Source organism: Nocardia sp. NPDC004718, from assembly GCF_053601535.1.
Genome location: NZ_JBSGCA010000022.1, coordinates 1 through 57,671, shown reverse-complemented (window position 1 = coordinate 57,671; position 57,671 = coordinate 1). Strand labels below are relative to the sequence as shown.

Here is a 57,671-nt window from a genome sequence, read left to right as displayed (position 1 = left end):
CGGTCAGGCCCGCGCCCATGTGCTCGGTGAGCGCCGCGCGGAATTCCGGCGTGACGAACGGCGGGTGCACTTTCATCGCCTGCACCAGCACGGTCGGCAGGTCGGCGGGCGGAAGCACCCAGTGGCGGGCCAACTGCCCCCAGTAGGAGTTGATCGCGGGCAGGCTCATCCGCCAGCCGAAGCGCCCGTCGGCGGTTGGCATCAGGTGTTCCTCGAGTTCGGCTTCCAGCAATCGCGGCTCCACATCGCCCCAGCCGGTGTCGAGTTTGTCCTGGCGCGCGCGGTCGACGCTGTCGTAGTCGGCCGAGACCAGGGTGGACAGCGCGATCTCGTTGAGCCATTCCGGCTCCAGCGCGATCGCCGGATCGAGCAGCACCAGTGTGCGCACCAGTTCGGGATGCCGATGGGCCAGGTGCAGCGCGCACGCGCCGCCGAAGGAGTGCGCGACGACCACGACCGGGCCGTCCGCCTCGGCGGTGACCAATTCGACCAGGTCCGCGACGATGGTCTCGAAGTTCCACGGCGGCAGCGAGGTCGAGCGACCGTGCCCGCGCAGATCCGGTGCGAGCACCCGCACGTCGGGCAGATGCCGGGTCGCCAGGTCCTCCCAGCGTTTGCCATGACCGGTCACACCGTGCAGGGCGAGCACCACCGGTCCCGTCGTCGGACCGAACCGGTGGACATTCAGAGCAGACACCGGTCCATTCTGACCTGCGCCGTGATCGGCCGCAGCGCCGGTCGGGCGGAGGCGTGTACCGGCGTGTCGGTCGTGTCTGTTGCAATAGCCCGCGTGGTGCGATCGGATGGCGCGGTGCGACTGGTTCGCCGGAACGTGGTGGCGCCCCGGCCGCGAGACTGGGGCGCCGACGTCCGCGTGCTGCTGGACGCTGCGGCCGAGGCCGGTCCCGCGCGTCCGGGATGGCGGCCCTGGCAAGTGCTCGGCGGGCCGGGCACGGGTAAGACCGCCCTGCTGGTCGACCTCGCCGCCGGGCGCATCGCGGCCGGAGCCGACCCGGAATCGGTGCTGGTGCTGACCCATTCGAAACAGGCCGCGGGCGCTGTGCGAGACGCCATCACCACGCGGCTGAGCGGCCCGGGCCCCGGTGCGGAGGGCGGTGTGCCCGGCGCCACACGAGAACCCTTGGTGCGCACCCTGCACTCGTATGCCTTCTCCGTGCTGCGCAGGCACGCGATGGCGCACGGCAACCCGCCGCCGCGTCTGCTGACCGGAGCCGAACAGGACGCCGTCGTGCGCGAGATGCTGCGCGGCGATCTGGCGGACATGGCCGAGGGCGCGCACGGATTGTGGCCGGAGCGGCTGCGGCCCGCGCTCGCGCTCGGCGGGTTCGCCGAACAGTTGCGCGATCTCATGCTCCGGGCCACCGAACGCGGCATCGGGCCGGAGGACCTGGTGCGCCTCGGCCGTGAGCACGCCAAGCCCGAATGGGTGGCGGCGGGCAGGTTCGCCCTCCGCTACGAGCAGACGATGCTGCTGCGCTGGTCGGTGGGCGTCGATGCGCCGGAGGCGACCGCGCCCGCGCTGGACGCCGCCGAACTCGTCGGCGCGGCGCTGGACGCGCTGGCCGCCGACCCGAATCTGCTTGCCGCCGAACGCGCCAGGATCCGATACCTGCTGGTCGACGACGCGCAGCATCTGGACCCGCAGGCGGCGATCCTGGTGCGGGCGATCGGGCACAGCGCCAGGACCACGGTTATCGCGGGCGATCCCGACCAAGCCGTCTTCGCCTTCCGCGGCGCCGACGCGCGATTCGTCGCCGAACTCGACGTGCCACCCGAGCGGCGGGTCGTGTTGCGCGACAACCATCGGTTCAGCGGTCAGGTGGAGCTGGCGGTCGCCCGGATCGCCGCACGCCTGCCGGGTAGTGCGCCGCAGCGCATCCCCGTGCCGGAAGACACCGGCCCGCGGGAGGACGGCACCGAGGTGCGCGTGCGGGTGCTGGCCACGCCGGCGAAAGAGGCCGCGCTCATCGCCGACCACTTGCGCCGCGCGCATCTCACCGGCGGGGTGCCGTGGTCGCGGATGGCGGTGATCGTCCGTTCGGTGCCGCTGTCGCTGGCGCCGCTGCGCCGCGCCCTCCTCGCCGCGGGCGTGCCGGTGCGGCAGCCCGCGCTGGACACGCCGCTGGCGCGCAGGCGCGGCGCGGCCTGGATGCTGCTCTCGCTGCGCGCGGTCCTGGCGGGGGAGCAGGCGCAACGGGGGGCGGAACCGGCCTTCGAGCCGGAGGACGCCCTCGATCTGCTGTCCGGGCCGCTCGGCGGCGCCGACCAGATCGCCTTGCGCCGGTTGCGCCGCGGCATCCGGCGCGCGGTGCTGGAATCGGTGCGCGCCGGGGCGAAAACATCGGACGCGGGCGACGATTCGCCGCCCGACCGCGACTCGGACATCGACCGCCCCTCCGCACTGATGTTGCGCGATCTGCTGATCGGGACCGGCGATCCCGCCATCCTGGACCGGCTCACCGAGGTCGAGGCCGCGCCGCTGCGCCGGGTGCTGGACGCGCTGCGCCGGGCGCGCAAGGTGCGCGGGCGCGGGGCGGGCCTGGAGGACGTGCTGTGGGCGCTGTGGACCGGTTCTCGGCTGGAACGGCGCTGGGTGGCGCAGTCCGAGCGCGGCGGCGCGGTCGGCATGCAGGCCGATCGTGATCTGGACGCCGCGGTCGCGTTGTTCGACGCGGCCGCCGCCTATGTCGACCGGTTGCCGCGCGCGAGCATCGAAGGGTTCGTGGAATATCTGACGCAGCAGGAGATTCCACAGGACGCGGCGCCGCGCACGCTGCCGGGCGAAGCGGTGGCGCTGCTGAGCGCGCACGCCGCAGCGGGACGGGAATGGGATGTGGTCGCCGTCGCCGCCGTCCAGGAAGGGATTTGGCCCGACCCACGCACTCGCGGCACCCTCCTGCACACCGAGGACCTGGTCGATCTCACCGCCGGGGTGTCCGATGCGGGGGAGCGGGTGAGCCGTGCGGCGCCGATCCTCGCCGAGGAGCGCAGGTTGCTGCTCGTCGCGTGCAGCCGGGCCCGGCGGTCGCTGCTGGTCACCGCGGTGGAATCGGTCGCGGGCGAACGCGATCTGGTGCCGTCGCGCTTTCTCGCCGAATTGCTCGGACACGACGACGACGGCGAGCCCGGTGCGCTCCCGGTGGCCGACCCCGGCCGCGCCCTGGTGATGCACTCGCTGGTCGCCGAATTGCGCGGCGTGGTCTGCGATCCGGAGGCCGACCCGGAACGCAGGCGCCGCGCCGCGCACCAGCTCGCACGGCTGGCGGACGCGGGCGTGCGTGGCACCCACCCCGACGACTGGTACGGCACCACCGAACTCAGCTCGCGGCGACCGCTGTGGACCGAGGACGACGGCGCTGTCGCGCTGTCGCCCTCCACCGTCGAATTGCTGCGCACCTGCCCGCTGCGCTGGGCGCTGGAACGCAACGGCGGCACCGACGGCGACAATCCGCACGCGGTCAAGGGCAATCTGGTGCACACGCTCGTGCAGGCGCTGGCGGGCAAAGTGCCAGAGGAACAGGTGCGCGCCGCGTTGGATCGCGCTTGGCGAGCGGTGGATCCGGGGACCGGCTGGCATTCCCGGCAGGAATTGCGCCGCACCGAGGCGATGCTGGAGACCTTCTCGGCCTGGGTGCGCAACACTCGCGGCGAACTCACCCAGGCCGGGGTCGAGGTGCCGGTGGACTGTGTGCTGCCGGCGCGCACGGAAGACGAACGCGCCGTGCGGATCCGGGGCCGCGTCGACCGGCTGGAGCGGGACGCGCAAGGCCGTTTCGTCATCGTCGACGTGAAGACCGGCAAGTCGCCGGTCACCAAGCAGGCCGCCGTCGATCACGCGCAGCTGGCGACCTACCAGGTGGCCGCCGCCGCGGGCGCTCTCGACGCACCGGAGGAATCCGGTTCGGCCGAGCCGGAACCCGCGACCGGCTCGGCGGGCGAACCCGGCGGAGCGCGATTGGTGTACGTCGCCAAGCCGAGCAAGGCGGAGGGCGCCACTCAGCGCATGCAGCCTCCGCTGGACGCCGATGCGCTCGAGCACTGGCGCGACACGATCCACCAGGCCGCGTCGTCCACTCAGGGCCCCAGCTACCTCGCCATGCGCAACGACGGATGCCGCCACTGCGCGGTCGCGGGCAGCTGCCCCGTGCAGGACAGCGGGAGGCAGGTGACCGACGAGTGAGCGCGCTCTCGGTCCCGCCGCGGCCGGTCGCCGGGGCGCCGCCGTGACGGGCGGAGTGGCGCCGCACCAGCTGGCGCAGGCGCTCGGCCTGCCGCCGCCGACCGACGAACAGGCCGCCGTGATCGCGGCGCCGCCGGGCCCCACCCTCGTGGTCGCGGGCGCGGGCGCGGGCAAGACCGAGACGATGGCCGCCCGGGTGGTGTGGATGGTCGCCAACGGGCTCGTGCTGCCGGACGAAGTGCTCGGGCTGACCTTCACACGCAAAGCCGCCCAACAGCTGACCGCCCGGATCCGGACCAGGCTGGCCCGGCTCGCCGGTGCGCCGCTGCTGCGCGAACTGGACCCGAGCGGCCGCCTGCGCGCCCAGCTGACCGGCGCGGAACCGGAGATCAGCACCTACCACTCGTACGCGGGCAGGTTGCTCACCGAACACGGCCTGCTGCTGCCGGTGGAACCGTCGGCGACCCTGCTGACCGCGACCCAGCTCTGGCAGCTCGCCCACCAGGTGGTGCACACCTGGGACGGCGATCTGGAGACCGATCGCACCCCGGTGTCGGTCACCGAGGCGGTGCTCGCGCTGTCCGGGCAGTTGGCCGAGCACCTGGTCGAGCCGGAGGAACTGGCCGAGGAGCACACCGAACTGGCGAAGCTGGTGTACACGCTGCCCCCGGGCCCGCGGCAGCGGGGCGGGCCGAGCCAGACCCTGCTGAACATCGTGCAGGTGCAGCGGGAACGGGTAGCGCTGCTACCGCTGGTGCACGAGCTCGCCGAGGCATTGCGCCGACGGGGCGCACTGGACTTCGGCGCGCAGATGTCCCTCGCCGCACGGTTGGCGGCCGAGCACCCCGAGGTCGCCGCCGCCGAACGCGCCCGTTTCCGCTTGGTCCTGCTGGACGAGTACCAGGACACCGGCCACGCCCAGCGGGTCCTGCTCGCCGCCTTGTTCGGCGGCGCGCCGGGGGAGGAGACACCGCAGCCCGCGACCCCGCCCGACATTCCTCCGGGCGATCGTCGCGGCGACGATGCTTCGTCACCCGCGGGCGTTCACACAGTCGCGCAGAGGGCGGCGCCGCCCGGTGTGCAGGAGAGCGTCGTGGCAGGTTCGGACACACTGCCGGAAACCGGGTCGTCATCGACCACCGACGCGCTTCCCGCTGACCCCGCGCAGGGCACGCGGTCGCCGCGCGTCGACACGAACGACGTCGAAGGACAACCGCGGTTCGCCGGTGCACACGACCCGCGCGCCGTGGCGAGGCGTGCGGACCAACGTTCGCGCCAGCGCGAAACGCAGCGCCTAGCCGTCACCGCCGTCGGCGACCCGATGCAATCCATCTACGGCTGGCGTGGCGCTTCAGCGGCGAACCTGCCCCGGTTCGCCACCGACTTCCCCAGCGCGCCGGGCGTGCCCGCCCCGACGTTGTCCTTGCTGACCAGCTGGCGCAATCCGCCGGAAGCGCTGGCACTGGCGAATCTGGTCGCGGAACCATTGCGGCGCAAGGCCTCCGAGAGCGGCGGGGTGACGGTCGATGCCTTGCGCGCCAAGCCCGACGCCGGGCCGGGTGTGGTGGCGCTGGCGCTGACCGACACCGTCGCCGACGAACGGGAGTGGGTGGCCGAGCGAATCGCCGCGGAGTGGGCTGCCCGGCACGCGGCCCAGCAGCAGCCGCCCACGTCCGCCGTACTGGTGCGCCGCAATGCCGATGCCGCGCCGCTCGCGGAAGCCCTTCGCGCGCAAGGTCTTCCCGTGGAGATCGTCGGACTCGGCGGCTTGCTCGCCACACCGGAGGTCGCCGACGTCGTCGCCACCCTGCGGTTGATCGCCGAACCGGGTGCGGGCAGCGCCGCCATGCGTGTGCTGACCGGCGCGCGCTGGCGCGTCGGGGTCGCCGACATCGCCGCGCTCGCCCGCCGCGCCAGGGACCTGTCCATCCGGCGTCCCGGATCGGAGGGGCAAACCGAGATCGCCGACCGGGCCGCGCTGGAGGAGGCGCTGCGCGAAGTGGCGCCGGAACCCGCCGAACAGGCCGGGCTGGCCGACGCGATCGCCGATCCCGGTCCGCCCGACCGGTATTCACCCGCAGGATTCGCCCGCATCGAGGCGCTGGGACGGGAGCTGGCCGCGTTGCGCGAACGCAGCGGTCAGCCGTTGGCGGAACTGGTCGCCGATGTCGAGCGCACCATCGGCGTCGGTGTGGAGACCCAGACCCGGCGAGCCATGGCGGGCACCGGGGCCGGACGCGAGCATCTGGACGCGTTCGCCGAGGTGGTGGCCGGGTACGCCGCGGACACCGGCGCCTCGCTCGGCGGACTGCTCGCGTTCCTCGCCGCCGCGGAGGAGGTCGAGAACGGGCTGGAGCCGGGCGAGGTCGAGGTCGCCAAAGACCGGGTGCAGGTGCTGACCGTGCACGCGGCGAAAGGCCTGGAGTGGGAGATCGTCGCGGTCCCGCATGTGGTGGAGGGCGTGTTCCCGTCCAAAGTCGGTACCGGCACGTGGCTGGGCGCGCTCGCCGAGCTGCCCACGTCGCTGCGGGGTGACCGCAGGCAGGACGACGCGGCCGAGGGCGTGCCGGTGCTCGAGCTCACCGACTTGTACGACCGCGCCGACCTCGACCGCGCGATCAAGGCGCACAAGGAGGCGCTGGAGCGCCGCCGGATCGATGAGGAACGGCGCCTGTTCTACGTCGCGCTCACCAGAACCGAGCGCGTGCTGTTGGTTTCGGCCCACTACTGGGCGGAGACCGGCAGCACCCCGAAAGGCCCCTCGGATTTCCTGCTGGAGTTGAAGCACGCGTACCAGGACCCCGGCAGCCCGGCCTGCGACGTCTTGGCGATCGACCGCTGGGACGACCCGCCCGCCGCCGACGCCGTCAACCCGTTCACCGACAACCCCGCGACCGCCGAGTGGCCGCGCGACCCCCTCGGCGCCCGCCGCGACCCCATCGAACAAGGCGCGGCACTGGTCCGCGCTGCCCTGGCGAATTTGCGCGCCCGTCCCGCCGCCACCGGGCACCACGGCTCGGAGCCGCACGGCGCTGCTGGTTCGATCCGCAGAACCAGGTCCGCCCCTGCCGAGATGCCGTCCGCGCCGGACGTCGACGAGCCGGGTTTCGCGGACCGACCGGGCGACTACGGGCCCGGCGATGAGCCGGAGTTCGAGCATGGGCCGGGCGACTACGGGCCTGGCGATGAGCCGGGTCTCACCGGCGATTCGGCTTACTATTCGCCCGGCGATGAGTCGGGTTCGCGGATGAATCGACCTACTACCCGGCCCGCTGATAAGCCGGGATTCGCGGATGAGTCGGGCTACACCCGGCCCGGTGAAGGGCCGGGTTCGCGGATGAGTCGGCCTACTCCTCGTCCTGCTGATGAGCCGGGGTTGGCGGATGAACCGGCCTACTATCCACCCGACGACGAATACCCGCCCGACGATTTCGCGGGGGACTTCGAGGTCGGTTCCATCGAATACGCCGATCCCTACGCGGATATCGAGCCTTATTTCGGTTCGGCGCCGGACCCGGTGGAGGAGTATCTGTCCGCCGACGAACCGGCATTCGCCGCGACCGGCTTCGCTCCGCCCCCGCCGGAGGACCTGTACCGCCCGCACGACGCCCGCCGTGCGCCGGATCCCGCCGATCCGGAAGGCTGGGCCGCCGACGTCGACGCCTTGCTCGCCGAACACCACGCGGCCGCGGCCGCCGACGAAGAGGTGGAACTACCCGGACAGATCGCGGCGACCGCCCTGGTCGAGCTGCGAGCCGACCCGGCGAAGCTCGCCGCCCGCCTGCGTCGTCCGTTGCCCTACCCGCCGAACCCACTGGCCCGCCGGGGCACCGCGTTCCACGCCTGGGTGCAGCGGTGGTTCGGCTCCACCCGCCTGCTCGGTCTGGACGAACTGCCGGGCGCGGCCGACGGCGGCGCGGCCGACGCGGGCCGGGACGCAGAGCTGAGCGCGATGCAGGAGGCGTTCCTGAACTCGCGTTGGGCCGACCGCAGTCCGATCGAAGTCGAGATCCCGTTCGAGACCTCGATCGCGGGCACCGTGATCCGCGGCCGGATGGACGCGGTATTCGCCGAACCCGGCGGCGGCTGGGTCGTGGTCGACTGGAAGACCGGCGCCGAGCCGAGCGCCGCCGAGGAACCGGCGGTCGCCATGCAGCTGGCCGTCTATCGCCTGGCCTGGGCGCGGTTGATGGCCGCCCGCGAGGGACGGCCCGAGCACGAGATGCTGCCCCGGATCGGCGCCGCATTCCACTACGTGCGCACCGGCCGCACCATCGCGCCCCCGAACCTGGCCGGTCCGGACGAACTGGCCGAGCTGATCAGGAACGCCGCGCCCGCCGGCTCACCGCCAGCGACTGAGTGACGAGCGGGATCTGCAGCGGCAGCCGCAGCGCCGAGCCGATCTTCACCAGCCGCGGCGCCTTCTCGCTGGCGAGCATGTCCGCGGCGAACTGCACGTTGGCCGGGAACACCGCGATGAACAGCAGCGCCGCCAGCCGTCCGCCGAAGCCGCGGGTGCGCGGGACCGCGAGGGCGGCGGCGACACCGATCTCGGCCGCGCCGGAGGCGTAGGTGTAGTCGCGGGCGCGTCCGGGCAGGAAGCGCGGCACGATCGAATCGAAGGGCTTCGGCCGGACGAAATGCAGCACCCCGGAGCCGAACAGCAGGGCGGCCAGGGCCAGGGCGGGCCGCCGCCCACCGTCGGACACGGACGTCAGCGTATTTTCTGCCATGCAGGCACCCTTACATCCGCGCCGCTCCGCGTCGACCCCGGGTCACTTGGATGCGGCCCCGGCGGTCCGCACCTCCGAACCGCCGCCCCCGCCTCGGGCACGTCCTTCGTCCTCACCGAGATCGAGCAAGCGTGATCGGCGCGGACGCCGGCCAATGCGCCGCGAACCCCACCGCGCGACTGCGGAGCCAACACAGCACCGAGCGACCGCCCACGCCGCGCTTGCCTCCGGTGGTCCACTCGACGGTCTGCCGCCGCGGCCCGCGAACCGAGCCGGGCTCGAATGAGTAGGTACCGGGTCGGCTGAAACGACACCGATCTTGTGGGCGTCCGCGGCCGGGCTGGCGTCGGATTGGCCGCGACGAAGGAGCAAGGGGCAGCGCGGCCGATTCTGTAGCCGACCACTACGAACCGCGTACACCTGATAGCGAGCTTCGATGCCGACGCACCCAGCTCACCTCAACCCCGTCTTTCGAGCGAAGCGAGACCGAGCATGCGCCGTTCGCGGCCCGGCTCGCGTTTGCGCGGCCGCCGCGTAGGCGACGAAGGAGCAAGCGGCGGCCGCGCAAACGCGAGCCACAAAGGGGCCGCGAACCCGCCGCGACGCAGTCGCGGCAAATCCAACACAGTAGGCTCCCCGGTGTGCCGGAGGGACAAGGATTACCGGGTATGACCGACACGAGCGACGAAACGACGGGTGTGCCCGGTGTTCGGTGACCGTGCGCGCAGCCTGGGCTTGGCGAGCAGGCCAGATTTCGCCCTGGTCGGACTGCTGCGCATCCCGGAAGTGCAGACCAGCCCGTGGATTTCGCTGACCAGACGGGTGCTGTTCGCGACGGGGCTGCTGTTCCTGGCCGCGCTGGTGGTCTATCTCGGACGCGATGGCTACCACGACAACTCGGGCAACGAACTGTCGTTCCTGGACGCGTTCTATTACGCGACGGTGTCGCTGTCGACCACCGGATACGGCGACATCCACCCGGTGACGCCCGAGGCGCGGCTGGCGAACATCGTCATCATCACCCCACTGCGCATCCTGTTCCTGATCGTCCTGGTCGGAACCACGCTGGGCGTGCTGACCGAACGTTCCCGGCAGGCTTTCAAGATTCAGCGATGGAGGCACACCGTGCGCAATCACACCGTGGTCGTCGGATACGGCACGAAGGGGCGGACCGCGATCGACGCCATGCTCGGCGACGGGGTGCAGCCCGCCGACATCGTCGTGGTCGACACCGACGTGGTCGCTTTGGAGGCGGCCGCGAACGCCGGGCTGGTCACGGTGCACGGCTCGGCGACCCAATCCGACGTGCTGCGGCTGGCCGGTGTGCAGCACGCCGACTCGGTGGTGGTCGCCACCAATCGCGACGACACCGCCGTGCTGGTCACGCTGACCGCCCGGGAGTTGAACAAGGCCGCCAAGATCGTGGTGTCGATCCGGGAGGCGGAGAACACCCACCTGGTCCGCCAGTCCGGCGCGAATTCGGTGGTGGTGTCCTCGGAGACGGCGGGCCGGTTGCTCGGCATCGCGACCACCACGCCCACGGTCGTGGAGATGATGGAAGACCTGCTCACCCCGGAGGAGGGCTTCGCCGTCGCCGAACGCGAGGTGGAGCCGTCCGAGATCGGCGGCTCGCCACGGCATCTGAGCGATATCGTCCTCGGCGTGGTGCGCAACGGGGTGCTCTACCGCGTGGGCGAGCCGGAAGTCGACGCGGTCGAGGCGGGTGACAAGCTGTTGTACATCCGTCGAGCGGGCAAGTGACCCCGGCGCGAACCGGGCGCACAGCTTCGGCGCGATAGTCTCGAAACCGTGTCGGCATTTCAGCTCAACAGCGTTCCGTTGCTCTCCCGTTCTGTCCTCGACAGGGCCGAGCACATCCGAGGTGACGCCCAGGCCCTGAAGGAGGGCTGGGCCGAGGCCAGACTCCTGCGGATCAACCGGCGCGGGCAGGTGCGCTTCGACGAAAGCGCCCTGATCCTGGACCCGGCCGTGGAGTTCTCCGCCGAGCCGAGCCCGGACGCGGTGTTCCTCGGTGTGGAGGAGGGCGTCCATCTGTGGGCGGTGCGTGATCCGGAGCTGGAGGGCGCGCTGACCGACCTGCGCGCGCTGGCCGGCGGCGTCGTCGACGACCGCACCGCCGCGTTGCTCTCGACCGCGATCGCGTTGCTGAACTGGCACGACAAGGCGGGGTTCCACGGCGCGGACGGCACCGTCACCATGTCGGCCAAGGCGGGCTGGTCGCGCGTCACCGAGAGCGGTTACGAGGAGTTTCCGCGCATCGATCCGGCGGTGATCTGCCTGATCCACGACGGCGGGGAGCGGGTGCTGCTCGCCCGCCAGGCCAGCTGGCCGAAGTCGCTGTTCTCGCTGCTGGCCGGGTTCGTCGAGGCGGGCGAGTCGCTGGAGCGCTGCGTGGAGCGTGAGATGCGCGAGGAAGTCGGCCTCGACGTGCGCGAGATCACCTACCTGGGCAGCCAGCCGTGGCCGTTCCCGCGCTCGTTGATGCTCGGGTTCGCCGCGGTGGCCGATCCCACACAGCCGCTGACCTTCACCGATGGTGAGATCGCCGAGGCCAACTGGTTCACCCGCGCGCAGGTGCGCGAAGCGTTGGCGGTGGGCGACTGGTCGAACCGGGACGGGGGCGCCCGGTTGCTGCTGCCCGGCTCCATCTCCATCGCGCGCACCATCATCGAATCCTGGGCCGCGATCGACTAGCGCGCGGGCCGATGCGACCCGCGCGCGGCGGCTGATCAGGACAGACCGGCGAGGACCTGCTTGACCGCCGCCAGCGACGGGTTCGTCGCGGTGGAACCGTCGGCGAACTTCACGGTGGGCACGACGTGGTTGCCCCCGTTCACGCTGCCGACGAATTCGGCCGACGCCGGGTCTTGCTCGATGTCGATCTCGACGTAGCCGATGCCCGCCTCGTCCAGCTGCTTCTTGAGCCTGCGGCAGTAGCCGCACCAGGTGGTCGAGTACATCGTCAGGGTGGGGTTCGCGTCAGTCACGGACACTGCAACGCCGGACGTCCGCGCACTGTTCCAACTCGAACCATTCCCGACTTGCGCGACATTTAGTATGCGCGCATACTAAATGCATGACGATCATCGCCACCGCGCACGCCACCTCCAGTGCGCCGCCGACCGCCTTCTTCGCCCGCTGGGCCGACGTGGCCACCTGGCCGGAGTGGAACACCGACACCGAGTGGGTGCGCTTGGACGGACCGTTCGCCGAGGGCGCCACCGGGACGTTGCGGCCGAAAGGCGGCCCGAAGATCCGGTTCGTCGTCGCGCGTCTGACCGATCGCGAGTTCGTCGACGTCTCGAAGCTGTTCGGCGCGCGGCTCACCTTCGCCCATGAGGTCGCCGTCGCGGAGAACCGCACCACGGTCACCGTCACGGTCTCGATCGACGGACCGCTGCGCTTGTTGTGGACCAAGATCCTGGGCGCCGACCTGGCGAAATCCGTGCAGCCCGACCTGGACGCACTGGTCTCCGTCGCCGAGGGGGTCCCGGCATGAGTGCTACCGGTTCGAGCGCGAAGCACTGGCTGGCCGTCGTGTCCAGGGAACATGTCCGGCGCGGTGTGGAGCTGGGCATCGCCCAGGCGAACCACGGCAAGCGCGCGGCGGTGGAACGCATGCGGCCGGGCGACGGATTGGTGTACTACTCGCCGCGCGAGGGCATGCGGGCCGGAGCGCCGGTGCGCTCGTTCACCGCGATCGGCACTGTCGACGACCACCCGGCCTGGCAGGCCGACCCGCAGGACGGCGGTTGCTTCCGGCCGTGGCGCCGTTCGGTCAGCTACCGAGCCGAAGCGCGGGAGGCGCCGATCGATGCGCTGCGTGACGAGCTGGACCTAACCAGCGTGCCGAACTGGGGGATGATCCTGCGTCGTGGCCTGATAGAACTCAGCCCGCACGACTACGCGCTGATCGCGCGGGAGATGACCGACGAGTGAGGGAGGCCGATGCACGAGGCGGGGGACGGCAGACTGCGTTCCAGATTTCGCACGGCAGAGGAAAGTCCCGGCCTGTTGCTGTGGCAAGTGACCAACCGCTGGCAGGCGGCACAGCGGGCGGCGCTCGCTCCATTCGACCTGACCCACGTGCAATTTGTGCTCCTGGCTTCGCTCACCTACCTCGCCGCCGGCCGCGAGGATCCGGTCCGGCAGCGTGACCTGGCGGAATACGCCGCCACCGATCCGATGATGACCTCTCAGGTGTTGCGCGCCCTGGCGCAGAAGGGCCTGATCGAACGCCGCGACCACCCCAGCGACCGCCGGGCGAAGGCCCTGGTCGCCACCGAAGCGGCCGTGGCGCTGGTGAACCGGGCCATCGTCGCGGTGGAGGAATGCGACGCGGAGTTCTTCGCGCCGCTCGGCTCGCAAGACAGCGCCCCCTTCGCTCGTTCCCTGCGGTTGCTGAGCGAGCGCTGAACGCCACGCGCCCGGCCGCCCGAAGCGGCGATGAGGCGTGCAACGGGGTGGTCGCGCGCGGCGCAGGGCTACCGCGCCGATGCCGTCCCTTGCCTCGGCGCCGGTCTGCTCGCTAGTGGCTGCTCCCGACCGCGACCGGTTGAGTGTCGGTGGGCGCTGTCATGATGGATCGCGTGCCCGCTCTCGACCTCGCAGACCTCGATCCCGAGCAGGCCGCCGCCGTGCGAGCACCGCGCGGCCCGGTGTGCGTGCTCGCGGGCGCGGGCACCGGAAAGACCAGGACCATCACCTATCGCATCGCGCATCAGATCGCGCAGGGGCACGTCAAAGCCGATCAGGTGCTCGCGGTGACGTTCACCGCTCGGGCCGCTGGGGAACTGCGGACCCGGCTGCGGGCCCTCGGTCTCGGCGGGGAAGCGACCCAGGTGCAGGCGCGGACGTTCCACGCGGCGGCGTTGCGGCAGCTGAAGTACTTCTGGCCGCAGATCGTCGGTGACGTGCCGTGGCGGCTGATCGATGCCAAGTTCCCGATCGTCGCGCAGGCGGCGCACCGGGCCGGGCTGTCCACGGCCACCGACAGCGTGCGCGACCTGCTGAGCGAAATCGAGTGGGCGAAAGCGTCACTCATCGCCCCGGAGGATTACACGGCGGCGGTCGCGAAGCAGCGGCGCGACACGCCCTACGAGGCACTGCGTGTCGCGGACGTCTACGCGGGTTACGAGAAGCTCAAGGCGACGCCTGACGGGTTGCTGCTGGATTTCGACGACTTGTTGTTGCACACGGCCGCCGCGCTGGAGGACTATCCGGCGGTGGCCGACGAATTCCGCGGCCGCTACCGCAGTTTCGTCGTCGACGAGTACCAGGACGTCACGCCGCTGCAACAGCGCGTGCTCGACGCTTGGCTCGGCGACCGCGACGACCTGACCGTCGTCGGCGACGCCAACCAGACCATCTATTCGTTCACCGGCGCCACGCCGAGCTACCTGCTGGACTTCTCCCGGCGCTTTCCCGACGCCACCGTGGTCCGGCTGGAACGCGACTATCGGTCGACTCCGCAGGTGGTGTCGCTGGCCAATCGGGTGATCGGAGCGGCGCGCGGGCGCATCGCGGGCACCAGGCTGCAACTGATCGGCCAGCGCGCCGACGGGCCCGAGCCGGTGTTCGCCGAATACGACGACGCGCCGGCGGAGGCCGCGGCGGTGGCCGAGGCGATCGGCCGGCTCGTCGCGGCGGGCACACCGGCCGCCGAGATCGCCGTGCTCTATCGGATCAACGCCCACTCGGAGAGCTACGAGCAGGCACTTACCGAGCGCGGTATCCCCTACCAGGTGCGCGGCGGCGAGGGCTTCTTCGCGCGCGCTGAGGTCAGGCAGGCCGTGCAGGCACTGCGGCAAGCCGCCGCCCGCGACGACCTGCCCGACCAGGCGCGCAGCGGCAACTCCCTGGTCTCGCTGGTCCGCGCGGTGCTCGCCCCGCTCGGCCTGACCGCCGCGGAACCCGCGGGCGCCCAGGCGCGTGAACGTTGGACCTCGCTGGTCGCGCTGGTGCGGCTGACCGAGGAACTCGTCGGCCACGACGACCGGCTCGACCTCACCGGGCTGCTGCGCGAGCTCGCGACTCGCGCCGAGGCCAGGCATCCCCCCACGGTGCAGGGCGTCACGCTGGCCTCCCTGCACGCCGCCAAGGGCTTGGAGTGGGACGCGGTGTTCCTCGTCGGGCTGTCGGACGGAACCATGCCGATCGCGCACGTCCTCGCCGACGACGGCTCGGTCGCCGACGAGGCGGCGCTCGAGGAGGAACGGCGGCTGCTCTACGTCGGGGTCACCAGGGCGCGCGAACATCTGCGGCTGTCCTGGGCGCTGGCCAGGAACGAGGGCGGCAGGCGCAGCAGGCGGCGTTCGCGCTTCCTCAACGGTCTCGTGCCGGACGATTCGCCCGCCTCGCGGATCGCGGCACCGCCGTCGGCCCCGCACGGTGTCCGCCCGACCTGCCGGGTCTGCGCGAAACCGCTGATCGGCACCTACGCGACCATGCTCGGCCGCTGCCGCCGTTGCCCGGCCGAGCTGGACGCGGAATTGCTTGCCGCACTGCGTGACTGGCGTGCGGAGAAGGCGGAGGCGCTGCGGGTGCGCGAATTCGTCGTGTTCACCGACACCACGCTCACCGCGATCGCCGAACAACAGCCCGCCGACGACGCCGCGCTGGCCGCGATCGCGGGCATCGGTGCGAAGAAGATCGACCAGTTCGGCGCCGATGTGCTCGCGATCGTGGCGTCCCGCCTTCGATCCACATCACAAAACCGCAGGTAGAAAATAGGTTGTCCCGCTCGACGATCTTGCCTATGGTGGATTTCACGCACCGGGAGGGCATCTCGGCGCGCACAGTTACCGACACACCACGAGTACAGGAGGGAGGCAGAGCAATGGACAACATCATGAACTTCGGCGCCAGTGGCGTTGCGATCTATGCGCCCATGGCGGCCTCCCGGGGGATCCTCGCCTTGCAGGGGATCGGTCTGTCCGGAATCGGTGCGTTCGGCATGTCCGGCACGCAAGTGAATCGCATTGCCATGCATGCGTCGAACCGCACCCAGATTCAGGGCAAGCCCAGCGCGGGCTGGCACCCGACGGCTGTCGAGGCAGCAGTCGGTGTCTTCGCGGATGAAGTCGGCTTCGAGCCGGCGGATCCGCGGGCAGCACGCCTCCGCACCGCACACCCAGCGACCGTGAACAGGACTCGACACAGATGTCGACCTAGGTAGGGAACTCCTCCCCGACCTCCTGGCCACGGATCGCAAGACAGCGAAACCGTGGCCAGTATTCTCCGGCCCTTCAGCCGACCGGCACCGGTTTCGCCACAACAAACGAACCGCTGCAAACGAGCTGAAGGAGAACGACGTGTTCACCGCACAGGGTTGGCCGCAGGCCACTACTGACGTGACATGCCGAACCGTGGCGTCGCCTACTCGGACCCAGGAGATCACCAAGGTCCTGCCCTGCCGTGCTGGAGACCCGGACCTCTGGTTCGCCGAGAGCCCGGTCCAGTTGGAGCAGGCCAAGGCGCTGTGCGCGACCTGCCCGATCCGCAAAGGCTGCCTGAGCGCCGCCATGGATCGTCGTGAGCCGTGGGGTGTTTGGGGCGGTGAGATCTTCGACCAGGGTGTCGTGATCGCCCGCAAGCGTCCCCGTGGTCGTCCGCGCAAGGTCGCGGTCCCGGCATGAGCCGGGGAGTGACTTCCCTCCCTCCGGTCGATGTGCTCGATTCGGTCGGTCCCGGCACGGGCCGAGCCAACGAACGAGAAAGCAAACCAGCCGCCCACCGTTGTCTGGTGGGCGGCTGTGTTTGATTTGCGGCGCCTGCGGCGCTGCGTGTTCGCGGCCCCGGGGAGTCTCGCGTCCGAGCGACCGAGACTCGCGACTGCTGTGTTGGTTTTGCGGCGCCTGCGGCGCTGCGTGTTCGCGGCCCCGGGAAGTCTCACGTCCGAGCGACCGAGACTCGCGACTGCTGTGTTGGTTTTGCGGCGCCTGCGGCGCTGCGTGTTCGCGGCCCCGGGGAGTCTCGCGTCCGAGCGACCGAGACTCGCGACTGCGTCGCATGCGCTTCGGTCACTCGGCCGCGAGACGGGCCGCGAACGGTGCTCGTAAGACTCGCACCCGACGGGGGCGGGAGGGCGCGAATATTTCTTTTGAAGTTACGCGGTTCAGCGCAGGGAGTTGAGAGAGTTTCTGCTCAGGAGGCGGTGCGTTCCTCGATGAAGCCGGGCATCCAGGTGCGGACCAATTGCATGAACGGCAGTTCGGCGTCGAGTTGTGCCAGGATGCCGACGGAGCCGCCGAGTACCCGGAAGATCATCACGTATTGCGCCGGAAGTTGCAGTGCGCGTGCGGTTTTCATTTCCGGGCTGGAGATCTCCGAAGCCTTGCCCGCCACCCGCTGCATCCACCTGCGGGTGAAGTGGAACGAGTCGGCCTGGATCGGGTCGGTGAACGGCCGCAGGTAGTCGGCGATCTCCTGGTGGGTGACCACTCGGCCGGGGATCACCCAGCCGTGGTCGTACAGCAGTTCGGTGAGTTCGGCGAAGCGCTCCTCGACCGCGAGGGCCAGCATTCGGCCCAGAACCGGGGGAAAACCCTCGGGCATCGGCGCGCACGCGCCGAAATCGATGACCGCCAACTTGCCGTCGGGCAGCATCATGAAATTGCCCGGGTGCGGGTCGGCGTGCAGGAGTCCGACCACCTCCGGGGAGGAGAAGTGGAACCGGCCCATCAGCCCCGCGACGCGATTGCGCAGCGCACGGGTGCCCTCCGGATCCTCGGCGCCCTGCTTGATGATCGTGGAGACGGGGACGCCGTCGAGCCATTCGGTGACGATCACCTTCGGCGCGCTCGCCACCACCTTCGGCACCACGATCTCGGCGTGCCCGTTGAAGCCCTTGGCGAACGCGCGCTGGTTGGCGGCTTCGTTGCGGTAGTCCAGTTCCTCTTCGGTGCGCTCGGTGATCTCGGCGAGAATCGGCTTCACGTCCGCGCCGGGGATCACGGAAGCGACCAGACCGGACATGCGAGACAGGGTCTTGAGATCGGCGCGCAGCGCCTCGTCGGCGCCGGGGTACTGCACCTTCACCGCGACGGTGCGCCCGTCCGACCACACCGCCCGGTGCACCTGCCCGATGCTGGCCGACGCGGCCGGGGCGTCGTCGAACTCGCAGAAGCGGGTCCGCCACTGGGTGCCGAGCTGCTGGTCGAGCACGCGGTGGACGGTCGCGGCCGGCATCGGCGGCGCGGCGGCCTGCAGCTTGGTGAGCGCCTCGCGATAGTGCTCGCCGAACTCCTCGGGGACCGCGGCCTCCATCACGCTGAGCGCCTGCCCGAACTTCATCGCGCCGCCCTTGAGCTCGCCGAGCACCGTGAACAGCTGCTCCGCGGCCTTCTGATTGAGCTGCGCGTTGATCTCCGACTTGTCGCCTCCGGCGAGCTTCTTGCCGAACCCCACGGCCGCCCGCCCGGCTATGCCGAGTGGAATCTTGGCCAACTTGGCGTTGCGGGACGAGCGACGGCGCACGATCTCAGACACGTACCCATCATGGCGGACGGACCGGCCGGTCGGCCACGGCAATCTTGATCACCGTCGGCTGCAGTGCCCATGAACTGCGAAAACATGTGCACACGCGCATCCGGTGTACCGGTCGCGTCCGCGCCGATCGAGGTATGAATCCAAATTCAGTTCGGGAGTCGCGTTCGGGCCGGCGGGGCTCATCCAGGCAGATCAGCTTCAGTGAGGTATCCGGCCGCAGTCGAGCGCGGCGAAAATGATCTTGTCCCGCACGCGCCCGCCACGCCGAGGGGGCGGAGTCCGTTACCGACGTCGCCGTCGGTGGTACAGACCGATGCGGTTCGTGCTCGCGGTCGCCGGACGAGTTCCTGGGCCGGAGGCATCACGGCTGTATTCCGACGCCGTGCGCTGCGGAAAGGTGCACGCACCCGCAGTCGGGATGGCGGTCCCATCGGCGGCGATCGAGGGTGTGGGAGTCCAGGTCCAGTTCCAGCGTGGCGTTCAAGGTGGCGGGGGTTCGGCGGGGTGAGCAGTCGATGATCGTTTCGAGTTCGGCGAGGGCTAGTGCCGTGGTGGCGGCGATTCCGGCGGGGGAGGCGTGGCCGATGCGGCCGAGTAGTTGGGCAGCGAGGTGTGGCCAGTCGGTGTCGTTCTGTGCGCGGATCAGGTCCGCGCAGCGCAGGCAGCTGGTGACGCCGGGCAACACCAAGGGACCGATGACGCCCTTGCTGTCGCGGATGCGCAGTGAAAGATGCGGGATCTGGTGCAGCACTAGATCACTCACCAGCCGGGGGTCGGGCATCAGCGTGTCGGCGAGCACCACGAGGTCCGCTCCCCAGGACCGTACCGTCGCCGTACCGGTGGGGTAGTCCCGGGAACGGCTCGGCCGCATACCGAGCGCCCGCAAGCCGGCCGACACCGCGTCCGACAGCGGCCCGAGGCCGTGTACTCGCACTGTTCGCACGTGACCGGCCCGGTCCTCCGGGTGGTCCAGCAGTCCTGCTTCGTCGACCAGCGTGAGCAATGCCACGGCGCGTTCGGCATCGATACCGCATTCTCCGGCGCGCCAGATGATCTGCGGCTTGGTGCGCAGACCGTCGAGCAGGCGGAGGAAGGTGACGACGGTCTCGGCGTCCATGCCTTCCGGATCGAGCACCACGGCGGTTTCCGGATCGCACCCGAGTTGGACGACGCCGGTCGGGCGGACCAGGACGGTAACCCGCGGACGCAATCGAGGACCGCGACACATCGTTGTCATGTCATCAGTATGCGAACCCCGTGGGGTACGACCTGTGGCGAAATCCTCGGTTATCCACAGGATTTCGCGTCATCCACAGCCTGGATCAGGAGGATTCGCCGCCCTCTTTGCCCAGGTCGGGCCCGGTGTCGTCGTCCTTTTGCTCGCGTGCTGCTCGCTCACGAGCCTCGGTTTCGGCCAGTTGCGCGAGCGGATCGTCGAACACGGTGGCGCCGCCGCCGATGACCGAGTCGATGAAGCCTGCGGGGGAGTCCAGATCGTCGGAGTCCGGCAGTAGGTCGGGGTGCGCCCACACGCGGTCGCGGGCGGTCATGCCCGCGTCGGTGGTGAGCCTGCGCCACAGCGCCGCCGCCTCGCGCAGCTTGCGCGGCCGCAATTCCAGGCCGACCAGCGTGGCGAAGGTCTGCTCCGCGGGACCGCCGGTGGCGCGCCGCCTGCGCAGCGTCTCGGCCAGCGCGCCCGCGCCGGGCAAGCGGTCGCCCACGGCGTCGGCGACGACCACCTGCACCCAGCCCTCGATGAGCGCCAGCAGCGTTTCCAGCCGTTCCAGCGCCTGCTTCTGCTCGGGCGTGGTCTGCGGCTCGAACGTGCCCTGGGCCAGGATCTCCTCGAGCTTCGACGGGTCGGTCAGCGACATCGGGTCGATGTTCTGCGCGGCCTGCTCCATCGCGGAGAAGTCCATCCGGATGCCGCGCGCGTAGTCCTCGACCGCGCCGAGTACCTGCTGGCGCAGCCACGGCACGTGCGCGAACAGCCGCTGGTGGGCGGCTTCCCGCGCGGCGAGGAACACCAGGATCTCACTTTCCGGCTGCTCGAGTCCGGCACTGAACTCCGAGATCGCCGCGGGCAGCAGCGCCGCGGTGCCGGTGGGGCCGAGCGGAAGGCCGATGTCGGTGGAGGTCAGTACCTCTTTGGCGAGCTGGCCGAGCGCTTGGCCGAGCTGCGATCCGAAGGCCAGGCCGCCCATCTGTCCCAGCATGCCGACCATCGGCGCGGCGAACTGCCTGGCCTCTTCCGGCAGCGCCGCGGTCCACATGCCCGAAATCTGCTCGGCGACCGGATCGCACAGCCGCTGCCAGGTGGGCAGGGTCTGCTCGATCCAGTCGTTGGCGGTCCACGCGACCGTCTTGGCGGCGCCCGCGGGCAGGGTGGTCGCGCCGTCGAGCCAGAGTTCGGCGAGGCGCGCGGCGTCGGTCACCGCGCTCGCGGCGCCCGAGCTCACCGGGGCGACGGTCGGGCCGAGCTGCTGGCGGGCCAGCCGCTTGGCGACGTCGTAGTTCACCGGCCCGGCCTGCGCCGAGCCCGCTTGTCCCATGCCGCTGAGCATCTGGCCGAGCGAGGTCAGCATCTGGCCGAGTTGCGCCGGGTCGAATCCGCCCGCGCCGGACCCACCGATACCGAAACCGAACGGGTCGTTCGGGCCGGGACCGCTCGGCTCGTCACCGCGCTCGCGATCGTCGTCGTCGCGGTTCGAGAATCCGAAGGGGAGGTCGTTCATGCTCTTCACGTTACGCGTGTAGCACAGCGTCCCTGTGTTCGCGCGGCGCGAAACCGGAGGCGGCGCGCCCGGGCGAAATGACCGCCTCCGCCCACTCACGCCGCGGGCTGTCATTACTGTGGTCCAGGTGAATCGTCGGATCCTCACCCTGGTGGCCGCCCTGATCCCGGTGCTCGTGCTCGGTGTCGTCGGCAGCGTGCTGACTGTGCCGTTCGTCGCACTCGGGCCCGGCCCCACCTTCAACACCCTCGGCACGGTGGATGGCAAGGACGTCGTCGATGTGCGGGGCACCGAGGTCGATCCGACCACGGGCCATCTCAACATGACCACGGTGTCGGTGCGCGACGGGCTGAGCATCTTCGAGGCGTTCGGCTTCTGGGCCAGCGGCAAGCACGGCCTGGTGCCGCGCTCGGAGGTCTACCCGCCCGGCGTGTCGCGCGAGGAGATCGACAAGTCCAACCAGGAGGACTTCAAGGACTCGGAGGGCAACGCCGAGGTCGCCGCCCTGCACTACCTGAACCTGCCCACGGTCGTGCTGCTGCGCAAGGTGTCCGACGACGGGCCCGCCCACGACGCGCTGCGTGCTGGTGACGAGCTGATCAGCATCAACGGCACGCCTATGACGACACCCAAGGATGTCGTGACCGCGGTCTCGTCCCAGGCGCCCGGCAGCACGCTCACCGTTGTGTTCCGGCGCGACAACGCCGAGCAGACCGCGTCGATCGTGCTCGGCGCCCGCCCCGGCGACCCGGCCAAGGGCTACCTCGGCGTGACGCCGGGCGAGGGCGCCCGGCCGCCGCTGGAGGTCGCGTTCAATCTCGCCGACATCGGAGGCCCCTCGGCGGGCCTGATGTTCAGCCTGGCCCTGATCGACAAGCTCACCCCCGGCGAACTGGACGGCGGCAAGTTCGTCGCGGGCACCGGAACCATCGATCAGGACGGCAAGGTGGGGCCGATCGGCGGCATCCAGTACAAGATGATGGCCGCGCGGGACGCGGGCGCGGAGACCTTTATGGTTCCCGCCGCCAACTGCGACGAGGCCAAACAGCGCACTCCCGACGGCCTGCGGCTGGTGCGCGTGGAGAACCTCACCGGCGCGGTGCAGTCGCTCAACGAGATCAACACCGGCAAGGAACCGGTCGGCTGCGGATGAGCCGGATCGTTCGGCCGGTCGACAACCCGCAACGGAAGCTGCGCGACTCGCCCGGACCGTACAGCCGCTGGTGATCCCGGCCGAAGAACGTCGCGCGCCCGGCCGTTGAACCGCGATCGGCCGCGCAGTGCCGCACCGGAGCGTCAGCGCTCACTCCAGCGTGTGATGCAGAGCTTCGATGAGGTTCGGCGCCAGATTGGGGTAGGTGCGCAGGTCGAGGTCGCCGAAATCGTCCGCGTCGTCCTCGGGGCGCAGCTGCAACAGGCACAGCGACGCGCCTTCGCGCAGCACCGCGGCGAACAACCGGGCCTCCCGGCGCTCCGGGTGCGCCTCGGCGGCGGCGCGCGCGGCCGCGTCGGCGGCATCGTGGTCGGCCAGCAGCGGGGCGAGCGCGTCGTCGAGCGTCGATTCGGCGTCGGGCGGGAGCACCACGATCTCCTGCACCAGCACGCAACCGCGGACGGCGGGGGGCCAGCTGGTGGTGGCCAGGAATTCGTCCAGGGCGATCGAGCCGCCGGTGATGTCGTCCGGGAAAGCCTCCTGGGCGACCGGCGTCAGCTCGTCGCCCTCGTCGAGCTGATCCTCCAGTTCCGGCTGCGCCGCGACCAGCTCCGCGGTCGGCACCAGGGCGAACATCTGCGGGGGACGGCCCCACCCCTCGGCATCGACGAATTCCGCCACCTCCCGGACGGATCGGGCAAGGACGAGTTCGGCGTGCAGGTCTGGGGTCACGCGAACATCCAATCAAACCGCGGGCGCCGACAGCCGGAAACCCCGGGCGATCGATTCCCCGGCGCGGCAAGCGCAACCCTGCAAGCTGCATGGTGTCCGATTTCCGTAGAGTGGGCCGAGACGGTCCGGAAGGACCACCCGCAAGATCGGACTGCGGCGCATCGGCCGAGCGTATCGGTGCGAGCGTCGCCGGACCTTGGAGAGTGGCATCGTGGGCATGCGGCCCCCCACCGGCTTACCTTCGCTGTCCCGACGCAGCCGTGTGCTGCTGGTGGCGGCCATCGTCCTAGCGGCGTTACTGCTGCTCGGGCCGCGGTTGACGGACACCTACACGAATTGGCTGTGGTTCGGCGAGGTCGGCTTCCGCAACGTGTATCTCACCGTGCTGCGGACCAGGGTGCTGCTGTTCCTCGTCGTGGCGGCCTTCGTCGGCTTGGTGGTCTGGCTGGCGCTGCTGCTGGCCTACCGCACCAGGCCGGTGTTCGTGCCGGTGGCGGGCCCGAACGATCCGATCGCGCGCTACCGCACCACCGTGATGAGCAGGCTGCGGCTGTTCGGCGTCGGCATCCCGGTGCTGCTCGGCCTGCTGTCGGGTCTGGTGGCGCAGTCGAACTGGGTGACGGTGCAGCTGTTCCTCAACGGCGGATCGTTCGGCGAGAAGGATCCGGAGTTCGGCCTCGATGTCGGCTTCTACGCCTTCGACCTGCCCTTCTACCGGATGGTGCTGAACTGGCTGTTCGTCGCGGTGGTGATCGCGTTCTTCGCCAGCCTGGTCACCCACTACGTCTTCGGCGGCCTGCGGCTGACCGGCCGCGAGGGCACGCTCACCCGCCCCGCGCGCATCCAGCTCGCCCTGCTGGCCGGGATCTTCGTCCTGCTCAAGGCGATCGCCTACTGGTTCGACCGCTACGAACTGCTTTCCAGCAGCCGCAAGGAACCCACCTTCACCGGTGGTTCGTACACCGACATCAACGCGGTGCTGCCCGCCAAGCTGATCCTGCTGTCCATCGCGGTGATCTGCGCGCTGGCCTTCTTCGCGGGCATCGTGCTGCGCGATCTGCGGGTGCCCGCGATGGCCGCCGCGCTGCTGGTGCTGTCCTCGATCCTGGTCGGCGCGGTGTGGCCGCTGGTGGTCGAACAGTTCTCGGTGCGTCCGAACGCCGCGGACAAGGAGAGCGAGTACATCGAACGCAACATCGCCGCCACCAGGCAGGCGTTCGGCATCACCGACGACAGGATCGATTACAAGGACTACAAAGGCGAGAGCAGCAAGAGCCCGCTCGAGGTGCCGGTCGACGCCGCGACCATCGGCAACGCCAGGCTGCTCGACCCGAACATCCTCTCGCCCACCTTCACGCAGCTGCGCCAGCTGAAGAACTTCTACGGCTTCCCGGAGTCGCTGGACATCGACCGCTACAACCTCGACGGTGACGTCCAGGACTACATCGTCGCCGCCAGGGAACTCTCGCCCGCGGCGCTGAGCGGCAACCAGACCGACTGGATCAACCGCCACACCGTGTACACCCACGGCAACGGCTTCGTCGCCGCCCCGGCCAACCGGGTGAACAAGCCACCGTCGGACGATCCGAACGCCGCGGGGGGCAGTGGCGACGGCGGTTATCCGATCTTCATGGTGAGCGATCTGTTCACGCCGGCGGACAAGCAGCGGATCAAGGTGGACCAGCCGCGCGTCTACTTCGGCGAGCTGATCTCGCAGGCGAACCCGGACTACGCGATCGTCGGCGCGATGGACGGCCAGCGTCCGCGCGAATACGACTCCGATACCGCCCAATACACCTACACCGGCAAGGGCGGCGTGCCGATCGGCAACTGGTTCAACCGCCTCGCCTTCGCGGCCAAGTACGCCGAGCGCAACATCCTGTTCTCCTCGGCCATCGGCGACGACTCGAAGATCATCTTCAACCGCAGCCCGCGCGAGCGGGTGCAGAAGGTCGCGCCCTGGCTGACCACCGACGGCAACGCCTACCCCGCGGTGGTCGGCGGACGGATCGTCTGGATCGTGGACGCCTACACCACGCTGGACAACTACCCGTACGCGCAGACCACCTCGCTGGAGGGCGCGCTGGAGGACAGCATCGACAAGAAGACCGGGCGGCTGCTGCCGCGTAAGGCGGTCAGCTACATCCGCAACTCGGTGAAGGCGACCGTCGACGCGTACGACGGCAGCGTCACGCTCTACGAGGTGGACTCCTCGGACCCGGTGCTGAAGGCGTGGCGCGGGGTGTTCCCGGGCGCGGTGAAGCCGGAGAGCGAGATCTCGCCGGAACTGCGGGCGCACTTCCGCTACCCGGAGGATCTGTTCAAGGTGCAGCGCGAGATGCTGTCGAAGTATCACGTGGACGATCCCCGAGAATTCTTCACCAACAACGCTTTCTGGTCGGTTCCCGCCGACCCGACCACCGAGGGCGGGACCACCGCCAACCAGCCGCCGTATTACGTGCTGCTGGGCGACCCGAAAACGAACAAGCCGACGTTCAATTTGACCAGTGCGATGACCGGCTACAACCGGCCTTATCTCGCGGCCTATATCTCGGTGCGTTCCGACCCGGACGGCTACGGGAAATTCACGATTCTTCGATTGCCAACGGACACACAGACATTGGGTCCGCAGCAGACGCAGAACCGGATGACGACCTCGCCGGAGGTGTCCCGCGAGAAAACGCTGCTGTCCAATTCCAACAAGATCAAATATGGCAATCTGCTGACCTTGCCGGTCGCGGACGGCGGCATCCTCTATGTGGAGCCGTTCTACAACGAACGCAACACCGGGCCGAACACGGCGACCTTCCCGCAGCTGCTGCGGGTGCTGGTGAGCTATCGCGACGAGGCGGGCAACGTCAAGGTGGGCTACGCCTCGACCTTGGCGGACGCGCTGAACCAAGTGATCCCCGGTGCGGGCGCGCTGGCCACCCCGTTCGGGGGTGACTCGGGCACCAGGCCCAAGCCGGGCACCACTCCGGTCCCCGCCGAGCAGGGCAACAACGGGACCGGTAACGCCTCGGCTCCGCCGCCCGCGTCGGTTCCGCCACCGGCGACGGGCTCGTCCGCCGCCAAGGACGCCGCGGCGGCCGAACTCAACCGCAAGATCGAGAACGTGCGTAACGCCATGCGCAGCGGGAACTTCCAGGACTTCGGCCGTGCGCTGGACGAGCTGGACGCCGCGGTCAAGGCGTATCAGGACGCCGGTCGCTGAGTAGTGCCGCCGGATAGGACCGGCACGAAGAAAGACGCCGCCATCATCGCGATGGCGGCGTCTTTCTTTCGGCGCGGGTGGTGTCAGCGACCGAGGGAGTCGATCAGCGCGCTGTTCTGGCTCAAGATCTGCTCGAACTGTCCCTTCAGGCCGTACTGCTCGGCCAGCTCGTCCGCGGCGGACTTGGCCTTCTCCGCCGCGGACTGCGCGGCGCTCACGGTGGGCTGAGCGGGCTCGGGCACGGCGGGAAGTTCCTCCGCCGGGGCCAGCGTCTCGGGCTCGGAGGTGCCCTGGCGCAGGTACCGGCCGCACACCGGCCACGCGCCGGGGCCCTGGGTGGCGAGCACGTTCTCCGCCACGCGAATCTGCTCCGCCTTGCTGGCGGTGTGGGCCGAGCCCTTGCCGCCGTTGGCGGCCCAGGTGCTCTGCGAGAACTGCAGGCCACCGTAGTAGCCGTTTCCGGTGTTGATCCCCCAGTTGCCACCGCTCTCGCACTGCGCGACGCCGTCCCAGTCGTGGGTGGCCGCGGAGGCGGAAGCGGTGGAGAATGCGAACGGGACGGCAACAAGAGCGCCGGTGATGGCGGCGAAGCCGATGGCGCGGGTGCTGATCTTCCGGTTCTCAGTCATGGTCGTTTCCCTCCCTGCGCCCGCCGGCACGACGATCGTGCTTTCTGCCGTGTCCCTGTCCCCAGGTCGTCGGGGATCCTCGAGCCGCGGGACAGGGTCACCGGTGTTCGGCGGTTCGAGTTCTAGCCCGTCTCGGATGATCCGGGCCGTGGAGTGACGGTAACGAAGAATTCTCAGCAGATCACATCTTGATAACGCCGGAATTGCATGATTCGAATAACTCGAATATGCGAGTTTTACCAGGTGGGAAACGTCGTCAACACGCGGATTCCATGCGAAGTTATCACATCGTTATGTGAGTGAGATCACCCCGATATGGTGAAGTAGATCACGTTTGAAGTGGGTTTTCGGTGGTGAATCTTCAGGGCGCGGTGCGGAAATGTGCGGCGTCGTGATTGCTGCGGGATGGTTCCCGAGTTCGGTGGCGGGCGGATGTTCCTGTCGTGCGGTCTGTTCACCTCGTCGAAACCGCCTCTGAGCTGGCGATTTGCAGACTCTGCGAACCCATGTGTAATGTTGTGTTCACCGACGCGGGGTGGAGCAGCTCGGTAGCTCGCTGGGCTCATAACCCAGAGGTCGCAGGTTCAAATCCTGTCCCCGCTACTAGGGAAACGGCTCCGGAACAATCGTTCCGGAGCCGTTTTCGTTGTCTGGCAGCTCCCGGCGTCGGTGGCGTCTCCGCCCGGACGCGCGTCTACCAGCTGGCCGACGATGCCCAGCGGCACACCGTCCACCAGTGGTTCGCGTCCGATGGATCGGCGCAGTCCTCGATCGGCGGGTGCCGGTGGCCAGTCCCTTGCCGACCCGCCACACGTCCAGCAGGCCCTTGCGGGGCGGTGTCGATGATGTCGACCGGCGAGTCCGGGTCGTCGACCCAGGCGACGGAGACCTCGTGGATACGCAGACCGGCTCGTTCGGCCGGCACCAGCAGCTCGGTATCGAAGAACCATTCGCCGTCCTCGACCAGCGACAGCTGTTAGCGCTCCACATCGGTGCGCATGGCCGAATCGCGACACGTCGGCGCGCTGCGGCGCCCGGGGGGAGTGCCGGGCCTGGTCTCTGGTCGAGCCGCGCGTTCGGGCCGGAGACCGAAGACAGCGAGAGGAGACGGGATCAGACTGGCAGCGACGACGGTGTGAAGGAGGAAGACCTGTGTGTGCGCCACAGCTGATCGATGGTGGGGACTCGTCGGAGGTTTCGGGTGGGGACGTTGCCGGGGCCGGTGGGAAACTCGTCCGCGAGCGGGGTTTCGGCAGGGTGGTGGATCTGACGCATACGCTGACCCCGGACTTCCCGGTGTGGGAGCTGGTCAGCAAGCGGCCCGAGTTCGGGCGGGTGGCCTGCATGGCCGACAACCAGTACAACGCCGGGCGGCTCGATATCTACGAACATGTGGGCACCCATATCGACGCGCCGCTGCACTTCGACGACGCGGGGCTCTCGGTCGACGCCATCCCGGCGGAGAACCTGGTCGCGCCGCTCGCGGTCATCCGCATCGCGGAGCGCGCCGACCGCGACGCCACGGCGGCCGTGACGGTGCGCGACATCCGGGACTGGGAGCGCGCACACGGCCCGCTGCCGCAGGGCGCGGTCGTCGTCATGGAATCCGGCTGGGCCCAGCGGGTGCCGATCCCGGGCGCGTTCCTGAATCACGACGAGCGGACCGACACCTATCGGTGGCCCGGCTTCAGCGCCGAGGCCGCCGACTTCCTGATCCATCAGCGGGAGGTCGTCGGCATCGGTGTGGACTCCACGGGCCTGGACCGGGGGAGCGACCGCGCGATCCCGGTCCATCGGACGTTCCTGCCGTCGGGCCGCTACGGACTCGAGGCGCTCAACGGCCTGCCGGACGTGCCCGACGCCGGCGCGACGCTTGTGGTCGGGGCCTCGAAGCACCGGGGCGGAACCGGCGGTCCCGCAAGAATTTTCGCGCTCTACTGAGCCCCGCTACCACTTGTTCCAATGGACGACATTGTCCAGATCGGTGCGCACGCCCGGGCGGAACGACGTGCCGATCGTGTACGCGACGGGGATGAGCGCGGTCTGCAGCACCGATTCGTACGGGATCCCGAGAACCTGGGCGGCCTCGTATTCGTACTGCAGATGCAGGGTGGTCCAGACGGTGCCGAGGCCGCGCTCCCTCGCCGCCAGCATGAAGCTCCAGGTGGCGGGCAGGATCGACCCGTAGCTGTTGGCCATGTCGACGACGCCCGGATCGGGGCGGCGCACCACGTGCACGCACGGGATCAGCATCACCGGCACCTCGTGCAGATGCTCGTACAGATGCGGTCCCGTGGCGTACATGCGCTGGGTGCGCACCGGATCGTCGCGCCAGTCCACGCCGTCGCGCGGCACGTATTCGGTCGGCATGTTGCGGCCTTTGCGGTACAGATCCGCCAGCGCGGCCCGCTGCTGTGGATCGGTCACCACGACGAAGGCCCACCGCTGCCGGTTCTGCCCGGTGGGCGCCTGGGTGGCGATGGTCAGGCACTCCTCGATGACCTCGCGTTCCACCGGGCGCGTGAAATCCAGCCGTCTGCGGACCGAGCGGGTGGTGGTGAGCACTTCATCGGCCGTCAGGTTGAGCCGCATCACGCCTCTGCTTCCATAGTTCGACGTTTCGACAGATTTCGAATTCATGTTATAGTGGCACAAGGTATTTCGAGGTGTCAACGAGGGAACGATGAACGGACTGCTCGACGCCATTCTCGCGGAGGACGCCACCGCAGCGGATTTCGCGAACCTGCCTGTGCCGCAGAGCTATCGGGCGATCACCTTGCACCGCGACGAAATCGGCATGTTCGAGGGGCTGCACCCGGCCGAGCGTGATCCGCGCAAGTCGGTCCATCTCGACGAGGTCCCGGTCCCCGAGGTCGGCCCGGGCGAGGCGCTGGTGGCGGTCATGGCCTCATCGATCAACTACAACACGGTGTGGAGCGCGATCTTCGAACCGGTCCCCACCTTTGCCTTCCTCCAACGGTACGGGCGCACTTCGGATCTCGCCGCCCGGCACGATCTGCCCTACCACGTCATCGGTTCCGATCTGGCGGGTGTCGTGCTGCGCACGGGCGCCGGGGTCACCGCCTGGCGGCCGGGGGATCGGGTCGTCGCGCACTGCCTGCACGTCGAACTGGAGGGGCCGGACGGGCACAACGACACCATGCTGGATCCGGCCCAGCGCATCTGGGGATACGAGACCAATTTCGGCGGTCTCGCCGAACTCGCGCTGGTGCGCGCCAATCAGCTGATGCCCAAGCCACGGCATCTGACCTGGGAGGAGGCGGCCTCGCCGGGTTTGGTGAACTCCACCGCGTACCGACAGCTGTTGTCGCGCAACGGCGCCGATATGAAAGCGGGCGACAACGTGCTCATCTGGGGCGCGGCCGGCGGCCTCGGCTCCTACGCGACCCAACTGGTTCTGGCCGGCGGCGGCTTCCCGGTGTGCGTGGTGTCCTCGTCCGAGAAGGCCGAGCTGTGCCGGGCGATGGGTGCGCGGGCGGTCATCGACCGGTCGGCCGAGGGGTATCGGTTCTGGCGCGACGGCGTCCAGGACCAAGGCGAATCGAAGAGATTCGGAAAACGGATCCGCGAACTGACCGGCGGCGAGGACGTCGACATAGTCTTCGAACATCCCGGACGGGAAACGTTCGGCACCTCGGTGCTGGTCGCCCGTAAGGGCGGGGTCGTGGTCACGTGCGCGTCGACGAGCGGCTATGTGCACGAATTCGACAACCGCTATCTCTGGATGAATCTCAAGCGCATCATCGGCTCGCATTTCGCGAACTACCGCGAGGCGTGGGAGGCGAACCGGCTCATCGCCAAGGGATTGATCCACCCCACGGTCTCGAAGACCTATCCCCTCGCCGAGGCCGCCCAAGGGGTCTACGAGGTGCACGACAACCTGCATCAAGGCAAGGTCGCGGTGTTGGGGCTGGCGCCTGCCGAGGGGCTGGGCGTGGAGGATTCGCAGAAACGCGAACTGCACCTGCCCGCGCTCAACCGGTTCCGCGTCCTCGACTCGCTATGAGCCGAGGACGCGGTGCAGGGCGGTGAGAATCCGTCCTACCGGGGCATACAGCCCACGCGACCGGTGTAACTCGTTGGGCACGAAAGAGATCGATGCGGCGTGCGACGGCCACGCCGCGTGCACACCGCCCCCGGAGCCGTCGTGCCCGAACGCGGCCGGATGCGGGCCGAGGTGACCGAGTTCGGTCTGCAGCTGCAGGCCCACGCCGTAACGCATGGGCCGCCTGAACACCGCGTCGAAGCCACCGGACAGCGGTGTGGTGCCCAGGGCCAACGTGGTCGGTGACAGCGGCGTCTCGCCGCTGAGCAACGCCCCGAACAGCCGAGCCATGGAGCGTGCGGTGCCGATCGCGTTGGAGGAGGGGATCTCCACCCGGTGCCAGGCGGGGCGGTTCCACGGAATGTCGTGCTCCGGGAAAATGAGTGGATTCGCCCAGACGGAATCCGCGAGGTTCAACCGCGCCGATCCCGCCGGTGCCGGGGCGCGGCCGCGCCACCCCGGCCCGTAGCGCACCTGCCCGACGCGCGGTTCGAGATCCGCGGGCAGTCCCAGCCAGATGTCCAGGCCCAGCGGCGCGGCGAATTCCTCGTGGAAGAGCACGCCCACGGTGCGGCCGTCGACGCGGCGTATCAATTCACCGCACAACCAGCCGAAAGTGATTCCGTGATAAGCGAGTTCGAGCGCCGGGTCGTCCTCTCGCGGTTGCTCGGCCAGCAGCTTCGCGGCCAGGGCGCCGTCCGGCGCTGGATCGCTCGGGAAGGGCGTGCGCACGCCAGGCAGGCGGGCGCGGTGGGAGACGAGTTCGGCGACGGTGACGTCCCCCTTCCCGGCGGCCGCGAACTCCGGCCAATACGCGGCGATCGGCGCGTCGAGCCGCAGCTTCCCCCGTTCGAGCAGCAGCAGCAGGCACACGGCGACCAGTACCTTGCTGCCGGAGAACAGGATCTGCAGCGTATCGGCTTCCCACGGCCGGTCGCCGTCGTCGCGGTTGCCGCCCCAGAGGTCGACCACCGCGACGCCGTCGACCGTCGCGGAGAACGCGGCGCCGCCCTGCGTCCCGGCGAGATATTCCGCGAAGGCCTCCGCGACGGTCTCGTACCCCGGCTCTACCCGGCCGCGGACCCTCACGCCCACAGCAGCCCGCCGTTGACCTCCAGGACGTGGCCGTTGACGTACGAGGAGTCGCCGCTCGCGAGGAAGACCGCCCCCGCCGCGGCCTCGGCGACGCGGCCGACCCGCTTGGCGATCAGACGGTCCCGGTACAGCTCCCACGCCTTCGGGTTCTGGGCGAGTTCGTCGGCGATGCCGCCGTCCAGAATTCCGGGGGCGAGGCAGTTGACCGTGATGTTGCGCGAGCCCAGTTCCGCGGCGGACACTTTCGTGAACATCTCCACCGCGGCCTTGGACGCGCAGTAGGCGGCCGCCCCCACCGCGACGCGGGTGGCCATGCTCGAGGAGACGTTGATGATCGTCCCCCCGGTCTTCTCCAGATGCGGTATCGCCGACCGAGTCGTGTGGAAGACGCCGTTGACGTTCACCGCCATGGTCGTGGCCCAGTCCGCGGCGGTCGTGCGATGCACGCGACCGTCGATGCTGACCCCCGCGTTGGCGACGACGATATCGATCCCGCCCAGGGTGTCGGCGGCCCGGCTCATCATCTCTTCGACCGAGTCGGCGTCGGTGACATCCACCGGCAGGTAGGTGAATTCGCGCGGCCAGTCCGGGTGGCCCGCCGGATCCGTGCGTCCCGCGCACACGACGTGCGCGCCCTCGGCCGCGAAGGCGTCGGCGATGGCCCGGCCGAGCCCGCGCGTGCCCCCGGTGACGACCGCTCGTTTCCCACTCAGACGATCGTTCACCCGTCGCTCCCACCCGTCCGGTGCCAGCGCAGCACCGCGGCGCCGCCGGTCAGCCCGCCCCCGACGCCGGCGAGCAGGATGTTCTCGCCGTGCGCGATCGGCCGCTCACGATGCGAGTGGGCCAGCGTCACCGGAACCGACGCGGCCCCGGTGTTGCCGAACCGGTCGACGGTGACCGGGACGCGGTCGGGATCCGCGCCGATCTTGATGGCGAGCTCTTCCACCAGGCGCAGATTCGCCTGATGGAAGACGAAACGATCGATGTCGCCGACGCCGAGATCCGCTTCCCGCAGCACGTCGTCGACCAGGGCGGGGAGCGTGTTGAGCGCGTAATCCCGTGCGCCGCGGCCATTCATCTTGAAATACTGGTCGCCCTGTTCCAGCGCCCGCGCGTCGATCGGCTGCCGCGAACCGCCCGCGGGAACCTTCACGGTGTCGTGCAGCGCGCCGTGCGTCACCAACTGCTGGGCGAGCAGACCCGAGCCATCGGGCACCGGCCCGACGAGGGCCGCCGCGGCGCCGTCGCCGAAGAGGGCGACGGTTCTGCGGTCGCTCCGGTCCATGATCGTCGAGTACTTGTCGGCCGCGATCACCAGCACCGGCCGCCGCCGCGGATCGTCATGGACCAGTGCCGATGCCAGCCGCAGCGCGTAGAGGAAGCCGGTGCAGACCGCGTTCACGTCGAAGGCCGGGATGTCCCGGAAGCCCAATATTCCCTGCACGATCGCCGCGGTGGCGGGCAGGGGATGGTCCGGCGTCGAAGTCGCGACGATGATCGCGGACGGATCCGCCTGGTGCCGGTCCAGCAGTCTGCGGGCCGCCGCAACGGCGAGCGTCGAGGTGGGATCGGTGGTGTGGGCGTAACGCCGGGTCCGGATGCCCGTGCGATCGACGATCCATTCCGGTGTGGTGTCCGCCCACGCGCTGATCGTGTCGTTGGACACCTCGGTGGGCGGGACGTGGTAATCGACGTCCAGAATTCCGACTGTCATGAGGGAACCTCGGTATTCCTGAGGGGTGGACCGCACGGCGTCACAGCCGCACGGCGACGCGGTATTCGCGCAGCCAGGTGTTCAACTGCAGCGCGCGCGGCAGCCACGGCGGTGGGGTGAAGGTGCCGTTGTGCCAGCGATCGCTGTCGGCCAACTTGCGCAGCGCGGTCGTGTTCAGCAGCGCCAGGGCAGGCGACGACGGGTCCGCCAGCATCTCGCGGGTCGCCGCGCGGACCGCCGCGAGATATTCGGGGCTCTGACCGAACGGAAAGCCGCTCTTGGGGCGCTTGGCGACCTGCGGCGGCAGCCACGGCTCGGCGACGGTGCGCAGGATGCCCTTTTCCTGTCCGCCGTGCCGCTTCAGGTCCCAGGGCAGATTCCACAGGTACTCGACGAGCCGGTGGTCGCAGAAGGGCAGCCGGACCAGCAGACCGGTGCGCGCGCTCATCCGGTCCTTGCGGTCCAGCAGGAACGGCAGGAAGCGGGTGATCTCGAGGTGGAACACCTCTCGAACGCGTTGTGCCGCCGCGTCCTCGCCGTCCAGCCGCGACACCTCGGCGACCGCCTCGTCGTGCCGCTCGGCGACGGCCGCGTCCAGATCGAGGTGCTCACGCAGTTCGGCCGAGAGCATGCCGTTGCGGTCGGTGTTGCCCGCGCCCCATGGGAAGCCACCCGTGGGATTCGCGGCCTCGGCCACGAACCACGGATAGCCGCCGAAGATGTCGTCGGCGCCCTCGCCGGACAACACCACGGAGGCGTACTTGCGGACCTCGCGGAACAGCAGGTACAGCGAAACGTCCAGGTCGCCGACGCCGGGGATATCGCGAGCGCGCAGAGTTTCGGTCATCTCGTCCAGCAGCGCGGGTGCGTCCAGGATCACCTCGGTGTGATCTGTGCCGACGTGGTCGACCACCGCGCGCACGAACGGCGCGTCCCGGCTCGAATGCAGTGCGTCGGGAGTGAAATCGTCGTCGCTACCCGCGAAGTCCACCGAGTAGGTGGACAGTTTCGCGCCCGTGGCCGCGGTGACCGAACGCGCGGCGAGCGCGGTGATGACGCTGGAATCCAGCCCGCCCGAGAGCAATCCGGCCGGTGCGCCCGTGCGGATCTGGCGTCCGATGATGTCGGTCAGCAGCGCGTCGAGTGTGTGCACGGTGGTGGGCAGATCGTCGGGGTGCGGCGCGGATTCCAGTCGCCAGTACCGGGTGTGGTGCAGGCCGTTGTGATCGACGCGCACGGTCCAGCCGGGGCGGACCTCGCGCAGGCCGCGGTACACCGCGTCGCCGGGTCGCCGCATCGCGACGGTGAAGATGTCGATCAGCCCGTGCGCGTCCACCTCGGGTACGAACAGGTCGTTGGCCAGCAGGGCCTTCGGCTCCGAACCGAAGAGCAGCCCGCTCGGGTGCTCGGCGTAATACAGCGGCTCGATACCCAATCGGTCCCGCGCCAAGAACAATTCGGACCGGCGCACATCCCATACCGCGAACGCGAAGGCGCCGTTGAGCCGCCGGACCGCATCGCCGCCCCATTCGAGGTAGGCATGCGCCACGACCTCGGCGTCCTCGTCGGTGTCGCCTGCGAAGACGTGGCCGCGCCCGGTCAATTCGGCGCGCAGTTCGCCGGTGTTGTAGATCTCGCCCGACAGCGTGAGCACCGCAAGTGGGCGGCCCGCGTCGGCGACGACCGCCGGTTGCCCGCCGGGTCGCGTGTCGGCCACCGTCGCCGCGCGGTGGCCGAGGGCCACGTGCCGGTCGATCCAGGCCCCGCCGTGGTCGGGTCCGCGGTGGGTGAGTGCATCGGACATGACGCGAACGGCGGCCTCGTGCTCGCGCAGATCGCGCTGCCGATCCAGCCAGCCGGTGATTCCGGACATCGACAGCCTCCTCAGGAGTTGGGCGATAGTTCCGACAGGGTCTGGCGCACCACCGCGTCGATCGGCGCGGGTAGGCGGGCCCAGTTCTGCTCTTCGTCGAGATCCAGCACGCGCGACAGCTTCCAGCCCAGGTACTGGCCCAGCGACGCGAGCGGCGGCAGCTTCTCCACCGGTCGTACGGTCACCTCGAGGCCGCCGAACAGGGCGCGCAGCCGGTCGGTGAGCACCGCCGTCCACGGACCCGCCGGATCGCCGTCGTAGGTGACCAAGAAGACGATCTGCCGCCCGCGCACCACGACCATGTAGTTGAACACCGTCGCGTCGGGCAACGGCTCCTCCCAGACCGCCTGTTCCAGGTCGTTCTGACGAATTCCGCTGCGGTCCAGCACGATCAGGTCCTGGGACCGGCCCTGGGTGCGCAGGACGGCGGTATGCAGACCGCATCCGCACGGGGTGCCGTCGATATCCACCAAGTCGCCGGTGCGGTAGCGCAGCAGCGGGCGAGCGGGCAGGTCGAGAGTGGTGATCACCAGCTCGCCGCGGTCGGATCGGCCGTCCACCCGCCGGATGCCGGTCTCGTCGACCAGCTCGAGCAGGAAACTCTGTGGTTGCAGATGCAGCTGTCCGCGCTCGCAGGTGACGGCAGGGGTGCCGGTCTCCGAAGAGCCGTAGGAGGAGACGAACGACGTCGCTCCGGTCAGCCTCTCCAGGTGACGGCGGAAGCTGGGGCCGGTCTGCTCGGCCATCAGCAGCAGACGGTCGAATTTCGGCGCGGGCAGTTCGGCGCGATGAGCGAATTGCACCATCTCGAGCAGCCGCGACGGCGGCCCGATGAAGACGTTGACTCCCAGCTGATCGACCAGCCGCAGCACCCGGGTGTAGTCGCCGGTGATGTTGTCCACCCAGGGGCGCAGCGACATCACCTGCAGATACTCCAGCGCCTTCTCGAACTGGTAGGCAGCAGGGGCGAAGGGGGCGTTGATCAGGATCAGCGCGATGTCCTTGGGCTGCAGCAGCCGCGCCCACATCTCGCCGATGTTCACGGTGTTGATCAGCAGATCGTCCAGCGCCTTCGGCGCGGCCGCGGGGTCGCCCGTGGTGCCCGAGGATTCGTAGTAGTGCAGGAACTCGTCCAGCGGACGGGTGAAGGCGGACTGCCCGAAGCGGCCCAGTTCCTTCTTGCCCAGGAACGGCAGCGACGGCAGGATCTCGGTCAGCACGCGCTCGGTCGGTATGGGCGCGCCGGTGTCCAGCTCCTCGAGCAGCCCGGCCGGGACGGAATCCTCGTACATCTTCGAACGACCCGCGGCGCGCACGGTCTCCAGCAGTTTCGCCGCGTGCACCCGATCCAGGTCGGCGGTGCCCGCGTATACCGACCGGACCAGCGCGGTGTGCTCGGCCAGTAGTCGCTGATTCTTCGCACGCGTATCGTCGTCGCGTAACAACAGCATCGGTCTCTCCTAGCGATCGGTGGGGAAGAGGGGGTCGGCGACGTCGGCGGCGGCGCGCACCGAGCCGTCGGCGATGAGCCGTTCGACCTGGTGGATGTCGTGGTCCATCCGCCGATCGCGGTCGGTGAAGGGCACGTGGCCGCGGATCAGCTCGTGGACGCGGCGGATCGCGGGGGCGGCGCGGTGCACGCCGCGGATCTCCACGGCCTGGGCCAGCGCCAGCAGGTGGATCGCGGTGACCTGCCGGGTCAGCTCGATGATGGTGCGGGCGTCGCGGGCCGCGATCGTGCCCATACTGACCTTGTCCTGGTTGTGCGACTCGGTGGAGCGGGAGAACGCCGTCGCCGGGCCGCTGTGCTTGAGCGCCTCCGCGGTGACCGCCGAGGCGGCGATCTGCATGCCCTTGAAGCCGTGGTGCAACCCGGACTCGTAGTCCTCCGCGTCGCGGGGGGCGATCAGGTTCGGCGTGAGCCCGGCGTTGAATTTCTCGTCCACCACCAGTTCCAGCTGCCGGTCGAGCAGGTCGGCGAGGCTGGCGACGGCGACCTTCAGCGAATCCATCGCCTGCCCGACATGTCCGGCGTAGAAATTGCCGCCGTGATGCAATTCGCCCGTCTCCCAGGCGAACAGCGGATTGTCGGTCGAGGAGTTGATCTCGGTGTCGATCCAGCGCCCCACCCACTCCAGGCTGTCGCGCAGCACGCCGTTGACGTGCGGCGCGCAGCGCACCGAGTACTTGTCCTGGATGCGATGTTCGAGGGTGCGGAAGCCCCGGCCCTCCAGCCCCGACCGGCGCACGAGGATCTCCTCGTAGCTGGTGGTGAGGCCGGATCCGTCGAGCAGACCGCGGATCAACTCGGCGCTGGCGCCCTGTCCGGGATGCGGCTTGTTGGCGTGCACGAAGGGATGGAAGTGGGAGCCGTTGCCCAGCAGGGCCTCACAGGTCATGGCGGTCGCGACGTCGGCGGCGTAGGCCAGCTCGGCGGCGTCGGCGACCGCGAGCGCCGCGAAAGCCGAGGTGAAGGCGGTGCCGTTGATCAGTGCCAGGCCCTCCTTCGGCTCCAGCACCACCGGTTCGATGCCCTCGGCACGCAGCGCCTCCGCGGTGGGGCGCACCTCGCCCCGATATCGCACCTCGCCTTCCCCGAGCAGCGCCGCGGCGACATAGCACAGCGGGACGAGATCCCCACTCGCGCCGAGGGATCCGCGCTCGGGGATCAGCGGCAAGATATCGGCGTCGAGGTGCCGCAGCAGGGTCGAGACCACTTCGGGGCGGATCGCGGACGGGCCGCGGGTGAGGCAGTTGGCGCGGATCAGCAGGGTCGCCCGGGTCACGTCCGGCGCCGTCACCGGGCCGACCCCGTTGAGGTGGTAGATGATCAGATTGCGTTGCAGGTCGGCGGCCTTCGCCGGGGAGATCTGCCGATTGACGCTGTCGCCGAACCCGGTGGTGACGCCGTAGATCGGGATGCCGGTGTCGATCAGTTCGCGTTTCAACAGCACGGATTCGTGCATGGCCGTCAGCGCGGCAGGGGCAATGCCGAGGTTCACCGGCACGGCCCGGCGTGCCACCGCTGCGACCTCGGCCACGCGTAACGCGGTGCCGTCCAGGAATAGGTCGGTGCCGGTCGTCGTCATGCCAGCTCCACCAGCTCGGGTTCGGCAGCGACCCCGCCGCGTCCGAGTGCCTCGCCGAGTGCCCGTAAATCCGTTGCCAGTTGGGCGAATTCGGGCAGATCGAGGGACTGGTCGCCGTCGGAGAGCGCCTGGGCGGGGCGCGGGTGCACTTCGACGATCACCCCGTCGGCGCCCGCCGCGAGGGCGGCCGCGGACATCGGCGGCACATAGCGCGTGGCGCCGGTGCCGTGACTCGGGTCGACCAGGATCGGCAGGTGCGACAGGTGTTTGACCACCGGAACCGCGTTGAGGTCGAGGGTGTTGCGCGTCGCGCGCTCGAAGGTCCTGATGCCGCGCTCGCAGAGAATGACGTGGTCGTTGCCGTGTGCGAGCAGGTACTCCGCGGCATTGAGCCATTCGTGCACGGTCGCCGACAGCCCGCGTTTGAGCAGAACCGGCCTGCCCGTCAGGGCAAGCTCGGTGAGCAGGGTGAAGTTCTGCATGTTGCGCGCCCCGACCTGTAAGAGGTCGGCGGCATCGGCGACGCGGTCGATGTCGCGCACGTCGAGGATCTCGGTGACGACCGGCAGACCGGTCTCCGCGCGCGCGTCCCGCAGCATCGCCAGTCCGTCCGGGCCCAGACCATGGAAGCTGTAGGGCGATGTGCGAGGTTTGAACACGCCGACCCGCAACATGTCCGCGCCTGCGGCCCGGACCGCCCGCGCGGTCTCGAGCAGCACCTCCGGCGTCTCGGCCGAGCACGGACCGGCGATGATCACCGGGCGGCCGTCGCCGACCGGTACCGCGCCGACCCGCACGACCGAACCCTCCGGACGGTACTCGCGGGCGGCGAGCGGGAAAGAGCTGCTCTCGGGCAGAACCCGCACCAGATGCTCGCTGCGGGCGAGCTCGGCCTCGAGCAGCGGGCCGGTTTCGGCCCACGTGACGATCAAGAATCCCGTGCGGGTGCGGCGGGTGGTCGCCTTCGCCGGAACCTGGCGGAGCCGGGTGAGGATGTCCTGCAGTTGCGTATCGGTGATGTCGTCGCGCGTCTGCGCCACATACACAGCCATCTAGTGGGCCTCCTGATCGGGCCGGCGGAATGAAAACGGTCGAATGGAGATGAAATCCAGTCTGTTTCGAAAGCAAGTTCCGGTCTTCCGGCTGTGGTCTCTATTGAATTCACGTCCCAGGCCCGGTTCCTATCGATATTCGACTGGACCGGGGACTGGTCGCGACCTGGACCGGCGGCGGGGAAGGCATTGCGGTGCAGGGCTTTTGCTTGACAAAAATCCGTGCATCACAGGATGTGAAGCAATGTCAATGCTTTGAATCCACCGCGTCGGAAAATATGGGCGGGCGCCATACGCGGGGGTTCACTCCTTGCACCGTATTTCTGTGCTACCCCATCCGTCGGAAAGAATGTGTGATGCGAAAATGGAATCTGCCGATGGCCCGGTCGGCGGCTGTGCTCGCGGCGCTCGCCGTCGCGTGCACCGCCTGCTCGACCGGCGGATCCGGTCCAGTCCGGGACGCCGGACCGCCACGGCCCGGCGGCACGCTGACCTATGGTGTGCATCGCGAGGCGACATGCATCGACCCGCATGTCAGCGCAGGCGATATCGTCGGTGAATTGCAGCGAAATGTATTCGACTCGCTGGTCGCACAGAAAACCGACGGCACCTTCGCGCCGTGGCTCGCGACCGCCTGGCAGATCTCCGACGACAGCCGGGAATACACTTTCACGCTGCGCCGGGACGTGCGATTCTTCGACGGTCGGCCGTTCGACGCCGCCGCGGTGCAGGCGAACTTCGAGCATATTGTCTCGCCTAAAACGAAATCTCAGTATGCGGCCAGTTTGCTGGGCCCTTACGCGGGGACGGACGTCCTCGACGAATACACGGTGCGCGTCCGGTTCAAATCGCCGAATGTCCCGTTCTTGCAGGCGGCGAGCACGGCGTATCTCGGCTTCTATTCACCCGCGGTGCTCGCCGAGCACCCCGACGACCTGTGCGCGGGGGGCCGGTTCGCGGTTGGCTCGGGTCCCTTCCGTGAGGTCGAGGTCCGCCGCGGGCAGGGCATGGATTTCGTCCGCAACGACGAGTACCGCTGGCCCCCGGCGAACGCGCGGCACACCGGACCGGCCTATCTGGAACGGCTCACCGTGCGCGTCCTGACCGAGGACGCCGTGCGCACCGGATCACTGCGCGGCGGCCAGGTCGACGTCATCTCCGACACTCCGCCGACGGAGATCGCGGATCTGCGCCGGGACGGGGATTTCCAGCTCGTCAACCGGAATTCGCCCGGCGTGCCGTACACCTACTTCTTCAATGTCTCCAAGGAGCCGTTCTCCGATATCCGGGCCCGGCGGGCGGTGGGCGCGGCCGTCGACCTCGACGGCATCGTGAAGAGCGTCTACTTCGGCGAATACCCGCGGGCCTACGCACCGCTCTCGCCCACCACGCCCGGCTACGACCGCGCCGCGGAGGGGCGCGCCGGCTACGACGTCGCCACCGCGAACCGGTTGCTCGACGAACTCGGCTACACCGGGCGCGACGCGCAGGGCTACCGTACCCGCGACGGGCGCCGCTTCAGCATAGGGCTGCCGTACGCGTCGAATCTGATTCGCGAGTCCCGGGACGTGGTGGCCCAGGCGGTGCAGCAGGAACTGAAGAAGGTCGGCATCGAATTGCGGTTGGAGCCGGTCGATTACGGCACCTACACCAATCTGCTCAAGCGCAACGATTACGAGATGACCGGCGGCAGCTGGGGCCGGTCCGATCCGGACGTGCTGGCCACGCTGTACCAGTCCGATCGCGATGCCCGCAAAGGCGGTTCGAACACCGGGCAGGTGCACGACGCCGGAGTCGACGCACTGCTGGCGCAGGGCCGGGCGGGCACCGATCCGGCGCGGCGCTACGGCTTCTATCAGCAGGCGCAGCAACTGATCCTGGATCAGGCCTATGGGCTGCCGGTGTACGTCTACAACAGCAACTATGCCGCCGCGTCGCGGGTACACGACTTCGCCTTGGATGCAAACGGCTGGAGCAAGTTCTACGACACCTGGGTGGAGTCCAGATGAGGCACAGACTATTTCGCATCATCGCGCACCGGGTGTGGACCGGGGTGCTGGTGCTGCTCGGGGCGCAGACGGTGACGTTCTTCGCCCTGCGGCTGACGCCAGGGGACCCGGTGGACACTTTGCTGGGCGCGCAGACCAGCGCTTCGCCGCAAGTGCGCGCGCAGATCGCCGCGGATCTCGGCTTGGACGAGCCGCTGTGGCGGCAGTACCTGCACACGGTGCTGCGGCCGCTGACCGGGAATCTGGGTCACTCCTATCAACTGAGCGAGGATGTGCGCACCGCGCTGCAGAGCCAGCTGTGGCCCACCGTGCAACTGGCGGCAGGAGCCATCTTGGTGGCCCTGGTGATCGCGGTGCCCGCGGCGCTGTCGACCGCTGGGCGCGGCAGATTCGTGCGCGCGGCGGTATCCGGTTCGGAACTGCTCGCGGTGTCGTTGCCCGCGTTCTGGATCGGACTGATCCTGTTGACGCTGTTCTCGTTCCAGCTGCACCTGTTCCCGCCCGCGGGCGGTGGCGGCATGGCGAGCCTCGTGCTGCCGGTGCTGTGCCTGGCCATCCCGATGGCGGGCGAGCTGGGGCAGGTGCTGCGCGAGACGCTCGACCGGTCGCTCGAGCAGCCGTTCGTACTGACCCTGCGGGCGCGCGGGCTGACCGAACCCGCGGTGCGGCTGCGGCATGTGCTGCGGCACGGCTCGCTGTCGACGGTCACCATGACGGGCTGGATGCTCGGCGTCCTGCTCACCGGCGCCATGCTCACCGAAACCCTGTTCGCGCGGCCCGGTATCGGGAAGATGACCGTCTCCGCGGTGATGACCAAGGACTTCTCCGTGGTGAACGCGGTCGTCCTGCTCGCCGCGCTGTTGTTCGTCGTGATCAATCTCGTGGTGGACCTGCTGTATCTGGTCCTGGATCCCCGGCTGCGGAGGTGAGGAAATGACCGTCGTCCCGAACATCAGGACCGTGTCGCCCGTCCGGTTCCGATCGGTGCCGTGGCCGGTATGGCCCGCGGCCGTCGTCCTGCTGTTGATCGTGGTGGCCGCGGTGGCGCCGCATCTGCTCACCGGTGTGGATCCCGCCGTGAACGACTGGCGGGTCGCGCTGCATCCACCGAGCCCGGCCCATCCGTTCGGCACCGACCGGCTCGGCCGCGACGTGTACTCCCGGACCATCTACGCCGCCCGCACCTCCCTCGGTATCGGCGTGGCCGCGACCGCGATCGCGGTCGCGCTGGGATCGGTCGTGGGTCTGCTGGCTTCGGGTCCGTCGAAGCTGATCGACGCGGTGCTGATGCGGCTGACCGAGATTCTGCTCGCCTTTCCCGGGCTGCTGTTGGCGCTCGTGCTGATCGCGGTTTCCGGGCCCGGTGCGCGCAACTCCGCCCTGGCGATCGGGCTGGCGGCGACGCCGTACTACGCCCGCCTGGTCCGCTCGCAGGGCCTGGTGGTGCGGATCAGCGGTTACGTGGAGGCGGCGCGCACCCTCGGCCAGAGCCGATGGCGCATCACGGTGCGCCACATCCTGCCCAACGCGCTGGCGCCGCTGCTGGTGCTCGCGCCGCTGGGCGTCGGCACCGGAATCATCGCGGGCGCGGGCCTGAGCTTCCTCGGGCTCGGCGCCGTGCCGCCCACGCCCGAATGGGGTTCGATGCTGGCCGAGTCCCGCAATCTGCTCAGCCGCGCCTGGTGGCTCGGCGTCTTCCCGGGTCTGTTCGTGGTCGCCGCGGTGGTATCGATCACGGTCCTGGCCCGTTTCTGGCAAGGACTCTCGGAGGGCCGGGTGGCGCGATGACAGCACTGGAAATCATCGATTTGACAGCGGGTTTCGGTAGCACCGAGGTGGTGCACGGGATCTCGTTGACGATCAAGGCCGGGGAATGCGTGGCCTTGGTGGGCGAATCCGGTTCGGGCAAGAGCGTCGCCGCGCGAGCGCTGATCGGGTTGACCCAACGGGACGGCTGGGTGCGGGCGGAGCGGTTACGGATCGCCGGGCAGGACGGCCGTGGCTGGTCGCAGCGCCGGTGGCGCCGGGTTCGCGGCGCCACGGTCGGCTACGTGGCGCAGAACGCGCTGGGATCCCTGGACCCGCTGCGGCGCATCGAGCAGGAACTTCGCGAGGCGCTGCGGATTCACCGCACGGTTGCGGCGGCTGAGGTCACGAACCGTTCGGAGCAGTTGCTCACCCGCGTCGGGATTCCGGACCCGCGCAGCCGCTTGCGGCAGTATCCGCACGAACTCTCCGGTGGGCTGCGGCAACGGGCGCTGATCGCGACGGCGCTGGCAGCCGAGCCGCAATTCCTGATCGCCGACGAACCCACCACCGCCCTCGACGCCTCGGTGCAGCGGCGAATTCTCGCCCTGCTGCGCGAAATCCGCGACGCGGGAACCGGGCTGCTGCTCATCAGCCACGACCTGGCGGCCGTAGCCGAGGTCGCCGATCGGATCGCGCTGATGCGCGACGGCCGCATCGTCGAACAGGGGCCGACGGCCGAGGTGCTCACCAACCCCTCGCACGACTACACCCGCCTGCTGCTGGCCGCGGTGCCGTCGGCGCACACTCGCGGCGCACGCCTGTCGCCGGCCGAATTCGACCTGGCGGCACAGCTTCCCGCGCCGCGCACGCCCCGGCCCAAGGGCGCGCTGGTGCGCGTGCTCGACGCCCGCCGCGTGTTCCGCGATCCCGACGGTGCGCCGTTCGCGGCGCTGGACAGGGTCGACCTCTCGGTCGCTCCCGGCCAAGTCGTCGGCGTGGTTGGCGAATCCGGTTCGGGCAAGAGCACACTCGCGCGGGCGCTGCTGGGCCTGGAAAAGCTGGACGGCGGTACGGTCACCGTTACTCCGGGGGTGCGCCTGCAGGCCATCTTCCAGGATGCGCTGGGCTCGTTCGACCCGCGGTTCACCGTTCGCCGGGTGCTGGACGAGGCGCTGGAGGCGGGAAAGGTCCGGCGCGCCGACCGGCAGGCTCGGGCCCGCCACCTGCTGGCCGCGGTGGGATTACCCGATTCGGTCCTGTCGCGCCGCCCCCTCGAACTGTCCGGCGGCCAGCAGCAGCGCGTCGCCATCGCGCGGGCGCTGGCGCCGGGGCCGGACTTGATCGTCTGTGACGAACCGGTCTCGGCGCTGGACGTCTCGATTCAGGCGCAGATCCTGGACCTGCTCTTGCGGGTGCGCCGCGAACTGGGTGTCGCGCTGATCTTCATCTCGCACGATCTGGGCGTGGTGCACCACCTGAGCGACGAGATCGTGGTGATGCGCGCGGGCCGAGTGGTCGAATCCGGTCCGGCCGACGAGTTGTTCACGACGCCGCGCGAGGAGTACACCCGCGAACTCCTCGCGGCCGTGCCCGCGCTGCCGGATTACACGGGGCCGCGGGCATGAACCGGCCCAGGCCCTACGGTCCCCGGCCCCACCCCGATCCTGGGCCGCGGGCCGAAGACAGCGACTCGCGGACTCGAAAGACTGGACCTCCAACGACTTCCAGGAGGCATCGTGACGCCCCCGAACCAGCAGCGGTCGCCGCTCTTGCTCCCCGTCGTGCTCGCGGCGACGTTCATGTCCGGATTCGACACGAACGTGGTCAACATCGCGCTGCCCGCGATCCGCGGCGAGCTGCACGCGGGACCGGCGGCGCTGGAACTCGTCGTCAGCGGTTACATCTTCGCCTACGCCGCCGGTCTGATCACCGGGGGCAGGCTCGGCGACCTCTACACCTACCGCAGGCTGTTCCTGATCGGCATGGCCGGCTTCACCGTCGCTTCGATGCTGTGCGGGCTCGCGCAGTCGCCGGTGGAACTGGTCGGCGCCCGCATCCTGCAGGGCCTCACGGCGGCGGCCATGGTCCCGCAGGTGCTGGCCACGATCATGGCCAATTTCGACGCGGGGGACCGGACCCGGGCGCTGGCCTGGTTCGGCGTGACAGCGGGGGCGAGCGGGGTGGTCGGGCAGGTGCTCGGTGGACTACTCATCTCGGCGGATGTCGCCGGATGGGGTTGGCGCTCCGTGTTCTTCCTCAATCTCCCGGTGGGAGCGGTGATGCTGGCCGTCGCCGTGCGGGTGCTTCCCGCGCGCACTCTCGACCGCAGGCCCGGCCTGGATCCGCTGGGCCTGATCGGGATCACGGCCGCCTTGGCGCTCGCGCTGGCGCCGCTGTCGTTCGGGCGCGAACAGGGCTGGCCGCTGTGGACCTGGGTCTGCCTGGTCGCGGCCGTGCCGTGCCTGCTCGCGGTGCTGGCCTACGAGCGCCGCCTGGCGGCCGCGGGCGGTGACCCGCTCATCGACCTCGACTTCTTCCGGCGGCGATCGACCGTGTTCGGCCTCCTGATCAACGTGGCGTTCATGGCGACGTTCACCAGCGGCATCTTCGCGGTCACGCTGCTGCTCCAGGAAGGCTTCGGGCTCAGCGCCTTACATGCCGGGTTGGCGTTCGCCGCCCGCGGGGCGCTGGTCGTGCTGGCGCCGATGGCAGGCAGGCGGGTGATCGCGGCGCACGGGCAGGCCCGCGCGATCGTGCTCGGCTGCGGCATCGACATCGTGACACTGATCGCGCTCGGCGTGGCATTGCACGGGTTCGGCGGGCACATCTGGCTCGGCTGGGTTGTCATCGGCAACGCGCTGCTCGGCTTCGGCAATATGCTCATCCTGCCCGCCGCGTTAGGTGTCACGGTGGCGACGGTCGAGCCGCACCAGGCGGGCAGCGCCTCCGGAGTCGTGAACACCACCCAGCAGTTCTCGGGTGCGGTCGGACTCGCCGTGCTCGGGACGCTGTTCTTCGGCGTGGCGGGTAGCGGGCCCGGGCGCGGCGAGTACGCCACGGCCGTCGAGGCGGTTCTCTGGGTGCATCTGGTGTTGATCGTGGGCGCCGCCGCGCTCGCGCTGCGGCTGGATCGTGCCCGGACGCCCAGTGTGGTGGTGGCACAGCCGGATTCGGCGCAGTCGGCGCAAGCGGCGGTCGATCGATGACCGCCCGTCGCGAGGTGTGGCTTTTGATCTAGATTTCGATAACAATCGAAGTCATGACCGAGCGAACGACAGCACACATACCCACCGGCTGGGACGGCGTCGTCGATGTGACCGAATCCGATGGCTGGCGCCAGCCTTGGCGGCTGCCGCCGCGCCGGCTCGCCACGGCGTTCTCCCCGGAACTGACCGAACACGCCGTGGTCCCGACCGGTGTGCGCATCGGCGTCGTGACCGACGCGCCCGAACTGTCCTTGAGTCTGCACTCGACGCCGGTGTGGACCCCGCGTCCGCGTACCGTGGACGTTTTCGTGAACGGGCGACTGTCGCAAAGTCTTCCGGTCGGCGCCGGCGCCGAGGAACTGATCGCCCGGCTGCCGGGAGAGCGGTCGGAAGTGCAGTTGTGGCTTCCGCACCGCGGCGCGATCACCCAGGTCGGCCCGATATCGGTCGCCGCATCGGCCACCATCGAGCCCGCGCCCGCGACCGGCCCGCGCTGGATCACCTACGGCAGCTCGATCACCCAATGCCTGGTCACCGCTTCGCCCAGCGAGACCTGGCCCGCGCGCATCGCGCGGCGCTACGGCTGGCGGCTGCTGGATCTCGGATTCGCCGCGCAGGCCTATCTGGACCCGTTCGTGGCGCGGACGATCGCGAGCAGGCCCGCCGACCTGATCTCCGTCGAACTCGGTCCCAACCTCTACATCCGCGGCCCGTTCACCGAACGCTCGCTCGGCGGGCTGGCGGCCGGATTCCTGGAGACCATCCGCGACGCCCACCCCGACGTGCCGGTGGTCGTCTTCTCCCCGCCGGTGTGGGTAGAGCGCGAACACGAGCCGAATCCGCACGAGCTCACGCTGTCCGGCGTGCGCAAACTCGTGGAGAACGTGGTCCGGGTCCTACAGGGCCTCGGCGACGGCAACCTGCATCTGATTCCCGGCGACGAGTTGTTCGGGGCCGCCGACGCCGGGCTCACGATCGACGGACTGCACCCCGACGCCGCGGGCGATGCCCTGCTGGCCGAGCGCTTCGGCCCCCGTCTGGCGGCCGTGCTGGCCGGGTCCGCGGTCCAGGTACCCGTCCAGGACCGGCCGTGAGACCGGCATCCGAACCGGTCCATTGACCGAAGACGTCCGGTATGCCCTCTTCGGACACTGAACGGGTCTTCTTTCCGCTCGGTCTGCTCAGGAGGGTTCCCGTGACCGAAGCGCCGATAGCGCCCCGATCCACCCGTTTGCACACGCTCACCGGAATGCGGTTCGCCGCAGCACTTCTGGTGTTCTTCACGCATATCTCGCTGGAAGGATTCTTCACCGATCCCGACGCCCAGCACGCCGCGTCGTTTCTGCTGAAACGCGAGGGCTGGACCGGCGTCGGGTTCTTCTTCGTCCTCAGCGGCTTCGTCCTGACCTGGTCCGCGCGGCCGGGCGACACCAAACGCGCGTTCTGGCGGCGGCGGTTGGTAAAGATCTATCCCAACCACATCTTGACCTGGGCCATCGCCTTCGGGCTGCTGATCTGGGCGGGCAAGTCGGTCACCGCCGGGGTGGCGATCCCGAACCTGCTGCTGGTGCACACCTGGGTACCGGTCGTGCAGAACTTCGCCAGCATGAACACCGTCGCCTGGTCGCTGTGCTGCGAGGCGCTGTTCTACCTGCTGTTCCCCTGGCTGCTCGCCGCGGTCGAGCGGATCCGCCCGGAACGGCTGTGGGCGGCCACGATCGGCGTGCTAGCGACCATCGTGCTGCTGCCGTTCTTCGCGCTTCTGCTGCCGGATCGGCCGCGGGTGCCGTTCGCCACCGACGTCCCGGTATACCAGTTCTGGTTCCTCTACCTCTTTCCGCCGGTGCGCGTGCTGGACTTCCTGCTGGGCATCCTGCTGGCGAAGCTGCTGCTGTCGGGGCGCCGCGCGCCGCTGACGCTCGCCCCGGCCTCGCTGCTGGTCGTCGCGGGGCTCGTGGTCCAGCTCTGGGCGCCGTACATGTGGGCGCTGGTCGCGGTCGGCGTGATCCCGACGGCGCTGCTCATCCTGGCCGCCGCGACCGCCGATGTGCGCGGCACCTTCTCGCCGTGGCGGTGGCGCTTCGTGGTCTGGCTCGGCGACATCTCGTTCGCGTTCTACATGATCCACGAGCTCGTCCTGCACTATCGCCATCAGTTGTTCGGCATCCAGCAGGCCTGGGCGACACCAGCGGCGATCCTGGTCATCCTCGGATTCCTGGTGCTGGACACCCTGATCGCCTGGGGGCTGTACTCCGGCTTCGAGAATGCGATCGTGCGGCGTTGGAGCCGCCCCCGCCGTCGTGTCGCTGCCGCGGTGGTGATCCCCGCACCCGCGGTGGCGAAACCAGCTGCTTCGCAATCGGATACCTCGCCGCCATCGAGCGCCGGGCTGACCGTCGCTCCGGCGGCCGCCACGGAAGGAGCCGACCTGTGAGGACGTTCGTCCTGACGGCCGCGGCGGTCACCACGGTGGCCGCCGCGACCGCCCTGTGGCCCGCCTCGCCCGCGCGGGCCGCCGCCACCCATATCGCCTGTGCGGGAACGAGTACGGTGAGCTACTCGCCTGGCATCACCGATACGCCCAGGCCGGTGCGGATCAGCACCGACGCGGTGTTCGGCTCGTGCGTCTCCAGCGATGCGACCATCACCGGAGGCACCACCCACGCGGGCGGGCCCGCGACGATCGGGTGCGGACCTGCCGCCGGGACCGGCACCTCGCGGATCGACTGGAACAACGGACAGCACAGCACCTTCGAGTTCCGGACCGTCTACGTCAACCGGCCCGCCGGGCAAACCCTGATCGTCATCTCCGGCACGGTGACCGACGGTGAATTCCTCGGCGACCATGTCGACGGCGCGGGGCTGTACCTGACCGCCGACATCGCCGGCTGCGGCTCCGCAGCCGGGGTCACCTCGACCTTCGGCCCGGTCACCCGGACCTTCAGCTCGTAGCCGGCACGAGAGCGGGGGCGTTGTGCAGAATCGAGCTGAGCACTCCCGGAAAGCGGGCCTCGACCTCGTCGTAACGCAATTCGTTGCGTCGGTAGCTGCCCTCCTGGATCACCCGCAGCAGACCGGCCATCCGGAGCACCTTGAGATGGTGCGAGAGCGTGGACATGCTCACCGGGACGTCGAATCCGCCGCAGGTGATCGCCTCCTCCTGCCGCAGCCTTGCCACGATCTCCAGCCGCACCGGGTCGGACAGGGCATGCAGCAGGGTGGGCAGGCTCACCGATTCGATGGAGGGATGCTGGAGTGCGCGCACTGGGCCGATTCTACCTTTCGCCGCGACCGCCGAGGCGGCTCACGCCACCGCCTCGGCGGCCTGCTCGTGGACCAGGCCCAGCACGATCGGGAAGACCAGCAGGCAGGAAACGGCGCAGGTGATGCCGAGCCAGACGAAGCTGTGCGTGCCCGACAGTACCGCCACCGAGGCGGAGGTGCCGACCGTCGACCCCGCGTACAGCGCGGAGGAGTTCAGCCCCAGCGCGGTACCGCGCGCTGCCGGCGCCAACTCGCTGACCAGCGTGGTGATCGAGGAGGCGCCGATGTTGAACGCCAGCACCCACAGCGCCGCGACGATCACCGACACGACCAGCGCACCGTCGAGGCTGGAGAAGGCGATCAGCGCCACCGCCACCCCCAGGCCGGCGGCCGCGATCACTACACGCTTGCCGAAGCGGTCGGTGAGCCGCCCGCCGAGGAAGTTCCCGCAGACGCCCACGGCGCTGATCACCAGCAGCACCAATCCGATCGCCGTGGTGGACAGGTCGAAATCGGTCGTGAAGTAGACGCCGACATTGGCCCACATGCCCTGGTTTCCCGCGGTCCAGAAGAACGTCGACAGCAGCACGAACAACACGGACGGATTGCTGAACGCGGCGCGGAACTTGTCCACGTACGCGCGCAGCGGATGCACCGCGGCCTGGGTCGCGGCGACCGGGATGCGCGGCAGGGTCAGCGGCACGACGGCCAAGGCCAGCGCGGCGAGCACGGCGATGGCCCAGAAGGACACCCGCCAGCTGAAGGCGTCCGCGGCGAAGGATCCGACGGGCACGCCGATCAGCGACGAGCCGGTGAGCGCGCCCATGATGATGCCGATGGCACGCCCGCGCCGCTCCGGTGCGACGACATCGGCGACCGCGGCGAAGATGCTCGGCACCATCATCGCCGCGCCGAGCCCGGCCAGGCCGCGAAACACCAGCAGCACAGCGAAATTCGAGCCTATGCCGGTCAACGCGGTGCCGATGCTGAAGATCGTGAGCCCGGTGAGGATGACGTTGCGCCGCCCCCACCGGTCCGACACCGGGCCGAACAAGGGCCCGGTCACCGCGTAGACCAGGGCGTATGTGGTGACAAGCAATCCCGCCGAATCCACCGAGGCGTGCGTGTCCCTGGTGATGGTGGGCGCCAGCGGCGCGACGATCAGCGCGTCGAGCCCGACGAGGGCCGCGCAGATCGATCCCACGATCAGCAGCCGACGGCTGCCGACATCGGATTCGTCGCGGGCAGCGGTGGTCGAGGAAACCATGAGGCACCTGCCTTGAGTAGTTGTACTAGATTTCGAAGATTATCGAAATCATGACCACATGGTGACAGGCGGCATGCCGCTCGTCAACGGAAGAGCCGGTGCCGGTGTGCCTTTCGGGGGATCAGGCCTGCGCGGGGACCGGCGCGGCGGCGCTGCGCACCACCGTGTCGAGCAGGCCGGGGAAGCGGGCGTCGAGATCGGCGGCGCGCAGCGAGACCATGCGGCGCACGCCGTCGACGCGGGTCGCGGTGAGCCCCGCCTCGCGCAGAACCTTCAGGTGATGCGACAGGGTGGACTTCGTCAGGTCGGGGTTCAGCTCGCTGCACGACATCTCGTCGATCCGCGCGGCCAGCTCGCAGACCATCGCCAGCCGGGCCGGATCGCTCAGCGCGTGGAAGATGGCGGTGAGTTCCAGGTCGTCGCGGGCGGGCTGGTTCACTACTCGCGCCATGATGGCCGCCTTCCGCTGCGTTGGTGCCCGATCGAGATTTCGATCATAGTCGTTTTCTCGTCCGATACCGGTCCAAGGTCCAGGTCCGCCGACCGGACCGAGGGCTGATGCCTCGTGCGCGATACCGGGCCCGCGGCCGAAGACAGTTCGCAGCGCTCCGAGCAGCATTGGGCGGAATGCTCGCGCAGCAACGGAAGTGGTCGCATGAACAAGCCAGCAATCGCGGCGGGACGCCGATCGCGACCGGCGCCCCGCTCGCGATCGGCGCTAGTCGACCACCGCGGCGTGCACGAGCTGGCGCAGCCGCGAGTACAGCGGCAACGCCTTGGACGGGAACAGCTGCGGGAACGCCATCGCGGTGATGCGCTTGACCGGATCGACGAAGAAATAGGTACTCGTGGCGGAGTACCAGGAGAATTCGCCGGGCGTCGCGATGACTTTGGTGGCGGCCGGATTCTCGGCGGTCAAGAAGCCGAAGCCGAAACCGAGGCCGTCCAGGGTGGTGAGCGCGGGCAGCACCGGGCGCCCGATCGCGCCCAGGTCCGCGCCGCCCGGAAGCTGGTTGGTGGTCATGTATCTCACCGTCTGCGGCGACAGCACGCGCCCGCCGTTCCAGGCGCCGTTGTGCAACAGCATTTGCAGGAAGTGATGGAAATCGGCGGCGGAGGTGATCAGGCCCGCGCTGCCGGACAGCCAGCTCGGCCGCTGCGTCGGATCGCCGCCCGCCAGCACGTCGTTGCGTACCGCACGCCCCGTCGCCGGATCGGCCATGTAGATCGCCGCCAGCCGGTCGACCTCCTCGGGCGCGATCCAGAATTTGGTGTCGTGCAGGCCGAGCGGATCCAGCACCCGCTCGGCGAACACGCGGTCGAGCGACTGTCCCGACACCACCTCGAGGAGTCGGCCCAGTACGTCGGTGCTCACCCCGTAATTCCACGCGGTGCCCGGCTCGAACAGCAGCGGCAGCGTGGCCCAGGTGTCCACGGCGGTGGCCAGATCGATGCCGGGAGGAGCGCTCCACTCGAATCCGCGCTGGACGTACAGCTCGTCCACCGGATGGGAGTGGTGGAAACCGTAGGTGAATCCCGCGGTGTGGGTGAGCAGATGCCAGATGCGGATGGGTTCGCGGGCCGGCTCGGTCTCCAGGTTGCCGCCGCCGAGCCGTTTGTAGACGCGGACGTCGGCGAGCGAGGGGATGTAGTCGCTGATGGGGTCGTTGAGCCCGAACGCGCCCTCCTCGTACAGCGCCATCGCCGCGACCGAGGTGAACGGCTTGGTCAGCGACCACGCCCGGAAGAGCGAATCGGTCGCCATCGGCAGTTCGGCCTCGGCGTCGCGATGTCCACCGGTGCCGACGTGCACGACCTTGCCGTCGCGGGCGATGATTCCGACCCAGCCCGCCATGCGGCCCGCGTCGACGAGCCGGTCGAGGTAGTCGTCGAAGCGCCGCAGCCGCGCGGGATCGAACCCGGCCTCGGTCGCATCGATTTCGATTTTGATTTCCGACATGAGGTGATTCCTGCCTTTATCGCGTACCGGGAATCCGGAATGATCCGGCCCGGTACTTGCCAAGCCGACAGCGAGAATAGTAGCTTTAGTTCGATAGATGTACAACTATCAAACTTAGTTGCGGGCCAACGTATTACGACTGCGGGGTGCCCGAACAGCGCCCCGATACCAATGATGTGGGAGGTTGGTTTCTCATGCCCCGATACGGAATCACGCTGCCGTTACCGCTGGTTTCGCTGCCCGACCATCGCGTGATCTTGGAGCAATTGGCCGACCTCGGTTACACCGACGCGTGGACCGGCGAGTTCGCCGGCGTGGACGCCTTCACCCCGCTGGTGCTGGCCGCGGCCTGGGGGTCGCCGAGCCTTCGGCTGGGGACGGCGGTGGTGCCGGTCTACACGCGCGGTCCCGCCGTGATCGCCCAAACCGCTTCGGCGCTGGCCGATCTCGCGCCCGGCCGGGTGGTCATCGGCGTCGGCTCCTCGGGCCCGCAGCTGGTCACCGGAATGAACGGCGTCCCCATGGCCGAGCCCTACCGCCGGGTGCGCGACACGGTCCGCTTCCTGCGGCAGGTCTTCACCCACGGCGTCGTGACGGGTCCGTTCGACACCATCGACTTCGAAGGCTTCCAACTGGGCTATGCGGCCGCGGAACCGCCGCGGATCATGGTCGGCGCGCTGCGCACGCGGATGCTGCGGCTCGGCTTCCGCGAGGGGGCCGGATCGATCACGAATTTCCTCGCGGCCGAGGATATTCCGACCGTCGTGCGAGCACTGGGCGAGGATCGGGGCCGCGGTGAACTGGTGGCACGCATCTTCGTGTGCCCCACCGAGGACGTCGAATACGCCCGCGCGGCCGGGCGCCGGATGCTCGCGCACCTGTTCACCCGCCCGTCCTACCGCGCGTTCCACGAGTGGCTCGGCCGCGCCGAAGTGGTTGCCCTGGTGAACAAGTACGTCGACAGCGGCGATCCGCGGCGGGCCGCTGCGGCGATCCCGGACCAGGTCGTGGACGGTATTCTCATCCACGGCAATGCGGTGCGGTGCCGCGAGCAGATTCAGCGCTACGTCGACGCCGGCGTCGACACGCCGGTCGTAATGCTCCAGTCGTCACCGGAGTTGCTGGCCGGTGGGCCGGCCGCGGTGTGGCGCACGGTGCGCGAGCTGGCCCCGCGATGAGGCGGGTGGCGGTTATGGGACGATCGTCGAATCCTCGAACAACATTAATACTCTCGGAGATTATTAATAGCGACGGAATTTTTGGTAGAAGTGCGCACCTGTTGCCGCACACGTGGGCCTGTGATAGTTTGACAGATATCGATCTTGCCGGTGACCATCTTTCGATTTCACGTTGTCGGGAAGATCATCGGATTCTCAACAATCGGGACCCACCTATAACTACAGAAGCTTGCGGGGCGCAGATGAAGTTGTTAGGCGCAAATCACGAGACCGGCGAATTCGGCGAAGATGCCGGACGGAACACGGCGGCGGCTCGAGTAGTGGTGGTCTGCGGGGAGCAGATCATGCGCAGCGGACTGGTTTCTATTCTGCGTGGCATGCCCGACCTCGGCTGGGTCGGGCCTGCGACCAACAGCCAGGCGGCGTTGAACATGGTCGCGGCGGGCAAGGCGGATGTGGTCGTGCTCGACCACTGTGCCAACCCGGGCTGGGACGGGCCCGCGCTGGCCGCCCGCTTCACCGGCATCCGTCCCGACCGCGGTGTCGGTGTGGTGGTGGTGTCGGACGGCACCGACAGCGAACTGCTGCTGCGATATCTGCAGGCCGGCGCCCGTGGCCTGGTCTCACGGCGTTCCAGTGCCGTCGATCTGGTGAACGCGGTGGACAGCGTGATCCGCGGTGAGGCGCTGCTGTCGCCCTCGATCACCCGGCTCGTGCTCGAAGCGACGGTGCCCTATCTGCCCGCGGCCTCTACCCGGTCGGTCACTGCTCTGGACACGTTGACCCAGCGCGAGCTGGAAATCCTGATCCTGGTGGCCGACGGATTGTCCAACAGCGAAATCGCTCAAGTTCTGCACGTCAGCTACAAGACCGTGAAATTCCACGTGTCGAATATCCTGCGCAAGTTATCGGTGCGCACTCGGGCGCAGGCGATCGTCTATCTGCGGCCGAGTGTGGCCATCACCTCACAAGCGGGCTGACGACCGCGGCGCCGAGTTTCCGTCTTGTTGACGGAGACCTCGGCTGCTATCGTTTAGTTCGAGAGTTTTGAAACTTTCGAATCGTATCCGATTCGGTTTCCCTCAACCTCCTTCGGCTCTGGAAGGAAATATCCCGATGACTGAAATCGTCGAAGAAGATCTCGACTCCTACCCCTTTCCGCTCGGCCCACTCGGCGAGCCGCCGGAACGCTTTTCCGAACTCCGCGCGCAGTGCCCGGTCGTGCGGGTCCGCATGCCCAGTGGCGACACCGCCTGGGCGGTCACCGGATATGACGAAGTCGTCGCGGCGCTGTCGGATTCGCGGTTGTCCCGCGCTGCCCTGCGGGAGCCGGGAGCTCCGCGCGTGATCAAGGGCCCCGACTTCGGGGACAATCCCTTCAATCTGCTCAGCCAGGACGGCGCCGACCACCGGCGGCTGCGGCGGCTGATCTCGCCGGCCTTCACACCCAAACGCGCCGAACAGAAGCGGCCGCGGATCCAGGAGATCGCCGACGAACTCGTCGACGCCCTCGAAGCGGGTCCGCGTCCGGCCGATCTGCACCACGACTTCGCGGCCCTGCTGCCGATCTGGGTGATCACCGATCTGCTCGGCGCGTCGCGGGAGCGCCGGGCCGACATCCAGCGCTGGACCGATCATCTGGTCAGCATCACCGCCCACACCGCCGACGAGCGGCTGCGGGCCAGGGACGAGTCCGCGGCCTATGTCGTCTCGCTGCTGGCCGAGCGCCGCAGCGCGCCCGGCGAGGACCTGCTGTCGGACCTCATCACCGCGCGCGACGACGGGGACCGCCTCTCGGAGCAGGAATTGGTCTGGCTGACAGTGAATCTGCTGGTCGCAGGGCACGACACCACGGTGAGCGCGCTCAGCCGCGCGACGTATCAAATACTGCGGCACCAGGATCAGTGGCGCTCGCTGGTCGCGCACGTCGATGACCGGGAGGTGGTGCGGCACGCGGTGGACGAACTGCTGCGCTACGCGCCGCCCTCGGAGATCGGCTTCCTGCGCATCGCCACCGACGATCTCGAGGTGGGCGGCGTCGCGGTGCGCAAGGGCGAGGGCGTCATCCCGATCATGCATGCCGCGGGGCGCGACACCCGCCACGTCCACGATCCGGACCGGCTCGATCTGTTCCGCGAGGATGTCAAACATGTGGCGTTCGGGCACGGCAGCCACTTCTGCCCGGGTGCGGGCCTGGCACGGCTCGAGCTCGAGATCGGGCTGGCGACCCTCGCGCGGCGGCTGCCGGAATTACAGCTGGCCGTGCCGCCGGACGACGTCGAATGGTCCAGTGGACTGCTGACCCTGCGACCGAAGACGCTGCCGGCCCGGTGGTGACCTCGGCAGCGGGCTCCCGGGCCCGCGCCGTCCCGCAATGGCGTTGGCTGACCGTGCTGGCCACCTGTGCCTGTCTCGTCGGGCTGGACGCTCTGGTCGTCTCCCCGCTCGCACCGCGGATCACCCACGAGGTGGGCGCACCGCCGCGGGTGGGCGGACTGCTGGTCACCGCGTACGCCCTGGCCTATCTGGTCGCGGGTCCGGTCTTCGGGCCGCTGTCGGATCGGTGGGGCCGGACGCGGCTGATGACGCTCGGGCTGGCCGTCTTCGCGGCCGGCACCGCGGCGACCGGATTCGGCACGAATTTCATTGTATTGCTGGGCTTTCGAGTGCTCTCGGGCGTCGGCGCGGCGATGCTGGTGCCCGCGATCCTGGCCCATGTCTCGGGGCAGGTGCAGCCGCGGCGTCGAGGTGCCGCGATCGGCGTGATCGTGGGCGCGATGATGGGCGCGTCGGTGGCCGGCGTGCCCGCGGGGGCGTTCCTCGCCGGCGCGGTGTCGTGGCACTGGACGTTCTGGGGCATCGGCATCGCCGCCGCGGCTCTGCTCGGACCGCTCGCGAGGCGGGTGCCGGGCGGTGCGCCGACGGCGGCGGCCGGTGACGCGCCGATCCGCGCGGCGCTGGGCGATGCGGCGGTGGTGTACACCCTGCTGTGCACGTTCTTGTGGACCGCGGGCCTGCAGGGGATGTTCGCCAATGCCGGGCTCTTTTACGCCGACAACTTCGGATTGTCCACGGGCGCAGTTGGTCTGGCGCTGGCGGGCGGCGGCGCGATGAGCGTCGCCGGGAATGTCTGCGGCGGGCGGCTGGCCGATGCCGTCGGCGGCCGCCGGGTCGTCGCGGCCGCCACGCTGGTGGCGGCCGCCTCGGTCCTCGCGTTCTCGCTGTCCACCGGGTCGTTG

The 57,671-nt window shown here is 69.3% G+C and carries 46 protein-coding genes, 1 tRNA gene and 1 pseudogene (1 of these 48 running past the window's edge); 27 read left to right on the top strand and 21 right to left on the bottom strand.

Annotated features, from left to right (window positions below):
* On the bottom strand, positions 1-697 hold the 5' portion of the coding sequence (locus tag ACWEH3_RS18415) for an alpha/beta hydrolase (protein WP_450026732.1). 80 nt of this gene lie to the left of the window's left edge; 697 of the gene's 777 nt are visible here — the first part of the coding sequence; the start codon lies at positions 695-697; its stop codon lies beyond the left edge, outside the window.
* 72 nt (positions 698-769) lie between these two features.
* On the opposite strand from ACWEH3_RS18415, the gene ACWEH3_RS18410 reads away from it, so the two are divergent.
* Positions 770-4,201 carry an ATP-dependent helicase gene (locus ACWEH3_RS18410; RefSeq protein WP_452358355.1) on the top strand — a complete coding sequence of 1,144 codons (3,432 nt, stop codon included), beginning with the start codon at positions 770-772 and terminating at the stop codon, positions 4,199-4,201.
* 43 nt (positions 4,202-4,244) lie between these two features.
* Positions 4,245-8,564 (top strand): UvrD-helicase domain-containing protein, encoded by a 4,320-nt coding sequence (locus ACWEH3_RS18405; RefSeq protein ID WP_450026520.1) that lies wholly within the window; start codon positions 4,245-4,247, stop codon positions 8,562-8,564.
* Here ACWEH3_RS18405 and ACWEH3_RS18400 read toward each other — a convergent pair.
* Entirely contained in the window at positions 8,521-8,934 is a 414-nt protein-coding gene (locus ACWEH3_RS18400; RefSeq protein WP_355079710.1) for a DoxX family protein, read from the bottom strand. The two genes, ACWEH3_RS18405 and ACWEH3_RS18400, sit on opposite strands and share 44 nt — an antisense overlap.
* Before the next feature lie 705 nt (positions 8,935-9,639).
* Between ACWEH3_RS18400 and ACWEH3_RS18395 the strand changes: the two genes are divergently transcribed.
* Complete coding sequence (locus tag ACWEH3_RS18395; protein WP_450026503.1) at positions 9,640-10,695, top strand: potassium channel family protein; 1,056 nt, start codon at positions 9,640-9,642, stop codon at positions 10,693-10,695.
* Positions 10,696-10,743: 48 nt separating this feature from the next.
* Complete coding sequence (nudC, locus tag ACWEH3_RS18390) at positions 10,744-11,649, top strand: NAD(+) diphosphatase (protein WP_450026505.1); 906 nt, start codon at positions 10,744-10,746, stop codon at positions 11,647-11,649.
* 35 nt (positions 11,650-11,684) lie between these two features.
* On the opposite strand, the gene ACWEH3_RS18385 is transcribed toward nudC, so the two are convergent.
* Complete coding sequence (locus ACWEH3_RS18385) at positions 11,685-11,915, bottom strand: mycoredoxin (RefSeq protein ID WP_379256129.1); 231 nt, start codon at positions 11,913-11,915, stop codon at positions 11,685-11,687.
* Positions 11,916-12,031: 116 nt separating this feature from the next.
* Here ACWEH3_RS18385 and ACWEH3_RS18380 point away from each other — a divergent pair, with 116 nt between their 5' ends.
* From ACWEH3_RS18380 to ACWEH3_RS18355, 6 genes are all read left to right on the top strand, one after another.
* The gene (locus ACWEH3_RS18380; RefSeq protein WP_450026507.1) at positions 12,032-12,454 is read left to right on the top strand and encodes an SRPBCC family protein; all 423 of its coding nucleotides are present in this window, start codon (positions 12,032-12,034) and stop codon (positions 12,452-12,454) included.
* Positions 12,451-12,894: an EVE domain-containing protein gene (locus tag ACWEH3_RS18375; RefSeq protein ID WP_450026509.1), complete on the top strand. Its 444-nt coding sequence runs from the start codon at positions 12,451-12,453 to the stop codon at positions 12,892-12,894. The genes ACWEH3_RS18380 and ACWEH3_RS18375 overlap by 4 nt, the downstream gene beginning before the upstream one ends.
* A gap of 9 nt (positions 12,895-12,903) precedes the next feature.
* On the top strand, positions 12,904-13,371 hold the full coding sequence (locus tag ACWEH3_RS18370) for a MarR family winged helix-turn-helix transcriptional regulator (RefSeq protein ID WP_450026511.1): 468 nt from the start codon (positions 12,904-12,906) through the stop codon (positions 13,369-13,371).
* 161 nt (positions 13,372-13,532) lie between these two features.
* Entirely contained in the window at positions 13,533-15,680 is a 2,148-nt protein-coding gene (locus ACWEH3_RS18365; protein WP_450026513.1) for an ATP-dependent DNA helicase UvrD2, read from the top strand.
* A gap of 113 nt (positions 15,681-15,793) precedes the next feature.
* Complete coding sequence (locus tag ACWEH3_RS18360) at positions 15,794-16,132, top strand: hypothetical protein (RefSeq protein WP_450026515.1); 339 nt, start codon at positions 15,794-15,796, stop codon at positions 16,130-16,132.
* Positions 16,133-16,268: 136 nt separating this feature from the next.
* The gene (locus ACWEH3_RS18355) at positions 16,269-16,592 is read left to right on the top strand and encodes a WhiB family transcriptional regulator (protein WP_450026517.1); all 324 of its coding nucleotides are present in this window, start codon (positions 16,269-16,271) and stop codon (positions 16,590-16,592) included.
* 508 nt (positions 16,593-17,100) lie between these two features.
* Here ACWEH3_RS18355 and ACWEH3_RS18350 read toward each other — a convergent pair.
* The 3 genes from ACWEH3_RS18350 to ACWEH3_RS18340 form a co-directional block, all read right to left on the bottom strand.
* Positions 17,101-18,444, bottom strand: coding sequence for an ABC1 kinase family protein (locus ACWEH3_RS18350; protein WP_450018359.1), 1,344 nt, complete (start codon positions 18,442-18,444; stop codon positions 17,101-17,103).
* 361 nt (positions 18,445-18,805) lie between these two features.
* Entirely contained in the window at positions 18,806-19,681 is an 876-nt protein-coding gene (locus ACWEH3_RS18345) for a hypothetical protein (RefSeq protein ID WP_450018357.1), read from the bottom strand.
* An 85-nt stretch (positions 19,682-19,766) separates the two neighbouring features.
* Positions 19,767-21,179 (bottom strand): zinc-dependent metalloprotease, encoded by a 1,413-nt coding sequence (locus tag ACWEH3_RS18340; protein WP_450018355.1) that lies wholly within the window; start codon positions 21,177-21,179, stop codon positions 19,767-19,769.
* Positions 21,180-21,306: 127 nt separating this feature from the next.
* Here ACWEH3_RS18340 and ACWEH3_RS18335 point away from each other — a divergent pair, with 127 nt between their 5' ends.
* A complete protein-coding gene (locus ACWEH3_RS18335) occupies positions 21,307-22,332 on the top strand; it encodes a YlbL family protein (protein ID WP_450018353.1) in 1,026 nt (341 codons plus the stop codon).
* Between the two features lie 150 nt (positions 22,333-22,482).
* Here ACWEH3_RS18335 and ACWEH3_RS18330 read toward each other — a convergent pair whose 3' ends face one another.
* Complete coding sequence (locus ACWEH3_RS18330) at positions 22,483-23,064, bottom strand: PPA1309 family protein (RefSeq protein ID WP_450018351.1); 582 nt, start codon at positions 23,062-23,064, stop codon at positions 22,483-22,485.
* Between the two features lie 211 nt (positions 23,065-23,275).
* Here ACWEH3_RS18330 and ACWEH3_RS18325 point away from each other — a divergent pair, with 211 nt between their 5' ends.
* Positions 23,276-26,278: a UPF0182 family protein gene (locus ACWEH3_RS18325; protein ID WP_450018349.1), complete on the top strand. Its 3,003-nt coding sequence runs from the start codon at positions 23,276-23,278 to the stop codon at positions 26,276-26,278.
* Between the two features lie 83 nt (positions 26,279-26,361).
* On the opposite strand, the gene ACWEH3_RS18320 is transcribed toward ACWEH3_RS18325, so the two are convergent.
* Complete coding sequence (locus ACWEH3_RS18320; protein ID WP_450018347.1) at positions 26,362-26,907, bottom strand: transglycosylase family protein; 546 nt, start codon at positions 26,905-26,907, stop codon at positions 26,362-26,364.
* Between the two features lie 529 nt (positions 26,908-27,436).
* On the opposite strand from ACWEH3_RS18320, the gene ACWEH3_RS18315 reads away from it, so the two are divergent.
* Positions 27,437-27,510, top strand: a tRNA-Met gene (locus ACWEH3_RS18315).
* A gap of 92 nt (positions 27,511-27,602) precedes the next feature.
* Here ACWEH3_RS18315 and ACWEH3_RS18310 read toward each other — a convergent pair.
* Positions 27,603-27,940, bottom strand: a pseudogene (locus tag ACWEH3_RS18310) (glycosyltransferase family 2 protein); the annotation flags it as partial.
* Positions 27,941-28,059: 119 nt separating this feature from the next.
* Here ACWEH3_RS18310 and ACWEH3_RS18305 point away from each other — a divergent pair.
* The gene (locus ACWEH3_RS18305; RefSeq protein ID WP_450018345.1) at positions 28,060-28,848 is read left to right on the top strand and encodes a cyclase family protein; all 789 of its coding nucleotides are present in this window, start codon (positions 28,060-28,062) and stop codon (positions 28,846-28,848) included.
* Between the two features lie 6 nt (positions 28,849-28,854).
* On the opposite strand, the gene ACWEH3_RS18300 is transcribed toward ACWEH3_RS18305, so the two are convergent.
* Positions 28,855-29,502: a nitroreductase family protein gene (locus tag ACWEH3_RS18300; RefSeq protein ID WP_379253376.1), complete on the bottom strand. Its 648-nt coding sequence runs from the start codon at positions 29,500-29,502 to the stop codon at positions 28,855-28,857.
* A gap of 88 nt (positions 29,503-29,590) precedes the next feature.
* On the opposite strand from ACWEH3_RS18300, the gene ccrA reads away from it, so the two are divergent.
* Positions 29,591-30,934, top strand: a complete 1,344-nt coding sequence (gene ccrA, locus ACWEH3_RS18295) for a crotonyl-CoA carboxylase/reductase (RefSeq protein WP_450018342.1) — start codon at positions 29,591-29,593, stop codon at positions 30,932-30,934.
* On the opposite strand, the gene ACWEH3_RS18290 is transcribed toward ccrA, so the two are convergent.
* The 7 genes from ACWEH3_RS18290 to aroF are packed head-to-tail and all read right to left on the bottom strand — an operon-like array spanning position 30,929 to position 39,799.
* Entirely contained in the window at positions 30,929-32,068 is a 1,140-nt protein-coding gene (locus tag ACWEH3_RS18290) for a serine hydrolase domain-containing protein (protein ID WP_450018340.1), read from the bottom strand. The two genes, ccrA and ACWEH3_RS18290, sit on opposite strands and share 6 nt — an antisense overlap.
* Positions 32,059-32,793 carry an SDR family NAD(P)-dependent oxidoreductase gene (locus ACWEH3_RS18285; protein WP_450018338.1) on the bottom strand — a complete coding sequence of 245 codons (735 nt, stop codon included), beginning with the start codon at positions 32,791-32,793 and terminating at the stop codon, positions 32,059-32,061. Before ACWEH3_RS18285 ends, ACWEH3_RS18290 begins: the two co-directional genes overlap by 10 nt.
* Entirely contained in the window at positions 32,790-33,785 is a 996-nt protein-coding gene (locus tag ACWEH3_RS18280) for a 3-oxoacyl-ACP synthase III family protein (protein WP_450018336.1), read from the bottom strand. Before ACWEH3_RS18280 ends, ACWEH3_RS18285 begins: the two co-directional genes overlap by 4 nt.
* Before the next feature lie 40 nt (positions 33,786-33,825).
* A complete protein-coding gene (gene asnB / locus ACWEH3_RS18275) occupies positions 33,826-35,658 on the bottom strand; it encodes an asparagine synthase (glutamine-hydrolyzing) (protein ID WP_450018334.1) in 1,833 nt (610 codons plus the stop codon).
* Between the two features lie 11 nt (positions 35,659-35,669).
* Complete coding sequence (locus ACWEH3_RS18270) at positions 35,670-37,109, bottom strand: phenylacetate--CoA ligase family protein (RefSeq protein WP_450018332.1); 1,440 nt, start codon at positions 37,107-37,109, stop codon at positions 35,670-35,672.
* Positions 37,110-37,118: 9 nt separating this feature from the next.
* Positions 37,119-38,747 (bottom strand): HAL/PAL/TAL family ammonia-lyase, encoded by a 1,629-nt coding sequence (locus ACWEH3_RS18265; protein WP_450018330.1) that lies wholly within the window; start codon positions 38,745-38,747, stop codon positions 37,119-37,121.
* Entirely contained in the window at positions 38,744-39,799 is a 1,056-nt protein-coding gene (gene aroF / locus ACWEH3_RS18260) for a 3-deoxy-7-phosphoheptulonate synthase (RefSeq protein WP_379253137.1), read from the bottom strand. Before aroF ends, ACWEH3_RS18265 begins: the two co-directional genes overlap by 4 nt.
* A gap of 356 nt (positions 39,800-40,155) precedes the next feature.
* On the opposite strand from aroF, the gene ACWEH3_RS18255 reads away from it, so the two are divergent.
* From ACWEH3_RS18255 to ACWEH3_RS18220, 8 genes are all read left to right on the top strand, one after another.
* Positions 40,156-41,808: an ABC transporter substrate-binding protein gene (locus ACWEH3_RS18255; protein WP_450018327.1), complete on the top strand. Its 1,653-nt coding sequence runs from the start codon at positions 40,156-40,158 to the stop codon at positions 41,806-41,808.
* The gene (locus ACWEH3_RS18250; protein ID WP_450018325.1) at positions 41,805-42,737 is read left to right on the top strand and encodes an ABC transporter permease; all 933 of its coding nucleotides are present in this window, start codon (positions 41,805-41,807) and stop codon (positions 42,735-42,737) included. Before ACWEH3_RS18255 ends, ACWEH3_RS18250 begins: the two co-directional genes overlap by 4 nt.
* Before the next feature lie 4 nt (positions 42,738-42,741).
* Positions 42,742-43,596, top strand: coding sequence for an ABC transporter permease (locus ACWEH3_RS18245; RefSeq protein ID WP_450018323.1), 855 nt, complete (start codon positions 42,742-42,744; stop codon positions 43,594-43,596).
* Entirely contained in the window at positions 43,593-45,182 is a 1,590-nt protein-coding gene (locus ACWEH3_RS18240; protein ID WP_450018321.1) for an ATP-binding cassette domain-containing protein, read from the top strand. Before ACWEH3_RS18245 ends, ACWEH3_RS18240 begins: the two co-directional genes overlap by 4 nt.
* A gap of 111 nt (positions 45,183-45,293) precedes the next feature.
* Complete coding sequence (locus tag ACWEH3_RS18235; RefSeq protein ID WP_450018319.1) at positions 45,294-46,763, top strand: MFS transporter; 1,470 nt, start codon at positions 45,294-45,296, stop codon at positions 46,761-46,763.
* A 53-nt stretch (positions 46,764-46,816) separates the two neighbouring features.
* On the top strand, positions 46,817-47,857 hold the full coding sequence (locus ACWEH3_RS18230) for an SGNH/GDSL hydrolase family protein (protein ID WP_450018317.1): 1,041 nt from the start codon (positions 46,817-46,819) through the stop codon (positions 47,855-47,857).
* Positions 47,858-47,958: 101 nt separating this feature from the next.
* The gene (locus ACWEH3_RS18225; protein ID WP_450018315.1) at positions 47,959-49,197 is read left to right on the top strand and encodes an acyltransferase family protein; all 1,239 of its coding nucleotides are present in this window, start codon (positions 47,959-47,961) and stop codon (positions 49,195-49,197) included.
* Positions 49,194-49,715 (top strand): hypothetical protein, encoded by a 522-nt coding sequence (locus ACWEH3_RS18220; RefSeq protein WP_450018313.1) that lies wholly within the window; start codon positions 49,194-49,196, stop codon positions 49,713-49,715. Before ACWEH3_RS18225 ends, ACWEH3_RS18220 begins: the two co-directional genes overlap by 4 nt.
* Here the strand turns inward: ACWEH3_RS18220 and ACWEH3_RS18215 are convergent.
* The 4 genes from ACWEH3_RS18215 to ACWEH3_RS18200 form a co-directional block, all read right to left on the bottom strand.
* Positions 49,705-50,028, bottom strand: coding sequence for an ArsR/SmtB family transcription factor (locus ACWEH3_RS18215; RefSeq protein ID WP_355079902.1), 324 nt, complete (start codon positions 50,026-50,028; stop codon positions 49,705-49,707). The genes ACWEH3_RS18220 and ACWEH3_RS18215 overlap by 11 nt on opposite strands.
* A 39-nt stretch (positions 50,029-50,067) precedes the next feature.
* Entirely contained in the window at positions 50,068-51,294 is a 1,227-nt protein-coding gene (locus ACWEH3_RS18210; RefSeq protein WP_450018310.1) for an MFS transporter, read from the bottom strand.
* A gap of 121 nt (positions 51,295-51,415) precedes the next feature.
* Entirely contained in the window at positions 51,416-51,745 is a 330-nt protein-coding gene (locus ACWEH3_RS18205; protein WP_450018308.1) for an ArsR/SmtB family transcription factor, read from the bottom strand.
* Positions 51,746-52,012: 267 nt separating this feature from the next.
* Positions 52,013-53,254, bottom strand: a complete 1,242-nt coding sequence (locus ACWEH3_RS18200) for a serine hydrolase domain-containing protein (protein ID WP_450018306.1) — start codon at positions 53,252-53,254, stop codon at positions 52,013-52,015.
* A 194-nt stretch (positions 53,255-53,448) separates the two neighbouring features.
* Between ACWEH3_RS18200 and ACWEH3_RS18195 the strand changes: the two genes are divergently transcribed.
* The 4 genes from ACWEH3_RS18195 to ACWEH3_RS18180 all read left to right on the top strand — a co-directional run.
* Positions 53,449-54,432, top strand: a complete 984-nt coding sequence (locus ACWEH3_RS18195; RefSeq protein ID WP_450018304.1) for an LLM class F420-dependent oxidoreductase — start codon at positions 53,449-53,451, stop codon at positions 54,430-54,432.
* A 128-nt stretch (positions 54,433-54,560) separates the two neighbouring features.
* Positions 54,561-55,412 (top strand): response regulator transcription factor, encoded by an 852-nt coding sequence (locus ACWEH3_RS18190; protein ID WP_450018302.1) that lies wholly within the window; start codon positions 54,561-54,563, stop codon positions 55,410-55,412.
* A 136-nt stretch (positions 55,413-55,548) separates the two neighbouring features.
* On the top strand, positions 55,549-56,769 hold the full coding sequence (locus tag ACWEH3_RS18185) for a cytochrome P450 (protein WP_450018300.1): 1,221 nt from the start codon (positions 55,549-55,551) through the stop codon (positions 56,767-56,769).
* A partial coding sequence (locus tag ACWEH3_RS18180; protein WP_452358354.1) for an MFS transporter occupies positions 56,763-57,671 on the top strand: 909 nt, incomplete at its 3' end. The genes ACWEH3_RS18185 and ACWEH3_RS18180, both read left to right, overlap by 7 nt.

What these genes read in the sequence shown, in the direction of transcription:
- ACWEH3_RS18400 (WP_355079710.1), bottom strand. Translation starts at nt 8,934, where the DNA reads ATGGCAGAAAATACGCTGACGTCCGTGTCCGACGGTGGGCGGCGGCCC.
- ACWEH3_RS18385 (WP_379256129.1), bottom strand. Translation starts at nt 11,915, where the DNA reads ATGTACTCGACCACCTGGTGCGGCTACTGCCGCAGGCTCAAGAAGCAG.
- ACWEH3_RS18380 (WP_450026507.1), top strand. Translation starts at nt 12,032, where the DNA reads ATGACGATCATCGCCACCGCGCACGCCACCTCCAGTGCGCCGCCGACC.
- ACWEH3_RS18375 (WP_450026509.1), top strand. Translation starts at nt 12,451, where the DNA reads ATGAGTGCTACCGGTTCGAGCGCGAAGCACTGGCTGGCCGTCGTGTCC.
- ACWEH3_RS18370 (WP_450026511.1), top strand. Translation starts at nt 12,904, where the DNA reads ATGCACGAGGCGGGGGACGGCAGACTGCGTTCCAGATTTCGCACGGCA.
- ACWEH3_RS18365 (WP_450026513.1), top strand. Translation starts at nt 13,533, where the DNA reads ATGATGGATCGCGTGCCCGCTCTCGACCTCGCAGACCTCGATCCCGAG.
- ACWEH3_RS18360 (WP_450026515.1), top strand. Translation starts at nt 15,794, where the DNA reads ATGGACAACATCATGAACTTCGGCGCCAGTGGCGTTGCGATCTATGCG.
- ACWEH3_RS18345 (WP_450018357.1), bottom strand. Translation starts at nt 19,681, where the DNA reads ATGACAACGATGTGTCGCGGTCCTCGATTGCGTCCGCGGGTTACCGTC.
- ACWEH3_RS18340 (WP_450018355.1), bottom strand. Translation starts at nt 21,179, where the DNA reads ATGAACGACCTCCCCTTCGGATTCTCGAACCGCGACGACGACGATCGC.
- ACWEH3_RS18320 (WP_450018347.1), bottom strand. Translation starts at nt 26,907, where the DNA reads ATGACTGAGAACCGGAAGATCAGCACCCGCGCCATCGGCTTCGCCGCC.
- ccrA (WP_450018342.1), top strand. Translation starts at nt 29,591, where the DNA reads ATGAACGGACTGCTCGACGCCATTCTCGCGGAGGACGCCACCGCAGCG.
- ACWEH3_RS18280 (WP_450018336.1), bottom strand. Translation starts at nt 33,785, where the DNA reads ATGACAGTCGGAATTCTGGACGTCGATTACCACGTCCCGCCCACCGAG.
- asnB (WP_450018334.1), bottom strand. Translation starts at nt 35,658, where the DNA reads ATGTCCGGAATCACCGGCTGGCTGGATCGGCAGCGCGATCTGCGCGAG.
- ACWEH3_RS18270 (WP_450018332.1), bottom strand. Translation starts at nt 37,109, where the DNA reads ATGCTGTTGTTACGCGACGACGATACGCGTGCGAAGAATCAGCGACTA.
- ACWEH3_RS18265 (WP_450018330.1), bottom strand. Translation starts at nt 38,747, where the DNA reads ATGACGACGACCGGCACCGACCTATTCCTGGACGGCACCGCGTTACGC.
- aroF (WP_379253137.1), bottom strand. Translation starts at nt 39,799, where the DNA reads ATGGCTGTGTATGTGGCGCAGACGCGCGACGACATCACCGATACGCAA.
- ACWEH3_RS18255 (WP_450018327.1), top strand. Translation starts at nt 40,156, where the DNA reads ATGCGAAAATGGAATCTGCCGATGGCCCGGTCGGCGGCTGTGCTCGCG.
- ACWEH3_RS18250 (WP_450018325.1), top strand. Translation starts at nt 41,805, where the DNA reads ATGAGGCACAGACTATTTCGCATCATCGCGCACCGGGTGTGGACCGGG.
- ACWEH3_RS18245 (WP_450018323.1), top strand. Translation starts at nt 42,742, where the DNA reads ATGACCGTCGTCCCGAACATCAGGACCGTGTCGCCCGTCCGGTTCCGA.
- ACWEH3_RS18240 (WP_450018321.1), top strand. Translation starts at nt 43,593, where the DNA reads ATGACAGCACTGGAAATCATCGATTTGACAGCGGGTTTCGGTAGCACC.
- ACWEH3_RS18230 (WP_450018317.1), top strand. Translation starts at nt 46,817, where the DNA reads ATGACCGAGCGAACGACAGCACACATACCCACCGGCTGGGACGGCGTC.
- ACWEH3_RS18210 (WP_450018310.1), bottom strand. Translation starts at nt 51,294, where the DNA reads ATGGTTTCCTCGACCACCGCTGCCCGCGACGAATCCGATGTCGGCAGC.
- ACWEH3_RS18205 (WP_450018308.1), bottom strand. Translation starts at nt 51,745, where the DNA reads ATGGCGCGAGTAGTGAACCAGCCCGCCCGCGACGACCTGGAACTCACC.
- ACWEH3_RS18200 (WP_450018306.1), bottom strand. Translation starts at nt 53,254, where the DNA reads ATGTCGGAAATCAAAATCGAAATCGATGCGACCGAGGCCGGGTTCGAT.
- ACWEH3_RS18195 (WP_450018304.1), top strand. Translation starts at nt 53,449, where the DNA reads ATGCCCCGATACGGAATCACGCTGCCGTTACCGCTGGTTTCGCTGCCC.
- ACWEH3_RS18185 (WP_450018300.1), top strand. Translation starts at nt 55,549, where the DNA reads ATGACTGAAATCGTCGAAGAAGATCTCGACTCCTACCCCTTTCCGCTC.